Origin of the sequence: Chryseobacterium sp. LJ668 (assembly GCF_019613955.1) — a bacterium.
Lineage (GTDB): Bacteria > Bacteroidota > Bacteroidia > Flavobacteriales > Weeksellaceae > Chryseobacterium.
Map to the genome: position 1 here is coordinate 1,210,905 of NZ_CP080443.1, position 57,671 is coordinate 1,268,575.

Annotated in this window: 53 protein-coding genes and 1 pseudogene (2 of these 54 cut by a window edge); 37 read left to right on the forward strand and 17 right to left on the reverse strand. The window is 36.2% G+C overall.

Translation table 11 applies throughout. The annotated features are described in order from the left end of the window. Window positions 1-1,859, forward strand: the 3' portion of a protein-coding gene (locus K0U91_RS05665) for a glutamine synthetase III family protein (protein WP_219970011.1). Its footprint begins 337 nt before the window's first position; only the last 1,859 of its 2,196 coding nucleotides appear in the window; the start codon falls outside the window, past its left edge; its stop codon occupies window positions 1,857-1,859. A gap of 339 nt (window positions 1,860-2,198) precedes the next feature. Beyond that, window positions 2,199-2,888, forward strand: coding sequence for a C40 family peptidase (locus K0U91_RS05670; protein WP_219970010.1), 690 nt, complete (start codon window positions 2,199-2,201; stop codon window positions 2,886-2,888). A gap of 73 nt (window positions 2,889-2,961) precedes the next feature. Here the strand turns inward: K0U91_RS05670 and K0U91_RS05675 are convergent, their stop codons facing one another. The 6 genes from K0U91_RS05675 to K0U91_RS05700 all read right to left on the reverse strand — a co-directional run bounded on the left by K0U91_RS05675 (window position 2,962) and on the right by K0U91_RS05700 (window position 9,286). Further along, on the reverse strand, window positions 2,962-3,543 hold the full coding sequence (locus K0U91_RS05675) for a pentapeptide repeat-containing protein (RefSeq protein WP_220178719.1): 582 nt from the start codon (window positions 3,541-3,543) through the stop codon (window positions 2,962-2,964). Between the two features lie 84 nt (window positions 3,544-3,627). After that, complete coding sequence (rodA, locus tag K0U91_RS05680) at window positions 3,628-4,857, reverse strand: rod shape-determining protein RodA (protein ID WP_219970008.1); 1,230 nt, start codon at window positions 4,855-4,857, stop codon at window positions 3,628-3,630. Beyond that, window positions 4,854-6,881, reverse strand: coding sequence for a peptidoglycan D,D-transpeptidase FtsI family protein (locus K0U91_RS05685; RefSeq protein WP_220178720.1), 2,028 nt, complete (start codon window positions 6,879-6,881; stop codon window positions 4,854-4,856). Before K0U91_RS05685 ends, rodA begins: the two co-directional genes overlap by 4 nt. Then, the gene (locus tag K0U91_RS05690; RefSeq protein WP_220178721.1) at window positions 6,878-7,384 is read right to left on the reverse strand and encodes a rod shape-determining protein MreD; all 507 of its coding nucleotides are present in this window, start codon (window positions 7,382-7,384) and stop codon (window positions 6,878-6,880) included. The genes K0U91_RS05685 and K0U91_RS05690 overlap by 4 nt, the downstream gene beginning before the upstream one ends. Next, window positions 7,377-8,231, reverse strand: coding sequence for a rod shape-determining protein MreC (mreC, locus tag K0U91_RS05695; RefSeq protein WP_219970005.1), 855 nt, complete (start codon window positions 8,229-8,231; stop codon window positions 7,377-7,379). Before mreC ends, K0U91_RS05690 begins: the two co-directional genes overlap by 8 nt. Before the next feature lie 29 nt (window positions 8,232-8,260). Further along, window positions 8,261-9,286: a rod shape-determining protein gene (locus tag K0U91_RS05700; protein ID WP_219970004.1), complete on the reverse strand. Its 1,026-nt coding sequence runs from the start codon at window positions 9,284-9,286 to the stop codon at window positions 8,261-8,263. Window positions 9,287-9,514: 228 nt separating this feature from the next. On the opposite strand from K0U91_RS05700, the gene hemA reads away from it, so the two are divergent. The 7 genes from hemA (at window position 9,515) to K0U91_RS05735 (ending at window position 15,539) form a co-directional block, all read left to right on the forward strand. Continuing rightward, window positions 9,515-10,789: a glutamyl-tRNA reductase gene (gene hemA / locus K0U91_RS05705; RefSeq protein WP_220178722.1), complete on the forward strand. Its 1,275-nt coding sequence runs from the start codon at window positions 9,515-9,517 to the stop codon at window positions 10,787-10,789. Beyond that, on the forward strand, window positions 10,776-11,684 hold the full coding sequence (gene hemC, locus K0U91_RS05710; protein ID WP_220178723.1) for a hydroxymethylbilane synthase: 909 nt from the start codon (window positions 10,776-10,778) through the stop codon (window positions 11,682-11,684). Before hemA ends, hemC begins: the two co-directional genes overlap by 14 nt. Window positions 11,685-11,843: 159 nt before the next feature. Continuing rightward, window positions 11,844-12,425 carry a DUF1287 domain-containing protein gene (locus K0U91_RS05715; protein ID WP_220178724.1) on the forward strand — a complete coding sequence of 194 codons (582 nt, stop codon included), beginning with the start codon at window positions 11,844-11,846 and terminating at the stop codon, window positions 12,423-12,425. A gap of 6 nt (window positions 12,426-12,431) precedes the next feature. Further along, a complete protein-coding gene (locus tag K0U91_RS05720; RefSeq protein ID WP_220178725.1) occupies window positions 12,432-13,094 on the forward strand; it encodes a peptidoglycan recognition protein family protein in 663 nt (220 codons plus the stop codon). Window positions 13,095-13,238: 144 nt separating this feature from the next. Then, window positions 13,239-13,919: a uroporphyrinogen-III synthase gene (locus K0U91_RS05725; RefSeq protein ID WP_219969999.1), complete on the forward strand. Its 681-nt coding sequence runs from the start codon at window positions 13,239-13,241 to the stop codon at window positions 13,917-13,919. 44 nt (window positions 13,920-13,963) lie between these two features. Beyond that, window positions 13,964-14,995 carry a uroporphyrinogen decarboxylase gene (gene hemE, locus K0U91_RS05730; protein ID WP_220178726.1) on the forward strand — a complete coding sequence of 344 codons (1,032 nt, stop codon included), beginning with the start codon at window positions 13,964-13,966 and terminating at the stop codon, window positions 14,993-14,995. Between the two features lies 1 nt (window position 14,996). Further along, on the forward strand, window positions 14,997-15,539 hold the full coding sequence (locus K0U91_RS05735; RefSeq protein ID WP_220178727.1) for a hypothetical protein: 543 nt from the start codon (window positions 14,997-14,999) through the stop codon (window positions 15,537-15,539). 61 nt (window positions 15,540-15,600) lie between these two features. Here the strand turns inward: K0U91_RS05735 and K0U91_RS05740 are convergent, their stop codons facing one another. The 5 genes from K0U91_RS05740 to K0U91_RS05760 form a co-directional block, all read right to left on the reverse strand. Further along, window positions 15,601-16,821, reverse strand: coding sequence for a cysteine desulfurase (locus K0U91_RS05740; RefSeq protein WP_220178728.1), 1,221 nt, complete (start codon window positions 16,819-16,821; stop codon window positions 15,601-15,603). A 157-nt stretch (window positions 16,822-16,978) separates the two neighbouring features. Further along, window positions 16,979-17,620: a 50S ribosomal protein L25/general stress protein Ctc gene (locus K0U91_RS05745; protein ID WP_219969994.1), complete on the reverse strand. Its 642-nt coding sequence runs from the start codon at window positions 17,618-17,620 to the stop codon at window positions 16,979-16,981. 54 nt (window positions 17,621-17,674) lie between these two features. Then, window positions 17,675-18,613, reverse strand: a complete 939-nt coding sequence (locus K0U91_RS05750; protein WP_219969993.1) for a ribose-phosphate pyrophosphokinase — start codon at window positions 18,611-18,613, stop codon at window positions 17,675-17,677. Between the two features lie 83 nt (window positions 18,614-18,696). Next, window positions 18,697-20,229 (reverse strand): SGNH/GDSL hydrolase family protein, encoded by a 1,533-nt coding sequence (locus tag K0U91_RS05755; protein ID WP_220178729.1) that lies wholly within the window; start codon window positions 20,227-20,229, stop codon window positions 18,697-18,699. A 10-nt stretch (window positions 20,230-20,239) separates the two neighbouring features. Beyond that, window positions 20,240-21,478, reverse strand: a complete 1,239-nt coding sequence (locus tag K0U91_RS05760) for an OmpP1/FadL family transporter (RefSeq protein ID WP_220178730.1) — start codon at window positions 21,476-21,478, stop codon at window positions 20,240-20,242. 279 nt (window positions 21,479-21,757) lie between these two features. On the opposite strand from K0U91_RS05760, the gene K0U91_RS05765 reads away from it, so the two are divergent. The 6 genes and pseudogenes from K0U91_RS05765 to K0U91_RS16360 all read left to right on the forward strand — a co-directional run bounded on the left by K0U91_RS05765 (window position 21,758) and on the right by K0U91_RS16360 (window position 30,061). Then, window positions 21,758-23,221, forward strand: coding sequence for a PSP1 domain-containing protein (locus K0U91_RS05765; RefSeq protein ID WP_219969990.1), 1,464 nt, complete (start codon window positions 21,758-21,760; stop codon window positions 23,219-23,221). After that, a complete protein-coding gene (locus K0U91_RS05770) occupies window positions 23,214-23,675 on the forward strand; it encodes a gliding motility lipoprotein GldH (protein ID WP_220178731.1) in 462 nt (153 codons plus the stop codon). Before K0U91_RS05765 ends, K0U91_RS05770 begins: the two co-directional genes overlap by 8 nt. Before the next feature lie 6 nt (window positions 23,676-23,681). After that, window positions 23,682-26,060: a penicillin-binding protein 1A gene (locus K0U91_RS05775; protein ID WP_220178732.1), complete on the forward strand. Its 2,379-nt coding sequence runs from the start codon at window positions 23,682-23,684 to the stop codon at window positions 26,058-26,060. A 74-nt stretch (window positions 26,061-26,134) separates the two neighbouring features. Further along, window positions 26,135-27,676, forward strand: a complete 1,542-nt coding sequence (locus K0U91_RS05780) for a protein adenylyltransferase SelO (protein ID WP_220178733.1) — start codon at window positions 26,135-26,137, stop codon at window positions 27,674-27,676. Window positions 27,677-27,760: 84 nt separating this feature from the next. Continuing rightward, window positions 27,761-28,708, forward strand: coding sequence for a T9SS-dependent choice-of-anchor J family protein (locus K0U91_RS05785; RefSeq protein WP_220178734.1), 948 nt, complete (start codon window positions 27,761-27,763; stop codon window positions 28,706-28,708). 79 nt (window positions 28,709-28,787) lie between these two features. After that, a pseudogene (locus tag K0U91_RS16360) lies at window positions 28,788-30,061 on the forward strand (DUF6080 domain-containing protein). A 61-nt stretch (window positions 30,062-30,122) separates the two neighbouring features. Here the strand turns inward: K0U91_RS16360 and K0U91_RS05795 are convergent. Next, the gene (locus K0U91_RS05795; RefSeq protein ID WP_220178736.1) at window positions 30,123-30,653 is read right to left on the reverse strand and encodes an SPOR domain-containing protein; all 531 of its coding nucleotides are present in this window, start codon (window positions 30,651-30,653) and stop codon (window positions 30,123-30,125) included. Between the two features lie 183 nt (window positions 30,654-30,836). On the opposite strand from K0U91_RS05795, the gene K0U91_RS05800 reads away from it, so the two are divergent. The 12 genes from K0U91_RS05800 to ypfJ all read left to right on the forward strand — a co-directional run bounded on the left by K0U91_RS05800 (window position 30,837) and on the right by ypfJ (window position 44,470). After that, the gene (locus K0U91_RS05800) at window positions 30,837-32,195 is read left to right on the forward strand and encodes a c-type cytochrome (RefSeq protein ID WP_220178737.1); all 1,359 of its coding nucleotides are present in this window, start codon (window positions 30,837-30,839) and stop codon (window positions 32,193-32,195) included. A 25-nt stretch (window positions 32,196-32,220) separates the two neighbouring features. Beyond that, window positions 32,221-35,265, forward strand: coding sequence for a TAT-variant-translocated molybdopterin oxidoreductase (locus tag K0U91_RS05805; RefSeq protein ID WP_220178738.1), 3,045 nt, complete (start codon window positions 32,221-32,223; stop codon window positions 35,263-35,265). Between the two features lie 25 nt (window positions 35,266-35,290). Then, entirely contained in the window at window positions 35,291-36,688 is a 1,398-nt protein-coding gene (gene nrfD, locus K0U91_RS05810; RefSeq protein WP_219969981.1) for an NrfD/PsrC family molybdoenzyme membrane anchor subunit, read from the forward strand. Then, window positions 36,675-37,196 (forward strand): DUF3341 domain-containing protein, encoded by a 522-nt coding sequence (locus K0U91_RS05815; RefSeq protein WP_220178739.1) that lies wholly within the window; start codon window positions 36,675-36,677, stop codon window positions 37,194-37,196. The genes nrfD and K0U91_RS05815 overlap by 14 nt, the downstream gene beginning before the upstream one ends. Further along, entirely contained in the window at window positions 37,189-37,878 is a 690-nt protein-coding gene (locus tag K0U91_RS05820) for a c-type cytochrome (RefSeq protein ID WP_219969980.1), read from the forward strand. The genes K0U91_RS05815 and K0U91_RS05820 overlap by 8 nt, the downstream gene beginning before the upstream one ends. Before the next feature lie 8 nt (window positions 37,879-37,886). Further along, window positions 37,887-39,218, forward strand: coding sequence for a quinol:cytochrome C oxidoreductase (locus K0U91_RS05825; protein ID WP_220178740.1), 1,332 nt, complete (start codon window positions 37,887-37,889; stop codon window positions 39,216-39,218). A 120-nt stretch (window positions 39,219-39,338) separates the two neighbouring features. Then, window positions 39,339-40,355: a hypothetical protein gene (locus K0U91_RS05830; RefSeq protein ID WP_220178741.1), complete on the forward strand. Its 1,017-nt coding sequence runs from the start codon at window positions 39,339-39,341 to the stop codon at window positions 40,353-40,355. Window positions 40,356-40,406: 51 nt separating this feature from the next. Continuing rightward, the gene (locus K0U91_RS05835) at window positions 40,407-41,597 is read left to right on the forward strand and encodes a hypothetical protein (protein ID WP_220178742.1); all 1,191 of its coding nucleotides are present in this window, start codon (window positions 40,407-40,409) and stop codon (window positions 41,595-41,597) included. A 3-nt stretch (window positions 41,598-41,600) separates the two neighbouring features. Next, window positions 41,601-42,137, forward strand: coding sequence for an adenine phosphoribosyltransferase (locus tag K0U91_RS05840; protein WP_220178743.1), 537 nt, complete (start codon window positions 41,601-41,603; stop codon window positions 42,135-42,137). A gap of 194 nt (window positions 42,138-42,331) precedes the next feature. Next, window positions 42,332-43,039 (forward strand): YfgM family protein, encoded by a 708-nt coding sequence (locus K0U91_RS05845; RefSeq protein ID WP_219969976.1) that lies wholly within the window; start codon window positions 42,332-42,334, stop codon window positions 43,037-43,039. Window positions 43,040-43,043: 4 nt separating this feature from the next. Then, on the forward strand, window positions 43,044-43,568 hold the full coding sequence (gene ribH / locus K0U91_RS05850; RefSeq protein WP_220178744.1) for a 6,7-dimethyl-8-ribityllumazine synthase: 525 nt from the start codon (window positions 43,044-43,046) through the stop codon (window positions 43,566-43,568). 50 nt (window positions 43,569-43,618) lie between these two features. After that, a complete protein-coding gene (gene ypfJ / locus K0U91_RS05855) occupies window positions 43,619-44,470 on the forward strand; it encodes a KPN_02809 family neutral zinc metallopeptidase (RefSeq protein WP_219969974.1) in 852 nt (283 codons plus the stop codon). Between the two features lie 39 nt (window positions 44,471-44,509). Here the strand turns inward: ypfJ and K0U91_RS05860 are convergent, their stop codons facing one another. Then, complete coding sequence (locus tag K0U91_RS05860; protein ID WP_220178745.1) at window positions 44,510-45,346, reverse strand: GLPGLI family protein; 837 nt, start codon at window positions 45,344-45,346, stop codon at window positions 44,510-44,512. Between the two features lie 143 nt (window positions 45,347-45,489). Here K0U91_RS05860 and K0U91_RS05865 point away from each other — a divergent pair, with 143 nt between their 5' ends. The 5 genes from K0U91_RS05865 to sufD all read left to right on the forward strand — a co-directional run bounded on the left by K0U91_RS05865 (window position 45,490) and on the right by sufD (window position 50,139). After that, complete coding sequence (locus K0U91_RS05865) at window positions 45,490-45,819, forward strand: HesB/IscA family protein (RefSeq protein ID WP_219969972.1); 330 nt, start codon at window positions 45,490-45,492, stop codon at window positions 45,817-45,819. 66 nt (window positions 45,820-45,885) lie between these two features. Then, window positions 45,886-47,334, forward strand: a complete 1,449-nt coding sequence (gene sufB, locus K0U91_RS05870; protein ID WP_220178746.1) for a Fe-S cluster assembly protein SufB — start codon at window positions 45,886-45,888, stop codon at window positions 47,332-47,334. Between the two features lie 137 nt (window positions 47,335-47,471). Continuing rightward, window positions 47,472-47,858 carry a GxxExxY protein gene (locus K0U91_RS05875; RefSeq protein ID WP_220178747.1) on the forward strand — a complete coding sequence of 129 codons (387 nt, stop codon included), beginning with the start codon at window positions 47,472-47,474 and terminating at the stop codon, window positions 47,856-47,858. A gap of 115 nt (window positions 47,859-47,973) precedes the next feature. Next, on the forward strand, window positions 47,974-48,717 hold the full coding sequence (gene sufC / locus K0U91_RS05880; RefSeq protein WP_047443242.1) for a Fe-S cluster assembly ATPase SufC: 744 nt from the start codon (window positions 47,974-47,976) through the stop codon (window positions 48,715-48,717). A gap of 114 nt (window positions 48,718-48,831) precedes the next feature. Next, complete coding sequence (gene sufD / locus K0U91_RS05885; RefSeq protein WP_220179053.1) at window positions 48,832-50,139, forward strand: Fe-S cluster assembly protein SufD; 1,308 nt, start codon at window positions 48,832-48,834, stop codon at window positions 50,137-50,139. 70 nt (window positions 50,140-50,209) lie between these two features. Here the strand turns inward: sufD and K0U91_RS05890 are convergent, their stop codons facing one another. Beyond that, window positions 50,210-51,142: a DUF3078 domain-containing protein gene (locus tag K0U91_RS05890; protein WP_220178748.1), complete on the reverse strand. Its 933-nt coding sequence runs from the start codon at window positions 51,140-51,142 to the stop codon at window positions 50,210-50,212. 215 nt (window positions 51,143-51,357) lie between these two features. Between K0U91_RS05890 and K0U91_RS05895 the strand changes: the two genes are divergently transcribed. The 4 genes from K0U91_RS05895 (at window position 51,358) to K0U91_RS05910 (ending at window position 55,320) form a co-directional block, all read left to right on the forward strand. Next, on the forward strand, window positions 51,358-52,125 hold the full coding sequence (locus tag K0U91_RS05895; RefSeq protein WP_220178749.1) for a rhomboid family intramembrane serine protease: 768 nt from the start codon (window positions 51,358-51,360) through the stop codon (window positions 52,123-52,125). Window positions 52,126-52,160: 35 nt separating this feature from the next. Then, window positions 52,161-53,270, forward strand: a complete 1,110-nt coding sequence (gene dprA / locus K0U91_RS05900; protein WP_220179054.1) for a DNA-processing protein DprA — start codon at window positions 52,161-52,163, stop codon at window positions 53,268-53,270. 190 nt (window positions 53,271-53,460) lie between these two features. Beyond that, complete coding sequence (gdhA, locus tag K0U91_RS05905; protein WP_219969967.1) at window positions 53,461-54,819, forward strand: NADP-specific glutamate dehydrogenase; 1,359 nt, start codon at window positions 53,461-53,463, stop codon at window positions 54,817-54,819. A 132-nt stretch (window positions 54,820-54,951) separates the two neighbouring features. After that, window positions 54,952-55,320, forward strand: coding sequence for an iron chaperone (locus K0U91_RS05910; protein ID WP_220178750.1), 369 nt, complete (start codon window positions 54,952-54,954; stop codon window positions 55,318-55,320). A 164-nt stretch (window positions 55,321-55,484) separates the two neighbouring features. On the opposite strand, the gene K0U91_RS05915 is transcribed toward K0U91_RS05910, so the two are convergent. Both K0U91_RS05915 and K0U91_RS05920 read right to left on the reverse strand, forming a co-directional pair. Next, the gene (locus K0U91_RS05915) at window positions 55,485-55,976 is read right to left on the reverse strand and encodes a YkgJ family cysteine cluster protein (RefSeq protein WP_219969965.1); all 492 of its coding nucleotides are present in this window, start codon (window positions 55,974-55,976) and stop codon (window positions 55,485-55,487) included. Continuing rightward, window positions 55,973-56,944: an ion channel gene (locus K0U91_RS05920; RefSeq protein ID WP_220178751.1), complete on the reverse strand. Its 972-nt coding sequence runs from the start codon at window positions 56,942-56,944 to the stop codon at window positions 55,973-55,975. Before K0U91_RS05920 ends, K0U91_RS05915 begins: the two co-directional genes overlap by 4 nt. Window positions 56,945-57,104: 160 nt before the next feature. Here K0U91_RS05920 and K0U91_RS05925 point away from each other — a divergent pair, with 160 nt between their 5' ends. After that, the gene (locus K0U91_RS05925; RefSeq protein WP_219969963.1) at window positions 57,105-57,485 is read left to right on the forward strand and encodes a group III truncated hemoglobin; all 381 of its coding nucleotides are present in this window, start codon (window positions 57,105-57,107) and stop codon (window positions 57,483-57,485) included. Between the two features lie 34 nt (window positions 57,486-57,519). Here K0U91_RS05925 and K0U91_RS05930 read toward each other — a convergent pair whose 3' ends face one another. Further along, window positions 57,520-57,671, reverse strand: partial view of a calcium:proton antiporter gene (locus tag K0U91_RS05930; protein WP_220178752.1) — the 3' end only. Its footprint extends 922 nt past the window's final position; 152 of the gene's 1,074 nt are visible here — the last part of the coding sequence; its start codon lies beyond the right edge, outside the window; it ends in the stop codon at window positions 57,520-57,522.

Below are 57,671 nucleotides of genomic sequence, written 5' to 3' on the forward strand. Positions count from 1 at the left end.
GCGGCAGAGCGATCGAACGATTCAGCGGAAATTTATTGATTCAACAAGAACCTGATGCATCTTCTTTCCCGAATGGCGGAATCAGAAACACGTTTGAAGCAAGAGGTTACACAGCTTGGGATCCTACATCTCCGGCATTTATCATGGGAACTACATTATGTATCCCTTCTATCTTTATTTCTTACACAGGAGAAACTTTAGATTACAAAGCACCTTTATTGAGAGCTTTGCATGCTGTAGACGAAGCTGCAACCAACGTAATGCAGTATTTCGACAAAAATGTAACGAAGGTAACTCCTACTTTAGGTTGGGAGCAAGAATATTTTTTGGTTGATTCTGCACTGTATCAATCTCGTCCCGATCTGGTTTTAACAGGTAAAACTTTATTAGGACACTCTCCTGCAAAAGGACAGCAGTTGGATGACCATTATTTCGGTTCAATTCCTACAAGAGTCATGAATTTCATGAAAGAATTGGAAGTTGAATGTATGAAATTGGGAATTCCTGTAACAACAAGACACAACGAGGTAGCTCCAAATCAATTTGAGCTGGCTCCGATGTTTGAAGAAGTCAACGTTGCTGTTGACCACAATTCATTATTGATGGATGTTATGGCAAGAATCGCTCATAGACACCATTTCCATATTTTATTCCATGAAAAACCATTTGCTGGCGTAAATGGAAGCGGAAAGCACAACAACTGGTCTTTGGCAACTGATACAGGTGAAAACCTTTTAAGCCCGGGAAAAAATCCTAAGAAAAACTTACAGTTCTTAACGTTCTTCGTGAATACCATTAAAGCAGTTCACGAATATGCTGACCTTTTAAGAGCAAGTATCGCTTCTGCAAGCAACGATCACAGATTAGGCGCTAATGAAGCTCCCCCGGCAATTATTTCTGTATTTATCGGAAGCCAGTTGTTCAGAGTTTTGGAAGAGCTTGAAAAAGTAACGGAAGGAAAACTTTCTCCGGATGAAAAAACAGATTTAAAACTAAATGTAGTTGGAAAAATCCCTGAAATTTTGTTGGATAATACTGACAGAAACAGAACTTCTCCATTTGCGTTTACAGGAAATAAATTCGAGATCAGAGCGGTAGGCTCTTCTGCAAACTGTGCAGAATCTATGACTGTAATGAACACGATTGCTGCAAAACAATTAAGTGATTTCAAAAAAGAAGTGGATGCTTTAATTGAAACTGGTCTTAAAAAAGACGAAGCCATCTTCAATGTATTAAGAGAATACATTAAGCAGTGTAAAAACATTATGTTTGAAGGTGACGGATATTCTGATGACTGGGCTGTAGAAGCTGAAAAAAGAGGCTTGAACAACTGGAAAACAACTCCTGAAGCGTTGAAGCAGGAAATGAACCAGAAGTTTCTTGATTTATATGAAGAAATAGGGATTTTCAACCACAGAGAGGTTGAGGCTAGAAACGAAATCAAATTAGAAAAATATTCAACTGTTATCGATATTGAAGCAAGAGTATTGAGTGATATTGCAAGAAACCATATCATTCCTTCCGCTTTAAACTATCAAAATAGACTGATTGAGAACGTAAGAGGTCTTAAAGAAATTTTTGAAGACAAAGAATTCAAAACTTTAGCGAAAGAGCAAATGAGTTTGATTACTCAGATTTCAGGAAACATTTCTAAAATTAAATTGGGTGTTGAAGATCTTATGAAAGCAAGAGAAGCTGCGAAAGCAACTCATGAAAGCCAAAAACAAGCAGAATTGTACTGCACAAACGTAATTCCACTATTTGATCCAATCCGAGAAGCTTCTGATGATCTCGAAATGATGGTGGATGATGAGCTTTGGCCAATGACAAAATATAGAGAAATGTTATTTACAAGATAACATCTGTAAAGTTCCATATTAATGAAGGTTCCCTGAAAAACAGGGAACCTTTTTTTATGCAATTTTAACAAAAAAATTTTAAGAGTTGATTTTGAAGAATTCCGATTAATAAAGGAAAGGGAATATAGTATGTTAAAAAATCTTAATAAAAAAAACCGGCCATTCACTAAAACAGACGCATAGCGGCCACTTTTTCTTTAACATACATCTATTGGATGTTAAAATATGTTAAAACAAGAACATGACAATAATCATATCGAGGCTGTCTTGGATGGAATCTCTACTTTTGTAGGGCTTTAGAGAAATAAATATTTCTTTTTCAACCGGAAATTAAAAAATATGAAGAAAAGAGTTTTGTTTTATTTAGTTGCTTTTGTTTCAACAATATCACTACAATCATGCGTTACTAATTACGTAGTTTCAAAACCGGCAACTTACACTAGAGAATACAAAACAGATGCCAAACTTGCTTCAATCGATACTAAGATGGAGAATGATAAAAAGTTGCTAATCAACTCATTCATCTCTGAAAAAGCAGTGGCAGTCGCAAACGCTAAAAATTCTTTAAAAAATACCGAAATCGCAAAAGCGATCAAACATAATAAGACGATTGATAATATCTTAACAGAAGCTTCAACCTATCTTGGAACACCTTACAGATATGGAGGAATGACAAGAAACGGAATCGACTGTTCAGCATTTGTATTATCTGTGTTTGGTGCAGCAGCAGGGCTTACTTTACCCAGAGTTGCAGCTTCTCAGTCTCAAGAGGGCGAGGCTATAGACAAGCAAAATCTTCAGAAAGGTGATTTGATCTTCTTCTCTCACGGCAAAAGAATTTCTCATGTAGGAATTGTAGAAAGTGTAACTGAAGAAGGAGAAGTAAAATTCATTCATGCAGCAACATCAAAAGGAGTAATGATCTCATCTCTTAATGATTCTTATTGGGGACCAAAATTCAGGTTTGCAAAAAGAGTAATCAATGAAAACGGAGAACGTTACAACAATTTAGCATCGACTAGTTTTTAGTTTTAAGTAATTGATTTATATACATGAAGCCATCAAAATTTGATGGCTTTTATTTTTTTTAACTTAAATAATATTAGCTGTTTTTATCTATTTCTATATCAAAACGACGTAAGAGCCCATAAACTTCTGAAAGTGAGAATTTAGTTTTCTTAAGCCTGCTAGATTGTGGATCAATGGTATAATTAAAAGAAGTCCTGAAATCTGCTTTCTCAAGATTGGTTCGTTCAAATGTAGCTCCAATAAAATCACAGTTTGAAAATACTGAATTTGACAGATCACATTCGGCAAAATCAACTTCAATGAGTCTACAATTTTTAAATGACGTTCGTTTTATTGAAGTTTTATAGAAAACAGAATTATTCAAAGCGCAGCTGTCAAACCTGAAAGACACTCCAAACTCATTGCAGTCATCAAAATGCATTCCGAACATCTTACAGTCTTTAAAAAACACATCCCGAAAAGCTGTTCCGATTAGTTTGGTCATGCTTAAATTACAGTCTGTGAATTCGCAGTTGGTCAATTTAAAACGAGAAAGATCTGAATATTCAAAATTACAGCTTTGAAATGTACAGTTTTCATATTCACCTATCTGTAACGGTGATTCAGTAAAATTTAACTGATTATAATTTTGATCTGAAATGTAAGCTTCGGTCATAAAAGAGGAATTTTTAGAATCTTTATGTCGCAGATTCATCAAATCACGCAGATTTTACTTAAGATTAATATAAACCACTCAGTTTTACACTAAACTGTTTTTATCTGTGTAATTGAGCTTAAAGAAAATAAAAGTCATCACAGAAAAGGCAAGCAGTGAACTTCCACCATAACTAAAGTAGGGTAAAGGAATTCCAACAGTCGGAAACAACCCCATAACCATGCCTAAATTGATTGAAAAGTGCATCAGTAGGATCGAAGCAAAGGAATAACCGAAAACCCTGTTAAAAGATGATTTCTGTTGTTCGGCGAGATAATAAATACGCCCGATAAACACCATGTAGCAAAAAACCAGGATAGCACTTCCGGCAAATCCCCATTCTTCACCAACGGTACAGAAAATATAGTCGGTTTCCTGTTCGGGAACAAATTTCCCCTGCGTCACAGAGCCTTCACGGTAACCTTTTCCCCACATTCCTCCGGAACCGATGGCCGTTTTAGAATACAACAAGTTATAACCTGAAGTATCTCTAAAAGCTTTTTCGCCTTTATATAAAACCTCGATTCTTTCTCTCTGGTGCTTTGGCATTTTCCCTAAAACATAAGGCGTGGCAAAGGCTAATCCACATAAAAGAATAATTGATCCTGCAATGCTCGAGATGGAAATAATATTCCAGCTCATTTTATAAAAATTCAAAAATATAAGTATTCCCGAAATAATAAGAATTGCGACCACCACGTACATAGGATCAATCGCCAGTGAAAGCAGAAATACACTCGCAAAAAGAAAGCCTATCCCAAACAACCAGCCACTTAAACCTTCTCGATACAATGCAATAAAAAATGCCGTAAAAACAAGAAGTGATCCTACATCGGGAATTGCTAAAACTACCACTGCAGGAATCCCCACAATAGCTAGAGTTGTTAAAAGTGATTTCCTGTTTTTTAAATTAAATTCCTGACCGGAAACGTAATTGGCAAGCATCAAAGCCACACCAATTTTTGCAAATTCTACAGGCTGCATGGTAAAGCTACCGAATTTGTACCAGTTTTTCTGTCCTAAAATTTCTTTCCCGAAAGGAAAAAGCCCGATCAGCAATAAGACTCCGCCGATATAGATAATCCCGGACATATTTTCAAAAAACTTGCTTCGGCTGAAAAATATAATCAACCCAACAAATAAAGAAATCCCGAAAAAGATCAGTTGTTTTTTACCCAAACCTTCATCTACACTGTAAATATTGGCAACAGCAAAAATACAAAGCAATAAATATAGCCCAAGACCCAATTTATCTATTCCTTCTGTCCACTTCATGGTTTCGCGGTTTTTTGGGGTTCACTTTTCTTGGTCTTATTGAGTTTTTCTTTTGCTTTTCTGACAAGATTTAAACTATCCTGTATTTTTTTTAATGCAATTGAATCTGGTTTAGGTTCTTTATACAAACCTTTTCTTTTCAGATCGGCAATCCACTGTCTTTTGTATTCGGGCATAAAGCTCGATGTTACCATTTTTTTATAAAGATGTTCTCTCTTAAGATCGCCTGTAATATATTTTTCAGCAATGACTGTCGATGCAGGACCGGCCCATGTTGCTCCGAAACCCGCATGTTCCATGACGGCAACAACTACAATTTTTGGTTTTTCAGCAGGGGCAATCAGTACAAATATAGAATTATCTTTCCCCTGCGGCACCTGTGCAGTTCCTGTTTTTGCCAGCTGCGTAAAATCACTGGATTTCAAACCTCTTGCGGTACCCTGTAAAACCACCGCTTCCATGCCTTTCAGAACAGGTCCAAAATGTTTTGGATCAACTAAAGTCTGATGTTTAACCTTAAATCTAGGATCAGGATTTGGTTTTCCGTCAATAGCCTTTACAATATGAGGCGTATAATACCAGCCGCGGTTGGCGATTGCCGCAACATAATTTGCTAACTGAATCGGAGTTACTAAAACATCACCCTGCCCCATCCCGTTGTAGATGGCTCCGGTTGACATTTCGTCCCAGTTTTTATAATTGTCTTTTTTTGAGCCGTTCGCTTTAATGATTGCCTTAAATCTTTTTTCATAAAAGTCTCCCGAAGGAATTCTTCCTTTTGCGCCTACTGCAAAATCATTGTTTAAAAATTCTCCTACGCCAAAGCTGCTCATGATTTTTTTCCATTCGTCAACACCTTTTGACGGGTTCCCCGGATATTTTTTAATAATCGCAATAAATGCATAGGTGAAAAAGCAGTTACTGGAAACTTGAATTGCTGGTATCAGAGGATCTGCTCCACCGTGACCTTTTATTCTTTTACCTTTATAAAAGAAACCGCCACCACAAGGAAAAATAGTCTTATCGGTCATCACCCCCATCTGCATTGCTGCCAATGCTGTCAACAGTTTAAACGTAGAACCGGGAGGATAACCCGCCTGTAAAGCACGGTCAAAAGTAGGTTTATTTTCGTAAATAGTATCTTTTGATAAAGCGTAAAGATTTTTTGATTTATTGGGGCCGGTAAATAAATAAGGATCGATATCCGGTCCGGTGGCAGCCACGAGAACTTCACCGTTATTGGGATCGATTGCAACGATTGCGCCATGTTTATTAACCAACATTTCTTCTGCCATTCTTTGCAGATCATAATCAATCGTTAGTGTAATATCTTTACCCGTGATCACATCCTTATCTAACGTTCCGTTTTTATAAGGGCCTACATTTCTAAGTTTGATATCTTTCTGAATGTATTTGATTCCTTTTACACCACGAAGTTCTTTTTCGTATGATTTTTCTATTCCTGCCTTTCCGATGAGGTCGCCCGGCAAATAATAAACAGAATCTTTTTTAATTTCTCTATCATTTACCTCACTCGTATAGCCCAAAAGGTTTCCTGAAGTAGATACTTCATACTGTCTTTGCGGCCGCTGGACGATACTGAATGCGGGATATTTAAATATAATCTCCTGAACTCTTGCAATTTCCTCTCTGCTGAGGTCTTTGATAAAGGTCATCGGAGTGAGTTTAGAATAATATTTTTCGTTTTTTATGATTTTGATTCTTTTAATGAAATCTTTTTTATCAATTCTCATTAAATTACAGAATGAAACCGTATCAAAATCGGGCTTCATTAAAGCCTGAGTAAAAGAAATCTCGTAAGCCGGCTGATTTCCCACCATGATCTTACCGTTTCTGTCAAAAATAACTCCACGCTGAGGAATTACATATTCTGTTTTGATAGAAGTATTGGCCGCGTTTAATGCGTATCTGTCTGTAAACAACTGCAGATAAGAAAGTCTTGCCACAAAAATGATAGCAATTACAATAAGAACAGATAAGATTTTTATATGGCGTGTGTTCAAACTTTCTGTTTGATTTTAAAGATTAATGCGTAAATAATGATAAATATAAAAGAAATTACACTCGTAACCAACACATTAAGTAATATTTCAAAAACTCTGCTCAATTTAAAAAACTCCAGATACTGCACAAAAAGCTGATGTAAAAATATGCTTGAGAAAAGGAACAAGAAAAACTGAGTCCATTGTAACGACTGAAATGAGAAAAAATCTGTAGAAGTATCTGTAGAAGATCTGAAAATTAAAGTTCTGAAGTAAGCGATCAATGTTGTTGCACAAGCATTGTAACCGCCAGAATGCATTAAAGTATCAATCGACAAACCTATTAAAAAACTTAAAGCTAAAAACTGAAATTTGTTTCTGAAGAAAGGATAAAACATGACAAAAACCGGATATAGAACAGGGGTATATTTTCCGAACAGTGTAATCCGGTTCAAAACAAATATTTGTAATGCAACCAGAAAAATCATGATCAAAAGATCTGTAAATAACGTTCTGCTAATCATTTTCTTTTTTTATTACGGCCTGCATCGTATCACTTATTTTCTGAACTTCGGCTTTTTTCAAGTTTTTCACAACAAAAACTTTATTTAAAGCCCCCATCTTTTCACTTAATTCAACAGAGATGTCCCAAAAACCGGTTTGGTTATCTACGGTATACCCGGCAATCGTACCAATCATCACTCCTTTCGGAAAGATTGCAGATTTTCCGTCTGTTACGATTGTGTCGCCAATTTTCAGGGAAACATATTTAGGCACGTCAGACAGGTGCATCACCCTTGAATTATCGCCTCTCCAGGTTAAAGTCCCGAAATACCCCGATTTTTTTAGTGCAGCATTAATTCTGATTTTATTGACACTCAATACAGATTGTACTAGAGCATAACTTTCGGTAGAATTGATAACAATACCGGCAATTCCCTTTGGCGCCATAACTCCCATTTGAGGAAGCACGCCGTCACGTTTTCCGCGGTTAATGGTAAAGTAGTTGTTTCGACGGTTGATGCTGTTAAAAACAATTTCTCCGTCAACAAATGTATAGATTTGTCCGCCACCTAAAGTATCATGCACTTTTCTGAACATCGGATTTTTAGCTCCTTGCTTTCCGTATAGCTCGAGCATTAAAGATTTGTTTTGAGCAACAAGATCTTCGTTGGTCTGTTTTAGTTTTAAATAAGAAACTCCTTCATCGATATACCCGGAAACCCAAGAATTAAACGCAGCCGTCTGACCCGCAAGCCAGGATTGCTGCATGGCGTTTTTAGAGAATATCAGAATAAGAGCAATAATTTGCAGGAAAATAAAGAAGACAAGAAGAGCATTCTTTGAAAATAATCTCAGCAAAAATCCCATTCAGATAAAGAGTCGTAAAAAAGTTAAAATTATTTGATCAAGAAATTGAATTTATCCATATTCTTAAGCGCTATACCTGTACCACGTACAACAGCTCTCAAAGGATCTTCAGCTACAAAAACCGGAAGACCTGTTTTCTTGTGAAGTCTGTCTGCCAAACCTCTCAACAAAGCACCACCGCCTGCAAGATAAATACCCGTTTTGTAAATATCGGCTGACAATTCCGGAGGCGTGAGAGAAAGCGTTTCCATTACAGCATCTTCAATTCTGATGATTGACTTATCTAAAGCGCGGGCAATTTCTTTGTAACCGACCATGATTTCTTTTGGCTTACCAGTAATCAAGTCTCTACCTTGTACCGGGATATCATCAATATCAACATCAAGGTCTTCAACGGCAGAACCTACCTCAATTTTTACTCTTTCAGCAGTTCTTTCTCCGATATACAGATTGTGATGGGTTCTCAGGAAATATGCAATATCATTTGTAAATACGTCACCTGCAATTTTCACAGATTTGTCACAAACAATACCTCCCAAAGCAACTACAGCAATTTCTGTCGTACCACCACCTATGTCGATGATCATATTTCCTTCAGGTTTCTGAACGTCAATACCTACTCCTATTGCAGCAGCCATTGGCTCATAAATCAGCCTTACATCTTTAGCGTTTACTTTCTGAGCAGAATCTCTTACCGCTCTTTTTTCAACTTCTGTAATCCCGGAAGGTATACAGATTACGATTCTTAAAGCAGGCTGAATAAATCTCCCTTTGATACCCGGAATTTTTTTGATAAACTCTTTGATCATGTGCTCAGAAGCATGGAAATCTGCAATCACACCATCTTTCAAAGGGCGTATTGTTTTGATATCCTCGTGAGTTTTACCCTGCATATGTTTTGCCTGTTCACCCACCGCAATCGGCTTACCCGTAGAACGCTCAATTGCGACAATTGAGGGCTGATCTATAACAATTTTGTTGTTATGGATGATAAGCGTGTTGGCAGTTCCAAGGTCTATCGCAATATCTTGCGTAAACATATCGAATATACTCATAATTTTGTCATGATTTAAGTTTACAAAGATATAAATTTAAGACTACTAATGAGTAGAATAGTAAATATAATTTGGTTAAAATTTTATTAAAATTTGAGATTTCATTTAACCTTTTTACTTAGCTCTTTTTCAGGAATTATTCGCATGGATTTATAGCTTTTCACGATAATTATCATATACATTTTAAGAGGATGCTTAATTAAAAAAATCGTAAATTTGCTACTGCTTATGATACAGTATTCTAATATACATCAGACCTCAAATTTTGCTGTTCTTTCAGTGAGTTATGAGAAGGCGGATGTAGAAACAAGAGGAAAATTTGCATTCTTCGATGAAAATATTAAAAACTTTGTCTCCAGAATTCACGAAGAGAATTTAGGCGATGTTTTTGTGGTTTCTACATGCAACAGGACAGAGATTTATACCACCACACCCAATTATCTTTTTGTTGCTGAAGAGTATTGCAAAACGATCGGTGTGAATCTTTCAGATTTTCTGCCGTTTGCCAATATTTTAACAAAAGAAGAAGCTTTGATGCATTTGTTCAGGGTAGCAGCAGGTTTGGAAAGCCAGATCATTGGTGATTTTGAAATCATCGGCCAAATCAAGAAAGCTTATGCCAGATTTAAGAAAGAAAGGCAGAACTCGAATCCTTTTTTAGAGCGGTCGATTAATTCTGCAATTCAGATTTCAAAAAGAATAAAAAACGAAACAGGAATTTCCAACGGTGCAGCTTCAGTTTCTTATGCGGCAGTGCATTATATTTTAAACAATCAAAAAAAGCTGACCGAAAAGAACATTTTGCTCCTTGGAGTAGGCGAAATCGGGCAAAACACAGTAGAAAATCTGGTAAAACACGTTTATCAGCCCAAAATAAAGATCGCCAACCGAACTCAGGAAACCGCTGAGAAAATTTCAGAAAAATACAGTATTCCGCATATCGATTATGCTGACTTTAATAAAGAAATCGAAAATACCGATATTCTGATCGTAGCCACCGGCGCAAGAACACCGATTATTGATAAATCAAATTTTAAAAATGGTAGAGACACATTAGTGATCGATCTATCAATCCCACATAATGTAGATAAGAATGTTTCTGAAATTGAAAATGTGACGTTAATTGATGTTGATGAGCTTTCAAAGCAGATTCAGGAGACCATCCAGCAGAGAGAAAAAGAAATCCCAAAGGCCGAACAGATCATCAAAGAAATGACCAAGGACTTCCTGGAGTGGGAAAAAAAGAGAAAATTGGCACCAAATATTCATCATTTCAAGGCGATTCTAAAGAATATGGAACGCAACGAAATGCACAATTTCTACAGGAAAAATAAGTACATCAATATCAACGACATGGAGCTTTCTGACAAAATGATTCAGAAAATTACCAACCGTTTTGCAAAATATATCATCGATAATCCTCTCAAAGCCGAAGAAATTAGTAAATTAATGCACGAAATATTAGTTGAACAACCAAACAACGAATTCAATGAAAAGCATTAGAATAGGAACCAGAAATTCAGCACTTGCTCTTTGGCAGGCTAGAGAAGTTGCCAGACATCTACAAAACAAAAATTACCTCACTGAGATCACGCCAATCCTTTCTTCGGGCGATAAAAACCTGACTCAACCGCTTTATGCTTTAGGAATAACAGGTGTTTTCACGAGAGATTTAGATACGGCTTTATTGAATGACGAAATTGATATTGCCGTACATTCTTTAAAAGATATTCCTACGAAACTTCCTCAAAATATCGAATTAATCGCTTATTTGGAAAGAGATTTTCCGCAAGATGTCTTAATTCGCAGAAAATCTGCAAAAGATAAGGAACATCATGAGCTTAAATTAGCAACAAGCAGTCTGAGAAGAAGGGCATTTTGGTTAAAGCATTATCCGGAAACTCAGTTTTTTGACATCCGCGGAAATATTCAGACGAGATTACAAAAACTTGAAGAGCAGGATTTTGACGCGACCATTTTATCTTTAGCCGGAATCAAAAGAATGAAAATGGATATCGACTATGAAATGCTGCCTGTAATGCTGCCTGCCGCTTCACAAGGTGTGATTGCTGTTGTCGGACATTCTGAAAAGCCGGAAATCAATGAGATTTTAAAATCGATCAATCATAAGCAAACCCAAATCTGTGTAGAAATGGAAAGGAATTTCCTGAGCACGCTTGAAGGAGGCTGTACTGCTCCGATTGGTGCTTTTGCAGAAAAAATTGAAAATCAAATGCGTTTCAAAGGCGCGCTTTGCTCGCTTGACGGGAAAAATTACATTGCTATCGACGAAAGTTTTGAATATAATGATGAAGAGAACTTCGGGGAGAAATTTGCCAATATTGTTCTGGAAAATGGCGGAAGGGAATTAATGGCAGAGATTAAAACTCAGATTTAAAATATTTTACCATTAAGATTATAAGTTTAAGATAAGTTAAGTGATTTCTAAAGAATTTGATTTAGCAGTCTACTAAATTGAGATTTATCTGAATGTCAACATGTTTAAATTAAATTTTTAAACCTTAAAAACTGTTTTCCAAGTCAAAATTTCAAGCCGATGAGAAAATACTTTTCCATAATCTTATTCCTGTTTTTTGTCTTTGCCACAAAAGCTCAAACTCAATTTGCCCAAAAACTTTCTGACGCAGCTTTGAGTTTAACAAAAGACAGAGTAACTTATGATCCTGCCTATTTTACTATCAAATATCCAAACGGTGATGTTCCCGCAGACAAAGGTGTTTGCACCGATGTTATCATCAGAGCGTACAGAAAATTAGGGATTGATTTACAAAAAGAAGTGCATGAAGATATGAAGAAAAATTTTTCTAAATATCCGAAAAACTGGGGATTGAGAAAACCCGATACCAACATCGACCACAGAAGAGTTCCTAACCTGAGAGTTTTCTTTGCAAAATTCGGGCAGTCAAAATCTATTGAGACCAATGCTTCACTGTATACTCCGGGAGATATTGTCACATGGCTTTTACCCGGAAATTTAACGCACATCGGAATTGTTGTCAATAAAAAATCTGCTGACGGAAAGAGATATTTAATCGTTCACAACATCGGCGGTGGACAGGTGATTGAAGATTGTCTGTTTAGATTTTCCATAACAGGACATTATCAATATTCAAAATAATTGATCATGCAAAAGATAATTTTCGTCATTTTTTTATTCATTCTCAATTTTTCGATTGCACAGCAAAGAGAGTTTAAAGTAGTCAGTAAACCTATCAATTATTCTGAGGAAAGAATTCGTCTCAGTTTAGAATATCTGAAAGACCATCACGGCTTACTCCAAAAATCACCAACGATTGTTCCTAAAATGATTATTTTGCATTACACAGCAGGCGGAACGGTAGAAAGTAATTTTAAGTATTTCAACAATATCCATCTGGAAAGCGCCAGAAATACTTTAAAAAAACAAAGCACACTGAACGTTTCTTCTCAATACATCGTTGACCGGGACGGAACGATTTATCAGCTGATGGAGCCTAATATGTTTGCGAGACACACGATCGGTCTTAATTACTGCGCCATCGGAATCGAAAATATCGGAAGCAAAAAACAGCCTCTGACGGAAAAGCAAGTTGCAGCAAATGTACAGCTGGTAAGATATTTAACTAAAAAATATAAGATAGAATACCTCATCGGTCATTCGGAATATGGTGTTTTCAGAAATTCTAAGCTCTGGAAAGAATCTGACCCGAAATATTTTACCGGAAAAGAAGATCCCGGGAAAGATTTTATGATCAAAATAAGACTTCAGATCGCTGATTTGAATTTAAAAGAAAAGCCAGCTAACTAATTGTTTCATCAAAACAATTAAAGACTTTGATATCTTTGCTGAGTGAAATCGCAGATTCGACGAAGTCAAACGCCTTTGCGAACTTAAAAACAGTTAGTAATAAAAAATCTTTGCACTCTTTGCATTAAAATTCAACATTATAAAATGAACATTTTATTTACCAAAAACATTGATTCAGAATTGCTTTCCAAAGAATTGGGAAATGACATTTCTGCTAAATGTGTTGAGGTCATTAAGATAGAAAATCTAAAGGTTGAGACATTCGACTTAAAAAATTACTCCTTGATTTTTACAAGTTCAAATGGTGTAAAATCTTTTTTTGAAAATCAATTTAAACCAAACGAAGATTTTGCCGCAAAAAACTACAACAAAATCTACTGCGTAGGTGAGAAAACGAAAAAAGAACTTAGAAAAAATAGTTTCGGGACTTTTAAAGTTTTAAAAAATGCTGAAACGCTTTCAAAATTTATTATTGATAATTGTGTTCCCGAAAAATTCATTCATTTTTGTGGAAACCTGGCCATTGATGTACTTGACAAAACCCTTCCGTTACAGAATATCAGTTATAAAAAAATCACGGTTTACAAAACAGAAGAGCTGAATCCTACGATACCTGAAAAATATCATGCAATAGTTTTTTTTAGCCCAAGTGGAGTTCGTAGTTTTGCGAAAAATAATTCTTTAGAAAATTCGATTCTTTTTTCAATCGGAGAAACGACATCACAGGAGTTGAGAAAACATACAGAATCAGAGATTTTTACAAGTAAAAAAAATACTTTATCAAACCTGTTGCTGGTTATCAAAGATACTTTAAATAGTAATTAATTTAAAGCGATCAAAAAAAAACCAACAACTACCAACTAAAAGATATGATTAAAAACGACCTATATTTAAAAGCTCTTCGTGGAGAAACTGTAGAAAGACCACCCGTTTGGATGATGAGACAGGCAGGAAGATATTTACCGGAATTCATTGCGTTGCGCGACAAATACGACTTTTTCACCAGATGTCAGACTCCTGAATTGGCTTCTGAAATCACCGTTCAGCCGATCAGAAGATATCCTTTGGATGCTGCGATTTTATTTTCTGATATTTTGGTGGTTCCTCAGGCGATGGGAATTGATTTTAAAATGAAAGAAAATGTAGGTCCGTGGTTGGATAATCCGATCAGAACAATGGAAGATGTGCAGAATGTGGTTGTTCCTGATGTGAATGATACTTTGGGATACGTTTTTGATGCGATTGAACTGACTCTAATCAAATTAGACAATGAAATTCCGTTGATTGGTTTTGCGGGTTCACCTTGGACGATTCTTTGTTATTGTGTGGAAGGAAAAGGAAGTAAAGCTTTTGACATTGCGAAATCTTTCTGTTTTCAGCAGCCGGAAGCTGCACATTTGTTGCTTCAAAAAATTACCGATACAACGATTGCTTATTTGAAAAGAAAAGTTGAAAAAGGAGTTTCTGCAGTTCAGGTTTTTGATTCTTGGGGCGGAATGCTATCTCCACAAGATTATCAGGAGTTTTCCTGGAAATACATCAGCCAGATTGTTGATGCGTTGGCTCCGTTGACGCATGTTGTCGTATTTGGAAAAGGATGTTGGTTCGCTTTGGAAGATATGACGATGGCGCCAGTTTCTGCTTTAGGTGTTGACTGGACAATCAAACCGGAATTGGCAAGAACATTGACGAATTACACCATGACTTTGCAGGGAAATTTTGATCCTGCAAGATTACACTCAACTCCTGAAACCATTAAGAAAATGGTGAATGAAATGATCAACCGTTTCGGAAAAGACCGATATATCGCCAATCTTGGTCACGGAATTCTGCCGAATATTCCTTTGGAAAATGCGGAAGCGTTTATCAGAGCGGTGGTGGATTGGAAGCCGAATAATTAATATGCATTCCAATATTGATTTAACTGATTTCTTTAAAAATTTAACCTTTAAATATTTTGAAACTTATTCATTGCAGCGTGGAACTGCCTATGAAAAAATATTTAAGGATAAAGAAATTCGTTATAATCATTTATTAAAAAAATCTACAAAGGAAATTTTAACTATTGTTGAAGGTAAAGAGTTAGATTTTTTAAATTCTCAAATAAACAGAGTGCAGTTTTTAATAAATGAAAATAAGGAAAAACACTATTCTGCTGAAAGAATTAAAAAAAGTAACTCAAGCGAAGATGAAATACTAGAATTACAAAAAATACTAAGCACTAAAACTCAAAAAATTCCATCTTGGATGTGCGCTCCCATTTATCGTGACGCAATTGTTTTTTATAACGATAATAATGAGGTGGTTAATGTTTTAAATATTTGTTTTTCTTGTGAATATATGCAAAATTTAAATCAAGAATTCATTGATGCTGATGAAAGTGTTTATGAAAATTTGAAAAATCTTTTAATGAAATTTGGACATAAGATAAATTCCGATAGATGAAAAAATCCCTTTCAACAAAGCTGAAAGGGATTTTTTATGTTTGAATTAAATTTCTGAAAAATTATGCCAACATTCTCTGCGCTTTTTTCACACCCTCTACCAACAAATCAATCTCCTCAAATGTATTGTAAACTGCAAAACTTGCTCTCACCGTCCCAGCAATATCAAAGAAATCCATAATCGGTTGTGTACAGTGATGTCCGGTTCGTACGGCAACACCCATTTTATCTAGAATCATTCCGACATCTGAGGAAATTCCCATTCCGATGAGATTAAATGAAACAACTCCGGTTCTGTTGGCATTTTCGCCATAGACTTTTAAACCTTCAATTTCTAAGAGATGTTTTTGAGCATATTCCAACAAAGCATTTTCATGATTTTGTATATTGTCATGACCTATTTTATTGATGAAATCAACGGCGGCTCCCAAAGCGATATTCCCACCTACATTTGGAGTTCCTGCTTCATATTTAAAAGGTAAACCTGCGTAAGTAGTCTGATCAAATGAGCAAACCGCAATCATCTCACCGCCTCCATGAAATGGCGGCAAATCTTCTAAAATCGCCTGCTTTCCGTACAAAATACCAGTTCCCATCGGAGCATACATTTTGTGACCTGAAAACACAAAGAAATCACAATCTAAAGCCTGAACATCAATTTTAAAATGCGGTACAGACTGAGCTCCGTCGATAACGATATATGCATCAGAATTGGCTCTCGTTTTTGCGATAATTTCTTCAATAGGATTGACAATCCCCAAAGCATTTGAAACTTGATTGACAGAAACGACCTTTGTTTTCTCACTTAAAAATTCATCTAAATAATCAAGCTGAAGAATTCCTTCCTGATCGATTGGAATTACTCTTAATTTTGCACCAGTTCTTTCACAAAGCAATTGCCAAGGAACGATATTTGAGTGATGCTCCAGGTATGAAATGATAATCTCGTCGTCTTTTTTAATTTTTTGAGTTAAAATATAAGCGATGAGGTTAATTCCTTCTGTGGTTCCCTTTGTGAAAATTACTTCAAAATCATTTTTAGCATTGATGAATTTCTGAATTTTCCTTCTTGAAAGCTCCATTTCTTCAGTAGCCAATTGACTCAACGTATGAATTCCTCTGTGGACATTGGCATTGATTTCTGTATAATATTGTTTCCATACTTCTAAAACAGAGTTGGGTTTTTGCGATGTTGCTGCATTGTCTAAGTAAACCAATGGCTTACCATTCACTTGCTGATTTAATATAGAAAACTGACTTCTTATTTCCTGAATGTCAAACATTTATTATAATTTTTATTATTAAACGTTCTTAATTTAGAACAGGTCAAATTTACGACTTTTATCCAAAGTCTGTCAGATTAATAGAGTGATAGATTTCATCTAAAACAAAAAAACCTGCCAATAAATTGACAGGTCTTGTATTGTAATTAAGATATTCTTATTCAGCTGCTGCTTCTTCAGTTGCTGGAGCTTCTCCTTCAACTTCAGTTGCCACTTCCTCGTCGTCGTCATCTGCCATTGCACCACCTTTAGCTGCATTTCTAGACATTTTAACAGCTACAACAACTGCATTGTCCGGGTGTACAAATGTGAACCCTTCAGCCTTAAGACTTCCAACATAAAGTTTGTTACCAATCTTCAATGAAGTAATGTCTACAACCACCTCGTCTGGTAAGTTTGCAGGAATAGCTTTTACTTTCAGTTTTCTGAAAGACTGACGCAAAACACCACCAGCTACAACACCTTTAGAACGACCTGTCAATCTTACAGGAACTTCCATAATTACTGGCTTATCGTCAGATAATCTGTAGAAGTCTGCATGAATGATTTTGTCTGTAATCGGGTGAAACTGAATATCCTGAAGAACTGCAGGAATTACCTGTCCGTCAACTTCAATAGATACCGTGTGTGCTTCAGGAGTATATACCAAACCTTTGAACGCTTTCTCTAAAGCAGAGAAGTTCAATGGCTCGCCACCTCCGTAAACAACACAAGGAACTAATTCAGCATCACGTAAAGCTTTTGTCGACTTTTTGCCCACGCTTTCTCTTTTTGTACCTTGAATTGTAATAGATTTCATTTATAAAAATTTAAAAAATTGTTTTAATTTAGTTTGCAATGCATTAATTATCAATTAGATAATAAACTTACTGCTAATCGATTGATGCTCATGCACCATCTTCATCACATCAGCAAATAATGGGGCGCAAGATAGCACTTTTATTTTAGATGACAAATTAGTTTTCACAGGAATTGAGTCAGTTACAATAACTTCCAGTAATTGCGAGTTTTGAATATTGTCATATGCCTTACCGGAAAGAACTCCATGAGTCGCCATTGCCCGTACTGATAATGCTCCCTTTTCCATCAAAATATCCGCAGCTTTGCAAAGTGTACCTGCAGTATCAATCATATCATCAATAAGAATTACATTTTTACCGACAACATCGCCAATAAGGAACATTTCTTCAACCACATTTGCTTTTTTTCTTTCTTTATAAGCAATCACTACATCTGCACCTAGGTGACCGGCATAGTTTTTTGCTCTTTTTGCACCTCCCATATCCGGAGAAGCGATCGTAAGATGATCAAGATTTAAATCTCTGATATAATCAACGAAAATACTTGAAGCGTACAAATGATCCACAGGTATTTCGAAGAAGCCCTGAATTTGGTCTGCATGCAGATCCATTGTCATGATTCTTGTTGCTCCAGCAGCGGTTAAAAGATTTGCAACCAGTTTTGCTCCAATAGGCGCTCTTGGCTTGTCTTTTCTGTCTTGTCTTGCAAGCCCAAAATAAGGAAGTACTACAGTAATGCTCTTAGCAGAAGCTCTTTTAGCTGCATCAATCATCAGAAGAAGCTCTAAAAGATTGTCTGCCGGCGGAAATGTAGATCCTATCAGGAAAACTCTTCCTCCCCTTACAGACTCATCTAGTACAGGTTCAAATTCACCATCGCTGAACTCCTGAATGATGATTTTCCCCAATTCTTTCCCATAGTGATGGGCAATTTTTTCTGCTAGCTCCTTACTAGTTCTTGTCGAAAATAGATAACTTTGTTGCTCGGCCATTTTTACTTTTTAAAAGATTTTGCAAATTTAAAAAAAAACCACAAGAATCAATCCTGTGGTTTCGTTTTTTATTGTTTTCCTTTTTAAGGGAAAGTTACTCCTGAATATTTATTAGGATCAACCTGTGGCAAGGTCGATTTATACTTCATATTGATTGCTTTGATAAATTCGTTGGCAACAATTGCATAACCTCTACCCGTAAGATGCACTCCGTCTAGTGAGAAAGTTCCTCCTGTGACAAACTTCGCTGTGTATCTTACTCCGTCAAATGAAATTCCTGATTGTCCGTTCAGCTCAACCATTTTTTTATTTGCATCAACAAAAGCTAATCCGTATGTATCTGCTAATGTTTTGATTGAAGTGTTATAAGCATCAACTGCAGTTTTTACTGATGCAGCCTCTATTTTTGTAAGTACGTGCTGGTTTTGTAAAGGATATGAAATTCCGTAAACATTGATTGAAGCAGGAGCTCCCGGAGCAGTAGTTCCTATAACACCTCGTGTAGTTAGCAGGATATAATCTTCTGCTGTGGTCTGTCTCGCCTGTCCGTAGATCTGTCCAAAAGCTGTAGCTGTTGGAAGCCCTAAAGATGGTGTAAGTGCTGCAGTTAGCTGAACACTTAGATCAGGTAGAGAAGTATCTTTAATCAAAACAGGGTTTGAAGAAGTTGCTGAAAGAAGATTAATTCTGGTTCCTGCACCAAAAGCTGTTAAAGCCTGTTTTAGCGGTCCGTATAAACTTGCATTTAAAGTTGTAAGGTTGGCGCCTAAAGCTGCTGGAGTAACCGGATTATATGGCACTGTCGTGAAATAAGGAATAGATGTTACATAAGGAATATTTGCAATAACTCCTTTTGTTGTTCCACCTGCCTTTAATTTATCAAGACCGGTTTTAATCGCTGCTGCAACAACATTTGGATCTGAAATATCATTAGATCCGTACGTAGCAGGATTAATGTTTCCGGTTTGGTTTACACCTAATCCACCACTGGTAGCATAGCTTAAAACATCATTATTACCAATCCAATAAGAAAAGAATGTCGGTTTTTTCAATACCGCATCATCAACAATGCTTGAAGTTGTGCTTGTAGAAAACCTCACATAATAAGGATTTGCCGTTCCTGTCAAAACTCCTGCGATATTTCCGTAACCAGGTGCTATTAAATGAAATGATTTCGCTCCCGGCACACCAAAGTTATTTAAAGCTCCTGTCACTTTGTTTGAAATATTAGTAGTTGGGTTTCCTGCAACATTCTCAATTACAGGAGAACCATTTACAAAAGCCTTAATATACAGCTTTGTAGCCTGAATAGGAGTTGTTCCTAATAGCAATCCTCCATTATTGTCTGCCATCAAAGGCTGAACAAAGTTTCCTCCACCGGCTAATTTCATTTGTCCGGCAATTATATTAGGATAAGATTCGTTCTGCCCATTAATATATAATGCATTATCTCTGTAGCCTGAAGTCAGTGAATTCCCTAAAGAAACGTAATTAGAAAAATCTGCTTCACCTTTTGTGACAACAATGTCTTGTACGTCTGTATCAAAATCTGTTTCGCAACTTATTGTAAAAAACAGTGCAGAAACAGCCAATGTAGATATTATTATTTTTTTCATATAAATTCAATTAAAAAGGATTGTACGATAAACCTAGACCGAAATAGAATGCTTTAGCTTTTGCCTGGCCATAAAAGCCAAGATAATCGTTTTTCACATCTCTGCTCTGAGGCATTACATACCCACCGGCTACATCAACGCCGAATTGTTTAAATTTAAACCCTAAACCACCTGTAAGTACGAAAGAATCGAAAGAAGGTGTCTCAGGAATAAAGTTTTCATCTGAATAAGGAGACTCATCATAATAAGCACCCAAACGACCAAATACCATGTTGCTAAACATATATTGTGTACCTAATCTGACCGTTTTAGAATTTTTAAAGTTTTTTGGTGCAACAAGTACCGTAGGATCTGCCTGATTTCCAATTGGTGCATTGGCAAAATCTAATGTCAATTTGCTGTATCTAGACCATCCATGGTAATTAAAATCTGCTGAAACCAACCATTTCGGAGTTACATTGTATGTTAAACCTATTGTATACTCTTCAACCAAAGGCAATGTTGCTGTAAAATTATCCTGACCGGCAGAATTTAATCCCAATAATCCGTTAACAGTATTTTGTGCCGGAACTGTAAATGTTGCAGTCCCTTGTTTAGCTTTCATATCAACCGGTGAACGGTATGCTATACTTACATCAAGTTTTGGATCTGGTCTGAAATAAAAACCGAAACCATAACCGTGGCCACTTGCTTTTTCATCATTAATATTAACAGTTCCTCCAAACTGCGTCACAGCTTTATCCCAATCTACAGTTCCTCTCGCATATATATAACTTGCTCCGAAAGACAACCAGTCTGCCATCTTCACAGAAACCATCGGTTGGAAATAAAAGCTCTTTAATTCAAGCTTTTGTACCATTTCTCTTCCTTCCCAATCGTAAGGATATTGAATAGTACTTCCGAAAGGAGTTGTAAAACTGAAACCAATCGATAATTTGTCGATAGGCTTGTACGCAATCGCAGCATAAATTGGTGTTCCGATAGGATTATCTGATTCTGTACTCTGTAAAGTATTTAGATTTTGAAAAGTAACTTTATTACTTGCTCCGAAACCTCCTGCAACAATACTCAGTTTAGAAGGGATGAATGACATACCCGCCGGATTAAAGAATGCAACACTCGCATCTTCGGCATGAGCACTCGTATGTGCCATTGCCAATTGCTTTACCCCTTGAAGAGAAACTCTGAAGCCTCCTGCATAAGATAGAACCCCAGCCAACAAGGCAGTTGATACCAATATTTTTTTCATAGACATTTATTATATAATCCAAATATAAAATTATTTTGATTACACTTGTTAATTATTCTTAATATTTTAAACATTACCTTAAAAGAAAATTATGTTTAAAATAACACTTTGTATAAGTCAACGCTTAAGTGACTATTTATAAATGCTTTAGAGAATTAAAAACTATTGCGATTTGATAATGTTTAAGATTAAACATTTAACAAAATAAAGATTTAGTATTTTTGGAATTGTGTAAAGATAAAAATCAATAAATTTGCAAGATTAAATAAATTATAATATATGAGTTGTGGATGCAAAACATCCGGCGATTCTGCACATTCTTGCGGAACGAAATCCGCGAATGGCTGTGAAAGTGTAAATACCTGTGGTAATAGTTATAAATTAAGTGTTTTCGATTGGTTATCTAATGTACAAAACCCAGCATCTAACCGATGCGACTTTGTGGAAGTTAGGTTTAAAAATGACCGAAAATCGTTTTATAAAAATGTAAATAATATCCCTTTACATATAGGTAGTGTAGTAACAGTAGAATCTAGCCCCGGACACGATGTAGGTGTGGTAAGTCTCTCAGGAGAACTGGTAAAAATTCAGATGAAAAAGAAAAGATTTTCAACTGAGGACCCACTTAAAATATACAGACTGGCTAACCAAAAAGACATTGAAGTCTGGCAGGAAGCAAGAAAAAAAGAAGAAACCGTAAAGGTTGACGCCCGAAAAATATCTCACAGATTAGGTCTTGAAATGAAGATCACTGATGTGGAATATCAGGGCGACGGATCAAAAGTCACATTTTATTACACGGCAGATAACCGTGTTGATTTCAGAATGTTGATCAAGGAGTTTGCTGGAACTTTCAGAACCAAAATCGATATGAAACAAATTGGTTTCAGACAGGAAGCCGCAAAAATCGGCGGAATTGGTTCTTGTGGAAGAGAACTGTGCTGTTCAACATGGTTAACAGATTTCAGATCAGTCAACACTAATGTAGCACGATATCAACAACTTAGCATCAATCCTCAGAAACTGGCAGGACAATGCGGAAAATTGAAATGTTGTTTAAATTACGAATTAGACAGTTATTTGGATGCATTAAGTCATTTTCCATCGTCCTCAACAATGTTGGACACTGAAAAAGGTAGAGCTTTCTGCATTAAAATTGACGTTTTCAAAAAGAAAATGTGGTTTGCATACGTTGACAGTTCAATGGCCTGGTATGATTTCGATATCGATTTAGTTAAAAAACTGATTGCTCAAAACAAAAAAGGAGAAAGAATACTTCCGCTTGAAGAGTTGAAAGTTCCGGATATCGCTTTACCTAGTGTAGATCTTATTCAGGAGAACAGTGTAGATAGATTTGAGAAGAAAAACAGAGGAGGTTTCAACAAAAACAGGAATCAAAATCCAAATCAGGGTCAAAACCCAAATCAAAACAGACCGAATAACAATCAGGGACCAAGAAACCGTCCGGAAAGGACTGACAGAAATGACAGACCTCAAAAAACGGAGCGTTCTACTGGTGAAAGGCCCGTAAATTCTGAACGACCGAAAAATACAAATCCCAACGCAAAACCTAACCCGAACCAAAACCCAAATCAAAGACAGCCAAAGCCTCAACAGACGCAACAGCCAAAGATTCAGGTAGAAAAAGCCGAGGCAGATTTAAATTCGGAGCAGAAACCACAACAACCTCCGAAAAAGAAATTTAAAAAGAAATTTCCTCCCAAAAAAGATAATAATGTATAAAGTTCTAGGGATATTAATGCTTGTTTTTTTTGTAGGATGCAGCACTTCAGGTGAAGATGTTATGATGAATCCTATTAATAATAAATGGGGTAAAAAAGCCGAACAGAAATTTAAGCTTGAGGTTACAGATCCGCAAAATCCCAAAAATATTATATTTGTGGTAAGAAATAATAACGAATATCCTTACAGCAATATAAGATTTATTGTTAATTTTAAAAGTCCTAAAAGCAAAATATCTCAAACGGACACGCTGAACTATATTTTAGCAAAACCAAACGGAGAGTGGCTGGGAACAGGATTTGGAGAAACGAAGGAAACGTTATTTCAATATAAAACAAACTTTAAATTTCCTGAGAAAGGAACCTATGAAGTGGGCATATTGCAGGCAATGAGAAATGACAACCTAAAAGGAATTGAAGATATAGGTATAAAAGTAGAAACGGCTAAACCGTAATTATACATGGAAGTAAACAATCAAAATACAGGAAACAAAGGAAAAACTTTTCCGCTTCCTCCTAAAAAGAACAAAGGTTCTGCATGGAAAAAATGGGTTAGAATCATTTGGATCGGTTTTATTGCAGCAGTTTTAGGAATTTCAGGACTTTTCTTTTCGGTATCCCAGGGTTTTCTTGGAGATATGCCGGATGTAAAAGAACTGGAGAATCCGGATATTTATGCCGCATCTGAAATTATCTCTTCGGACGGAGTGGTTTTAGGTAAATTTGAAAAAGAAAAAACTAAACCCATCACGTATCAAAAACTTCCGCCACATCTTATTTATGCTCTTTACGCAAAAGAAGATGAGCGCTTTAAAGAACACTCTGGGGTAGATCTACAATCTGTTGCCAGAGCAGTAGTTTATGGAGGTTCAAGAGGTGGAGGTTCTACCATTACTCAGCAGCTTGCCAAATTATTATTTACAGGAGGGGCCTCTCAAAATAAAATACAAAGAGCCTTCCAAAAACTTAAAGAGTGGGTTGTAGCGGTAAGTCTTGAAAAAAGATATACGAAGGAAGAAATCATTACACTCTACTTTAATAAGTTCACATTCGGAAACAATGCCAGTGGAATTGAAATGGCATCAAAGATATATTTTAATAAAAGCACGACACAATTAACTTTACCAGAATCTGCAATGTTTGTAGCAATGCTCGAAGCACCTACAGCAAATAATCCATTGAGACATCCTGAGAGAGCAAAAGAAAGACGCAATGTTGTGCTTGAGCAAATGCTGAAAACCCAATACATCGACCAGGCTACATATGATAAGGCTGCCGCATCTGAAATTAGGTTAGATTATCATCCTATAAAAGATGTCACAGAAGGATATTCTGCCTATTTTAAATCATATTTGAAAAAAGAAATAGACAAATATCTGGAAGATTATGAAAAAGAAAAAGGTAAACAACTTAACCTATATAAAGATGGTTTAAAAATTTACGTAACTCTTGATTCAAAAATGCAGCAATATGCTGAAGAGTCTATCAAGGAACACTTGACAGACCTTCAGAAGAGATTTGATGCAGAACAGAGAGGAAGAAAAAACAGACCTTTCTATTATCTTAATGACAAACAGGCCAATGCTGTAATGATGCAGGCTGTGAGAAGAACCGGCCGTTACAAGCAACTAACTGCAAATAACGTCCCCGAAGATTCTATCATGATGGAGTTTCATAAACCTATAAAAATGTCTCGTTTTACATGGGATGGAGAAGAGGAAGTTGAAATGTCTCCTTGGGATTCTATCAGATGGCACAAGCAGATCGCACAAGCCGGCTTGATGTCTGTAGCACCTGGAACTGGCGAAATAAAAGCTTGGGTAGGTGGTATCGACTGGCAGCATTTCCAGTATGATCACATCAAGCAGGGAAAAAGACAGGTGGGATCTACGTTTAAGCCATTTGTTTACGCTACGGCAATTATGAAATTAGGTTTAACACCTTGTTCTACTATATCCAATGCAAGTTTTAACAAAGGAAGTTACCATGTGCCGGGAAGAGGCGGAATGCTTACTCTGAAAAATGCATTGGCTCAATCACAAAACCCTGTTGCACTAAGACTTGCTGAGATGACGGGAACTCAAAGCGTTATACAGACGGCAAGAGACTTAGGAGTGACTCAGGAAATCTCTACCAGCTTACCGATGGCATTGGGAGCCTCCGATATCACCATTTACGAAATGGTGGGAGCATACAGTACTTTTGCCAACTACGGAAACTACAATAAACCGGAAATGATCTGGAGAATTGAAGATGCTAACGGAAGAGTTATTAAAGAAGTTAATGGAGAACCGAAAGAAGTGATGAACCCTAACTACGCATACACGATGATTGAATTGATGAAAGGTGTTGCACAGTTTGGTACAGCTTCAGGAGAACTTGGTAGAAAGGGAATATCAAAAGATATAGAAATTGCGGGCAAAACAGGCACTACACAGAACAACTCAGATGGTTGGTTCATGGGGATCACTCCAAAACTCGCTACAGGAGCCTGGGTTGGCTGGGAAGACAGAGCTACCCACTTCTACGGAACCGGTGAAGGACAGGGAGCTAAAATGGCATTGCCGATTTGGGCCATTTTTATGAAAAAAGTATGGGCAGATAAATCCCTCAAGATCTCACCTGAAGATAAATTTGTAAAACCGGGCGACTGGAAAGACGGATGTACCAATCTCCAGGGATTAGGCGGCGGATATGGTGATGACGGCGGATTGCAAACCATTGATGAAATCAAAAACCCAAGACCATCAGATCCTACACCTAAAAACAATTCGGGTAAGAAAGACGAAAACGTCAACGAAAATCTGAATACCGGTGAAGATATAGATTTTAATAAGTAAATTATAATAATCATTATAAGACCTTTCAATCATTGGAAGGTCTTTTTTTGACCCCTTTTTAATATATTTGAAATATGAATCTTAAGAATATCAAGCAGCCTTTCATAGAAAACTTTCCAGGAGATTTTTCAAAAAATCCTATTCAAAGAAACACTCCGAAAGTTCTTTTTTCAACCATCGATCCTGTTGGGTTTGATGATCCGAAACTGATTGTTTTTAATGAAAAGCTTTCAGAAGAAATAGGCCTGGGAAAATTCGATAACAGCGATCTTGATTTTCTTGTAGGAAATAATTTACCTGAAAACATAAAAACTTACGCCACCGCCTACGCCGGACATCAATTTGGTAACTGGGCAGGGCAATTGGGAGACGGAAGAGCCATTATCGCCGGAGAAATAAAAAATAGTGAGGGACAAAAAACTGAAATTCAATGGAAAGGAGCAGGTGCAACACCCTATTCCAGGCATGCTGACGGAAGAGCAGTTTTAAGATCCTCCGTTCGAGAATATTTAATGAGCGAAGCAATGCATCATTTAGGAATTCCCACAACAAGGGGTCTTAGTCTTTGTCTGACGGGAGAAGATGTAGTTCGTGACATCATGTACAGCGGAAATCCACAGGAAGAAAAAGGTGCAGTGGTTGTAAGAACTGCAGAAAGTTTTTTACGCTTTGGGCATTTTGAACTGATGTCTGCTCAAAAAGAAATTGACACATTACAGAAACTCACTGATTTTACGATTAAAAACTATTTCCCTGAAATTATTTCGGAAGGCGAACAAAAATACAAAGACTTTTTCCAATCCGTTTGTACTAAAACTGCAGATTTAATGGTTGAATGGTTCAGGGTTGGTTTTGTACATGGCGTGATGAATACCGATAATATGTCGATTCTAGGTCTGACGATTGACTACGGTCCGTTTTCGATGACGGATGAATATGATCTGAATTTTACTCCAAACACAACAGATTTACCCGGAAGAAGGTATGCTTTTGGCAAACAAGGACAAATTTCACAATGGAATCTTTGGCAGCTAGCCAATGCTCTTTTTGCATTAATTAAAGATGAAAAATTTCTGGAAGACACTTTAAATTCTTATGGAACATATTTTTGGGAGTCACACGACAAAATGCTCTGCAAAAAATTTGGTTTTGATCAGCTCTTAGAATCTGATGAAGAATTTTTCACCAACTGGCAGGGTCTAATGCAGGAACTTCAGCTGGATTATACCTTATTCTTTAATGTATTAGAAAAGTTGGATGTTGTTTCTGATTTAAAGGCAGAGTTTGAAAAAGTTTCCTATATTGTTTTAGATAATGCTAAATTAAAGAAACTGGAGAATTTTATACAGCTCTTTAAAAATAGATCAGAAAAAAATACTATTTCAAAAGAAGAATCTTCAAGCCTTATGAAGAAAACGAATCCGAAATTTCTTTTGAGAAACTATCTATTATTTGAATGTATAGAAGAAATTAGCAACGGAAAAACTGAAATGCTTGAAAAATTAACTTCAGCTTTAGAAGATCCTTATGAAGAAATCTTCCCTGAATTCTCTGTGAAAAGGCCTTCCGGATATGATGATATCAGTGGATGTTCGATGTTGTCTTGTAGCTCGTGAGTAGAAACATTAAACAAAATTAAAATTTAACACAATAATTTGTCCCCGATACTATTTTATTACTAATTTTATAAAAATTTTTTTATGAAAAAACTTCTACTGTCTGCACTTGCACTAACAATAAGTGTATCTGCATATTCTCAAACTTTATTGGATGAAAGTTTTGAATCTTATACAAATTTTGCAATCACAGGATTTGGTGGATGGCAAACTTTGGATCTTGATTTACTAAATACATATACTGGAGGGGGACCTGTAGTTGGTGGCTCAACAATACCCTCTTGGACAGCTGGTTGGGCGAATGCGGGTCAACCAATGGCTTTTCAAATTTTCAATCTTTCGGCTAGTAATGCAACTAATAATGCTACAGCTACAGCTACCGATGAAGAGGTAAGAAACTTCTCGGCTCATACTGGGCAAAAGACAGCAGTATCTTGGGCAGGAGTTCCTGCAGCTGGAGTAACTTCTAATAATGACTGGTTAATTTCTCCTGCTATCACTTTAGGAGCAAGCAATAATATTTTAACTTTGTGGGTAAAAGCATTATCACCAGCGTTTGTTGAAAGTTACAAGATAGGTGTTTATGTTGGTAGCGGTACTCCAACAAGTGCTGCGAATTTTACAATTATTTCCGGAGCAGCAGCTTTAACGGCACCATTTACTTGGCAGCAAGCTACCCAATCGTTAAATGCATATTCAGGACAGACTATAAGAATTGGAATACAATACATGTCTTCTGATAAATACATGTTTATGGTTGATGATGTAAAAGTTACTACAGGAACACTTTCAACAGACGAAGTTTCAAAATCAAAAACGAGCAGCATCTACCCTAACCCAACAAAAGGAGAAATCAATATCAAAACTGATAAGAAAATAAAATCTTCTACAGTATTTGACCTTTCTGGTAAAGTGTTATTACAGACTGATTCGCAAAAAGTAAATATCGGTTCTTTCACAAAAGGAACGTATTTGTTAAAAGTTGAATTTGCTGACGGAAGCACAAAAACTGAAAAAGTGATTAAAGATTAATTTAATTATTTTAACAATACATCAAAACTCACCCTAAACGGTGAGTTTTTTTATTTTATTTTTGCAAAAAATTACAACCGTGTCTATTAAATCAAAATTTTTAAACTTTTTTAAAATTGTTTTTCCTTCCACTTATTTTGAGTTAGGTGTATTCATTTTCTTTTTATCTGCTTACGGAATTTTGGGTTCCTACATTGCAGTCAATTACAGAATAATTTTTGACAGCAGAATTCCTTGGGATGCCTATTTTAGCTTTGATAACAAGGCAATCATTATGACAGGTGGAAGCTTCGAAAGACATCCTCTTTCCTACTATTTTTTCAACTGGATACGTGAATCTATTTTGTTTTTTACAAAAGGAAAAACAGATGTGAATTTTAGATTAATTTTAGCTGGATTGAGTAATTTTATCATCAGTTTGAGCTTGGTTCAGGTCTATAAATATTTAAAAAATATTATACGATTACCTTTATTTCTAAGCTTATTGATTGTTTTCTTTTTCAGTTTATTTTCTACAAACATTCTTTTATCTTTTACCCCGGAAACCTATACCTACACATTATTTTTGTGGTTTTATTTAATTATTACACAGCAATTAAATTCAAAAAAGAAGGAAAAATTGCAGGTTCAGCCTTAGTTCTTGCCGGAGTAACAATTGGCGGATTGACCGTGACAAATATTGTAAAAATTTTCATCCCCATTGTTTTTGAAAAAGGATTATTTAAAAGCTGGAAAAAATTTGGAAATGCAGTTTTCAGGGTTGTTCTTTCATGTGTGGTTTTTATTCTTTTATACTTAACCCGGATCGATTTTAAGTACCAAAACATTCTTTCAAAATCCGGTGAGCAGTATGAAAAATTCTCAAACGTAAAATCTACTCCGATCTGGGATATGATCTATTCCTATTTTTTTGGTGGAAATATACTTTTCCCGAGTTTTTTCATCCGTGAAAAACACAATATGAAGGGTTTTTACTTCAAAGCGATCTTTATGGAAGTTTATTCTTCTGCATTTGCTTACATTTTTATTGGATTAATTTTAGGATTTGTATTGTGGAGCTATTTTAAGAATTTTAAAAATAGACTGGTGCAGATTCTCATGCTGTCATTTTTGGTGGATATCGTCATTCATTGTGTTTTTCGATTCGGGCTACACACTTCGTACATCTACGGAGGACATTATGTTTTCGTATATCCATTGCTATTAGGATGGCTGTTTTCAGCTTATAAATCTTCACCTAAAATACTATCTTTTTTAATGGTAATTACGGGAATCCTGACGGTTTATCTGCTTCTCAACAACTATCATCGTATGATTGATTTTTTTGAATTTCTAAACCATTATTACCAATAAAAGGAGCGCGGAGAAAAATAAATTTTCTCCGCGCTCCTTTTATATTTTATTTTATGAAAAGTTACTTTGCTTCAGCGCAGAAAATTCTATACTGCACCGCAATTGCAGATTTAAAATACTCTCTCACTCTTGAAAGATCTGAAGCAGCGCTTTGTTTTGTGAAATAGCTTCCCGCCAGAATTTTATAATTAGGTCTTAATGATGCATCGGTTTCTACTTTCAGGTTAGGAAATCTCTTCCTGAAATATGCCTTCACCTCATTCGCCTCATCATTAGTTTTAACCGTTGTAATCTGGATCTTATATCCTAAAATTCTCGGATTTTTTCTGCATACTTCTGCATTGGTAAGTTCTCTGTTGGGAACAAAAATCTTTGTCGGTCTTACCGGAGCCTCATAATCTATCACTGAATTGTTAACAGCAACTCTTGAACATTTCTCTTCCAAACTGCTCATTGCATCATTCACACGCGAATCCATTGTCATCACCAGCTCTGTTCCGGATAAAGTATCTCTCTTTACAACCTGTTGGGCATCAACGGTATAAAAACCAAAGAAAGAAAGCATTGAAAATATTTTAATGAAATTTCTCATTTAAACTTGTTTCTGCAAATTTAGAATAATTTAAAAATACAGCAACCATAGTTATTTAGAATAGTTACAAATTATACGTTAATGACATTTTCCCCTTTGCTTATACCGTTAAATTCCTGTTAAAAATATTATTTTTGCGGGATTGATTACAGTTTCAATATTTACTAACATAAGATAATTTAAATGATTAGTTGGAGAAAGCATTATAAAAAAGGGCTGATTGCAATAGGTTTATTGTTGTCAACAAGTGCTTCAATTTACGGGCAAGACGGCGATCCTAAAAATGGCGAAAAACTTTTTAAGGCAAATTGTACAGCATGTCACGCTTTAGACAAACAAGTTGTAGGACCGGCACTGAAGGGTGTGGTAGAAAGACTGAAGTCTGAGCAGGGACTGGATAAAGAGTGGCTTCACAAGTGGATTAAAAACAACAAAGAACTCAGAGCTTCTGGTGACAAGTATGCTAATGAAGTTTTCGAAAAGTACAACAAGACTGAAATGCAGGTCTTTCCTAATCTTGCAGATAAGGATATTGACGACATCTTGGCATTCACAACCAATCCACCTGCACCGGAACCCGCTGCTGACGCTGCCAAACCGGCAACTGATGCTACAACCGCTGATCCTGCAGACAAAACAACAACTAACATCGTAATCATTTCGCTTTTAGCAATTGCTGCTTTATTGGTTTGGATCTTGGTAAAACTGAGACAACTGGTAAAATTAGGCCAGTCTGAAGATTTAGCAGGACTTAACGAAAGCAGGGTAAGATCTTTCAGTGAAATCTATGAAAAATACCACTACATCGGTAAAGGTCTTATAGCTATTTTGGCTATTCTTGCGACTTATGGAGTGTGGAACTGGATCATGTGGATTGGTGTTTACAAAGGTTATAAGCCTGATCAACCCATATATTTCTCTCATAAAATTCACGCTGGAGAAAATAAAATCGACTGTCAATTGTGTCACTCAAGTGCTAAATACGGTAAAGTTTCCGAAATTCCTTCTATGAATGTTTGTATGAACTGTCACAGAACAATTTCTGAGTACAACGGTAAATATCTTGAGCCAGGAAAAGACAAAGCATTCTATGACGGGGAAATCAAAAAGATTTACGAACATACCGGCTGGGATGCAGAGAAACAGCAATACACCGGTAAAAATACTTCCCCAGTAGAATGGACGAGAATTCACAATATGCCGGATTTCGTTTACTTCAACCACTCTCAACACGTTGTAGCAGGGGAACAAGCGATCATCAATTCATTTAACAAGAAAAATCCTGACAACAAGATTGATGTTGTATGTAAAGCATGTCACGGAAAAATTGATACAATGAATGTGGTACAAATGGCCAATGACTTTACGATGGGATGGTGTATCGAATGTCACAGAACGACTGAAGTTGATATGAACAACGGTTATAATAAAGAATACTTCAAAAATCTACACGAAAAGCTTAAAAAGCAATATCCTAAAGATGGCGGTAAGATTACTGTAGATGCAATTGGAGGTCTTGAGTGTGGTAAATGTCATTATTAATAACTAAAAAATTAGAAGTATAAAAATGGCTTCAAACAAAATACAATTTAGAAGTATTCACGAACTTAAAGACCCTGCCCTAAACGGCAAGTTGGCTCTTAAAGAGTTCCAAGAAGAAATTCCGGTAGAAGATTTCTTAGGAGATGCTGAGAAAAGTGACGCTAGTACAACAAGAAGAGATTTCTTGAAGTTATTGGGTTTCTCTACTGCGGCAGTTACTCTAGCAGCTTGTGAGGCTCCGGTAATCAAAACAATTCCTTATGTGGTAAAGCCGCATGATATTATTCCGGGAGTTCCTAATTATTACGCTTCAACATATTTTGACGGTTTCGATTTCGCAAGCGTTTTGGTAAAAACCAGAGAAGGAAGACCTATCAAAATTGAACCGAATCCTGCAGCCGGTGATTTAGGTAAAACGAACGCAAGAGCTCAGGCAAGCGTACTTTCTCTTTATGACAACGATAAAGTAAAACAGCCTAAGCTTGACGGTAAAGACGAAACTTTCGATAAGGTAGATGATTTCGTTATCAAAGGCTTAAATGAAGCTGCGGCTTCAGGTAAGAGAATCGTTTTATTATCTCACTCTTTTGCTTCGCCTACATTCAAAAAGTTATTTGCTGAATTTAAAGCTAAATATCCTACTGCTGAATTGGTAACTTATGATGCAATTCCTTACGCTGCTTCTTTAGATGCTGCACAGGAGGTGTTCGGACAGAGAGCTTTGCCTGTTTATGACCTTAAAGATTCTGAATTGGTAGTTGCTTTCCAGGCAGATTTCTTGGGAGAATACAACGCAGCAAGTTTAGAAACTTCTTACGCTGCAGCAAGAAAACCGGGAACAACCATGTTGAGACACATCCAGGTGGAATCAAACATGTCATTAACTGGTGCTAATGCCGATTCAAGATATAAATTAAAACCAAGTGCTGTAAACAAAACTTTAGTTGAAGTTTACAATGCAATTGTAGGAGGTGGCTCTTCAGATAAAATAGCTAACGAAATTGCTAAAGAATTAGCAGCTAAAGGCAGCAAAGCAGTGGTTTTCGCCGATGGTTCTAAAGGTGCTCAGGTTTTAGCTCACTTAATCAATCAAAAATTAGGTTCAGTAGCTTTCACAGGTAAGGCAAACTTCCTGAAAGAATTTGACAAAGCGAGATTCCAGGAATTTCTAGGATGGGTAAATGGTGGACAGGTTGGTGTATTAATCACAAACAATGTTGACCCGATCTATTCTCACCATAAAGGACAGGATTTCAAAAAATCTCTAGCTAAAGTTCCTTACGTTATTGCCGTTGCAGACAAGAAGAACGAAATGTATAAGGCAGCGAAAGCTGTAATCCCTGTAGCTAACTGGCTAGAATCTTGGGGTGATATCGAGCCTCAGTCTGGAGTTTATTCATTAATGCAGCCTACCATCCAGAAAATTTACAAATCAAGACAGATTGAAGAATCTCTATTGGTTTGGAAAAACGGAAAGAACAACGCAGCAAACAATTATTACGATTATTTAAAAGCGAATTCTGCTTCTGTTTTAGGCGGAACTTCATTCAACAAAGCTTTATACAATGGTATCATTGCTTCTAATAATGCAACATCATTATCTTATGCAGGTGGAAACGCTGCACAGGCAGTTGCTGAATTAGGAAACTTTAAAGCGTCAGATTTAGAATTAGTTTTATATACGAAGACTTCCATAGGTGACGGAACTCAGGCAAACAATCCTTGGTTGCAGGAATTACCGGATCCATTGACAAGAATGTCTTGGGATAATTACTTGACAATTTCTCCGAGAGATGCTCAAAGATTAGAAATAGAAAATGATCTGAATGCAAGAATGCAATTAGACGGTTCTATTGTAAATCTTACAGTAAACGGAGTAACTATAGAAAACGTACCTGTATTTATTCAGCCGGGACAAGCAGACGGATCAGTTGGTCTTGCGCTTGGTTACGGTAAAAAAGATTCAGGTGCCACTGCAGATACTGGTGTAAATGCTTACCCATTATTTGATGGTTCAAACCTTGCAATTTCTAATGTTAAAATAGAAAAAACAGGTGAAAACCACGAGTTTGCAGGTATTCAGCTTCAAAATACCTTGATGGGTCGTTATGACATTGCTAAAGAAGTTCCGTTAAAGGAATATTTAAATGTAGCATTTGATGACGAACACCATGGATGGAATAAGCCATTGGAATATCATACAATCAGTGGTGCACTTCCTGCAGGTAAAATTGACCTTTGGGATGCATTTGATGACACAGATGGCCCTCATTTTAACTTATCAGTTGACTTGAACTCTTGTACAGGTTGTGGAGCATGTATCATTGCTTGTCAGGCAGAAAACAACGTTCCTGTTGTAGGTAAAGAAGAGATCAGAATGTCAAGAGATATGTACTGGTTGAGAATCGACCGTTACTACTCTGCAAAAGAAAAAATCGAAACCAAAGAAGGTGTTGAAAGAGGCTTAAATGTTCCTCAGTTGTACGACATATTGATCGAACCAAATGAAAGTCCTGATGTGATCTTCCAGCCGGTAATGTGTCAGCACTGTAACCACGCTCCTTGTGAAACGGTATGTCCCGTAGCGGCGACTTCACACGGTAAGCAAGGTCAAAACCATATGGCTTACAACAGATGTATCGGTACAAGATATTGTGCAAACAACTGTCCGTACAAAGTAAGACGTTTTAATTGGTTTACTTATAACTTGAATGACCGTTTTGATTTCAATCAAAATAATGATTTAGGAAGAATGGTATTGAATCCGGATGTTGTGGTAAGAACAAGAGGGGTAATGGAAAAATGCTCATTGTGTATCCAACAGACGCAGGCAACCATCTTAAATGCCAAGAAGGAAAACAGAAAAGTAACAGATAACGAATTTAAAGGTTCAGTTGCTTGTGCTGCGGCTTGTCCTACAGGGTCATTGACTTTTGGAGACATGAATGACAAAGAATCTGATGTAAGAAAATTATATTCGGACAACAGAAGATATTATTTACTTGAAGAGATCGGAACAAAACCAAACGTGTTCTATCACACTAAAGTAAGAAACAGAGCAGAAAATTAAAGTTTAAATAATAAATAGGTAAAAAATGTCAGGACATTACGAAGCTCCGATAAGGGAACCTCTGATTATTGGTCACAAAACTTATCACGATATCACAGAAGATATTGCACGACCTATAGAAGAAAGAGCAGGTAAATTATGGTGGGTATCACTATATGCAGCCTTAGTTCTTTTCATCTACGGATTCGGCTGTATTGCCTACACTATCGGGACAGGTATTGGAGCATGGGGGCTTAATAGAACTATTAACTGGGGTTGGGACATTACCAACTTCGTATGGTGGGTAGGTATTGGTCACGCCGGAACCTTAATTTCAGCAGTATTATTATTATTTAGACAACGTTGGAGAATGTCTGTAAACCGTTCTGCAGAAGCGATGACAATCTTCGCAGTTGTACAGGCAGCTATCTTCCCGGTTATCCACATGGGTAGAGTTTGGGTAGGATATTGGGTGTTCCCTCTTCCTAACCAGTTTGGTTCTCTTTGGGGGAACTTCAACTCTCCTCTACTTTGGGACGTATTTGCAATCTCTACGTATTTCTCAGTATCGACAGTATTCTGGTTTATGGGATTGATTCCTGACTTTGCAATGATAAGAGACAGAGCAAAAACTCCTTGGACAAGAAAAATTTATACATTCCTAGCTTTCGGTTGGGGTGGTAAAGCAAAACACTGGCAGAGATTCGAAGAGCTATCTTTGGTATTGGCAGGTTTAGCAACTCCACTAGTATTTTCGGTACACACTACGGTATCTTTTGACTTTGCTACGTCAGTAATTAAAGGATGGCACTCAACAATCTATCCTCCTTACTTCGTTGCAGGAGCAATCTTCTCAGGATTTGCAATGGTACAGACCCTATTGTTGATCGCTAGAAAAGTTTGTCACTTAGAAGACTACATCACAATGTATCATATCGAAATCATGAACATCGTAATCATCTTAACAGGTGGTATGGTAACAGTAGCATATGCAACTGAATATTTCATCGGATGGTATTCTGGTTCTAGATATGAAGACTTTACCTATCTTTCTCCAGGTGCTGCTACAGGACCTTACTGGTGGGCATTTTGGGCATTGATATCATGTAATTTAATTATTCCGGCTGCATTCTGGTTTAAAAGAGTAAGAACAAATATTCTTGCAACATTTGTAATCGCATTGATCATCAACATCGGGATGTGGTTTGAGCGTTTTGATATCATCGTTATCAACCTTTCAAGAGATTACTTGCCGGGATCTTGGACGATGTTTAAACCAACCATTATCGACGTAGGTGTGTACTTAGGAACAATCGGGTTCTTCTCTGTACTATTCTTATTATACGCAAGAACATTCCCTGTAATTGCACAGGCCGAATTAAAATCGATTTTGAAAATCTCAGGTGAAACTTATAAAGCAAAAGAAGGAGATGAGCACCACTAAAATTGTATACGGACTTTATGCTGATGACGACGATCTAATGAACGGAGTTAAGGCATTCAACGATAAGGGAATCGCAATAAACGAAGTTTATACTCCATTCCCGGTTCACGGGCTAGATAAAGCTTTAGGTTTAAAAAAGACAAGAATTTCTGATGCTGCGTTTATCTACGCTTTATATGGTGTGAGTATTGGCGCAACAGTTACTTGGTACGTAATGAATCATGACTGGCCTCAGAATATCGGTGGAAAACCGGCATTTGAATGGTCTAGAAACATGCCTGCCTTCGTAGTTCCAATGTTTGAATTAATGGTATTTTGCGCAGCACACATGATGTCTTTAACTTTCTTGGTTAGAAACAAAATGTATCCTGGTGCTCAGGCTCAGAACCCGGATCCAAGAACTACTGATGATAAATTCATGATGGAATTTATTACTGAAGATGTAGAATCTATTAAGCAGCTGCTTGTTGATACGGGAGTTGAAGAAATAACTGTTAAAGATGCTTAAAATGAAAAATACGGTATTAAAAATTACAGCAGTTTTAGGTTTAGCGTCAGTTTTACTTAATTCTTGCGGACCGAAAGAAAATACACCATTGGTCTATTTCCCGGATATGTATTTTCCGGTAGCTTACGATCCATTGATGAAAGCTGAGCTTGCGTATTCAGATCATGAAAATGAAATTCCTGCATTTGCTAGAAATAACGGTGGAACAGGGCTTGCTCCCGTAGAAGGTTCTGTTGCTCAAAATAAAGACGGTGTTTTTGAAGAAAGTAAACTTCCTAAAAACCCGGATGAGTACAACGCTGGTTATGATGCTTCAAAATCATTAACTACTTCTCCTTTGAATCCGGCTAATGCTGCGAAAGATATCGAAAGAGGTAAAATGTTATTTGACCGTACCTGTTCAGCTTGCCACGGAACTGGTGGTGACGGACAAGGACCAATCGTTCAAAGCGGAGCATATTCTGGCGTGCCGAATTATGCAGACAGAGAAATCACTGTAGGTTCTGTTCACTATGTATTAACTAACGGTAGAAATGCAATGGGTTCTTATGCAGGACAATTGAACGCCGGAGATAGATGGAGAGTGGCAATGTATGTGATCAACGCTTTCAAAAAAGGCGCACCGGCAGCAGCAGCTTCAGCTACACCAGCAAAAAAAGATTCTACCGCAACTAAAAAATAAGAAAAGAAATGTATAGTTTTTCACCAAAATTAAAATCAACTTCTATCATACTTCTTGTTGTAGGTTTAGTTCTATTTGGAATTGGTTTTTTCCTTAATCACGGGATCAGTACAGAAAGAATAGAGCACATGATGGAAGCAGTTCATTCCGCCGGTCACAATGCACCTACTCACTCTAGTGAAATGATAGGACCACAGGATCATGCTTCACATCTTGAGCATGCAACAATGCAGATTCATAACCAGCCATTGGCAGCAATACATTTCGTAGCGGTATTTTTCTTCGGAGTAAGTTGTGCAGTGTTGTTTTTCTACTGTATTCAGCATGCGGCCCATGCAGGATGGCCAATCATCATTACAAGAGTAATGGAAGCTATAGCTTCGTATATTCCATACGGTGGAGCGATTTTAGTAATCTTAATGTTATTAAATATCTTTCATCAAGGTCACCTATTCCACTGGATGGATCCGGATTTAACAGATCCAAACTCTGCACATTTTGATGTGATTTTATTTGAAAAGAAAAGATTTTTAAATATTCCTTTCTATGCTATCAGAACTTTGATCTATGTAATCGGAGCTTCATTCTTTGCTTGGAAACTAAAAGCGCAGTCTAAAAAAGTAGATGACACAAAATCTTTGGTTGAGTATCAATTCCTTTACAGATGGGCAGTAGGATATATCGCATTTTTCGGGTTTGCTTCAGCAGCCTGGGCTTGGGATTGGTTGATGTCTATTGACCCTCACTGGTATTCTACTATGTACATCTGGTATTCTATGGTGAGCTGTCTTTCTAGTGGTATCGCTGTAATTATTTTACTAAGTGTTTACCTTAAGAAAAACGGATTCTTGCCACAGTTCAATGACAATCACTTGCACGATTTAGGAGTTTTCCTTTTTGCGACAAGTATGCTTTGGACCTATACATGGTTTGCACAGTTCATGCTTTACTGGTATGCAAACGTACCGGAAGAGGTAAATTACTTCTTCGGAAGATTCCAGCACTACGGTGTTACTTTCTTACCGATGCTGATCATCAACTTCTTACTACCACTATTGGTATTAGTAAGTTCAAGCATCAAAAGAAACTACAAAGTGGTTACAATTATGGCAGTAGTTGTTATTTTAGGTCACCTTTTAGATTATTTCAATATGGTAATGCCGGGAACGGTTGGTCCTTACTGGAACACTCCTGAAGTACTTTTATTGGTAGTAGGTGCTGTATTATTTGTCGTAGGATTATTCATCTTTACAGTAATGTCCGCATTAGCTAAATTGAAATTAATTCCAACAGGAAATCCATTCCTTCACGAATCTGAAATTTATGAGTATCCTTTCTAAGGATTTGTAACAAAATAAAACTTTAAAAGACTGATTATTTATTAATCAGTCTTTTTTTGTAATCTGAGACAACCTTTTCGAAAATTCACTGTCTTACTTATAATAACCTAACCGATAACCATGAAAAAAACTCAACTTCTTACATTGCTATTTGTATTATTACTCAGCTTTGTTAATGCGCAAACCATTACTTTTCTTTCAGAAAAAACAAACCAACCTTTACCAAAAGTTTCAGTATTCGGGAAAGACGGAAGCATTGTTGCCCATTCAGACATTGATGGAAAAATTGAAAGAAAAATGTTAATTTCTTCGCAGGAAAAATTTCAACTGGTCTATGATAATATATCGCTTGGAACATTTTCTTATGCAGATTTGGATAAAGATGTGGTCAAATTAAATGACAGAGTGAAAGATATTGAAGCGGTGGTCATCAAAAACAACAAACCCGCAAAATATGTTTTAGTAAAAGGCAACTTTAATGCTTATGTTACTTTAAACAATAAACTAAACTGTTATGTCGATGGGATCGTTACTTATGTTTTCGATAATAAGACTAAAAAAGTGAAAAGCACAAATATCGAACAGTACAGGATTTTCAGATTAGAAGGTGCTAAAAATGAGAAAAAAGAAATGGGCTCTTGGGATTACAATGGATTTCTTGACCTTCCGGGTTTGAAAAATGTTGGGAATATCGAAGAGTTCAGAAATAAAAAAGCGACGATAAAAGAACTAAAAGGAAACACCAAAGACGAAATAGAAATCAGTGGAAGTGCACTTCAGGAAAAAGAATTAGCATTGTTTGGTTATAGATTGTATGACATTAAAACAATCCTTAATCATTCTTATGATAAAGGTTCAAAAAAAACATTAAGGGATTTTCTTGAGTCAAATGAAATTGCTTTCATTAAACTTAAACATAAAAGTGAACCAACTTACAACCAAGTAATTATTTACAGAAATTTCCACCCTACAGAATTAGACTTTAGCGATAAAAATGATGTTGAAAAAGTGAAATATGACAAAGACATCAGTAATTACAAAACCAGCTATTGGCAAGATGCATCATTCCCAAATATGCAGACTATTTTCAGCTCATTCTTCAAAGAAGATTTAAAGGAAAAAGAAAACAAAAAATAAAAAATCTGTATTCATAAAGGTTTTACTAAATTTGCATCAAACCATAAACAAATGAAAAAGCTAAGTTTTCTACTCATTTTTAGTTTACTTCTTTTTACCGCTTGTAAGAAAGATCATGTTGATGCCACCACTACTCAAACTCTGCAGTCGAGCATCAATGATATGGCTTCTAGTCTTACGACGATCAAGCAGATCAAATTTAATGAAGCTTTGTATATACTAAAAACTTTCGGTGTAGAAGCTGAAGGTGATGTGAACGAGCTTAAAGCTTTAGGCCAGCTGATCAATGGAAAAAAAGTTCCAGAAATTTTGTCTATGGCAGATCAGGTGGCGCAGAAAAACGGCATCGAATGGGCAAGCACAGCACCGCCGTCATTAGGAGAGATGAATATTTTCGGTGATGAATCTGCAAAAGAGAGCGATCCAAACGATGTGAGAGCAACCTCTTTAAATATCGCAACACGATTATCCGGTGATACAGGAAATGGTGCGACATCATTGCAAATAATCCCAAGATTGGTTGATAATGCAGGAAAGCCAATCGCTTTTACAGGAGCCGCATTAGAAACAACTTTAGAAGTTTTCAGTAATGGGATCAAACTTTCAACTGCTAAAAATCTGATGCTGGATAACAATTTCCGAGGATTTAACCTTAAATTTTCTTCTTTGCTGGCATCTAAAATAGTAGATAATAAAATTGACATCACAGTATCCGTAAAAACAACAGCAAAAACTTTCAAAATGTCTAAAATAGGATTAGACGTTAATCCTAACGCATTGCGAGTACCTGAAGTTCCAAAAACAGATTCTACCACGATTATAGAAGATCCGAATGCGGTGATCGATCCTAATAATCCTACAGGAATAACCCCTGGAACCGTTACAGATCCTAATACCACTCCCACACCACCAAAACAACCGGTAGCTGATCCGAAAAGTACAGTAAGCAAATTTTTAAACAATGTGAGTTCTCAGAATTTAAAAGCAGCTTTTGACGCCTCCAGCAACCCAAGTTGGGGAAGCTATGAATCTTTCTCAAATCCTACTTCAGGTTTTGGTTCGGTCAAAAATGTGAGTGTGAAAAACATTACCACAAACGCATCAAATCCAAATGTTTCAAGTGTAAGTGCTACTTATGATGTTACCGATAAAAACGGAAAAACGACTTCTTTGAGAGCTACTTTCGGACTAAAAAACGTCAACGGAGAATGGAAAATCTCAAGTTATAAGATCAACCCATAACCAATGGCTTCACCGGAACTGATACAAAAATTGGAAAATACGATTGAAAACATCGCTGATTTTCCGATTCCGGGAATTCAGTTCAAAGATATTTCGCCCATATTTGCAGATCCTAAATTGTATCAGGAAGTTATTGATGACTTGGTGAAATTCAGCAAAGGAAAAGTAGATGCAATCTGCGGCATTGAAAGCCGAGGTTATCTTTTTGGAATTGCCATTGCGGTTGCTTTAGAAGTTCCTTTTATTTTAATTAGAAAAACTGGAAAACTTCCGCCACCTGTCATTTCAGAAAAATATGATCTTGAATACGGAAGCGCAGAAATTGAGACCCGCAAAGGTCAGATCAAAGAAGGTCAAAAAATTTTAATTCATGATGATCTTTTAGCAACCGGCGGAACTACAGAAGCTGCAGCCAAATTGGTTGAGAAACAAGGTGCAAAAGTAGTACAGTTCAGTTTTCTCATTGGTTTAAAAGATCTGAAAGGTGAAGAAAAACTCAGGAAATTTAATGCGGAAATTTATCATACTTTGGGATACTGATTACTTCGTTACATAACTAAGTATAATATATAAACAGAAATATTAGAAGTGTCATTCTGAGCTTGTCGAAGCATCTCAATTACTTTAAAATACATTTAAGAATAAAGAATTTACAATTCATCTAATAATACCTGCAAACTATTTTGTAAATCATTCAGAAACAATTAAATTTGCAGTTCAATTTTTAAGAATTTATGGCAAAATTGGGTAAAAATGCTCCAAATGAGCAAGAAGGTAAAGAAACAGTGGAATTTTTTAAAGACCTTGATCGAGAGGCTTTAAACACAGAAAGATTCCTTGAAAAATATCAGAAACCACTAAGCATCGCTTTTGGAGTTTTAGTTTTGGGAGTTTTAGGCTTTTTCGGGTACCAGCAGCTTGTGGTAGCTCCAAAAAATGCTGAAGCAGTAAAAACGTATTTAGCTGCACAAAAAAACCTTACTGAAGGTAAAAACAAAGAAGCTTTAGGTGGGAAATCGGCTGCCAATCCCGGTTATTTGGGAACATACAATGAGTATCCCTCAACCAAAGTGGGTAAACTTTCTGCTTATAATGCAGGCTTATTGAAATTTAAAGAAGGAAAATTTCAGGAAGCTTATGATCTTTTAGATAAATTTTCATCCGACAACAAAACATTAATGGCCATGAAGTATGGTGCAATGGCAGATGCGAAATCTGGTCTTAATAAGAATGACGAAGCGTTATCATTATTAGACAAAGCAGCTTCAGCTTCAGATGATCCTTATACAACTTATTTCTTTACAAGAAAAGCAGGTATTGTAGCTTTAGGAATGAAAAAAAATGCAGAAGCTAAAAAATATTTCGCAGCAATTGACGAAAAATACCAGGACTACGACAACGGAATGTCTGATTCTTATATTGAAATGACTAAATATTACTAAACACATGGCAACAGTTAATCTTTCAGATTACAAGCCACTTCATATAAACAATGCCGAGGATTTTTCTATCGGCATTGTTTTTTCTGAGTGGAATGACTTTGTAACATATAATCTTCGTGATGCAGCCTTAGAAATTCTTGAGAAAGAAGGCATTAAGTCTGAGAATATCAAATTATTTTCCGTTCCCGGAGCTTTTGAATTGAATTATGCGAGCATGCAGCTTTGCAAAGAACGAAAGTTTGATGCAGTAATCGCCATCGGATGTGTGATCAGAGGAGAAACCCCGCATTTTGATTTTGTTTGTGACGCTGTCGCACAAGGAATTAAAGACTGTAATATTTTAACCGATACCCCAACTATTTTTTGTGTCTTAACAGATGACACCAAAGAGCAATCCATCGCAAGAAGTGGCGGTGATCTTGGAAATAAAGGTGTGGAAGCAGCTGCAACGGCTTTAAGTATGATCAATTTCAAAAGAAATCTTTCTAATAAAAAAGGAAATATAGGTTTTGGAAATTCTCAAGTCTGATTGGTTTCATATAGAGAATATTTTTAACTTTACTTGTAAAATTACTTATTATGAAATGGACAGACGACAGAAGCGGTAACGTAGATGACAGAAGAGGATCCGGCGGCGGGGGTGCAATCGTTGGCGGTGGATTAGGAACACTGATCATTGCTGCTATTGTATTTTTCTTAGGCGGGGATCCTTCAGCAATACTTTCTTCGGGAGGAGGTTCTACAACTCAAACCGAACAGAGAAACTTGAATCCGGATGAGCTTCAGGTAGGTGAATTTATTAAAATGATCACTGCCGAAAACGAAGAAACCTGGACCAAAATTTTCGCAGAAAACAACATGCAGTATAAGCCTGCAACTGTAGTTTTATTTGAATCTCAGACACAATCGGGCTGCGGAACTGCACAGTCTGCAATGGGACCTTTTTATTGCCCTGCAGATCAAACCGTTTATATGGACATGAGTTTCTTTAATGAGCTTCAGTCACAATTCGGAGCTAAAGTAACAGAATTTACGATCGCTTATGTAATGGCTCACGAAATGGGACATCACGTACAGAATCTTTTAGGAACTTTAGGCAAAACAGACCAGCTGAGAAGAAGCGGAAAATATTCTGAAGAAGAAATGAATAAAATATCTGTAGCAACCGAGCTTCAGGCAGATTTTTATGCCGGACTCTGGTCCAGATATTCTAACGAAAGAGAAAAATTTCTGGAACCTGGTGATCTAGAATCTGCTGTTGAAGCGGCCGAAGCGGTAGGTGACGACAATATTCAACAAAGAACACAAGGGCAAGTGAATCAGGAAAGCTTTACACACGGTTCATCCGCACAGCGAAAAGAGTGGTTTATGAAGGGCTATAACTCTGGAGACATAAGACAAGGAGATACTTTCAACCAACTTTTAAGATAATAAAAAAGACCTGAAGATTTTCTTCAGGTCTTTTTTATTTTATTTCAGCTCTATCGGGTTGCTGTTTTTCTTTATTTCTTCTTTTGCTCTTTCTTCCATTCGTTTTCTCATATCTGCCGGATTTTGATTTCCGCCCCCTCCTCCAGTTCTCATTGGAGAAGAAATTCCGCCGCTACGCTGATTATTCATAAATGACATAGGATCTGTTTTGAATTTCTCTTGCTGCTTTACGTAATCAGCTCTCTTCACTTTAACTACATTACCAAATTGATTCATCTCAGGAAAATCTGCGATTTTATAATTTTTCATTAAATCGAAAGAATAATCACCATCAGCATCTTCGGCTTTTACGACTAATCCAGGAAGTCCGCTGAATTTGTATGGCCCATCCTGATAAGGTAAATCTGTTGTGAACCAAGCTGTCCATTTTCTGCCACCAAAATCAGTTTCTGCTTTTTGCACTTTATATTCGCCTATTTTTGTAGTTTCCGGTAATATTTTCCATTCCAAAGCTCGGTCTTCCTCGTAAGAGTAAGCGTCTCTACCCAGTCTGTCTTTGTAAATTGTTTTTTGATTTTTCTTATCTTTTTCGATGGAATAATTAATGCTTGATCTTAGGCTTTCCATTTGATCTCTGTTAAAACCCCTTGCGCCACCACTTTGACGATTAGCTTGCATTACAGAATCTCTTTTTATTCTGTTTTCAGAATAGAACATCGATTTTTCTGCTGAAATATCTAAATAAGCATTCTCTGTCTTGATATCCGCTTTATTAGAAGCATCAGGCTTCATGGTTACCTGATAAACAAATCTGTTGGTCTGTGCAAAAGTTGTCTGAATGAATAATACCATTGTTAAAATGCCTAATCTTTTCATTTTTCTTGATTTATAGTTTTGATTTTAAATACTCTTCAAAGTTAAACCATCGATGATAAAAATTGATAAAATAAAATCGTCGATTTTTATATACTGATTATTGTTCGTATTTTTGCACTATTAAATCATTCTAAATAAATACAATGATAAAAGTTTCAGATCATGCTAAGGAAAAAGCCATTCAACTGATGACAGAAGATGGTTTTAATCCGGCAGAAGATTATATAAGAGTTGGGGTAAAGAGCGGAGGTTGTTCTGGTTTGGAATATGTTTTAGGTTTCGACAACAAAAAAACAGATACCGATCAGGTTTTTGAAGATAATAATATCAAAATTGTTGTAGAAAAAAAATCGATTCTTTATTTAGCAGGTACCATCCTCGAATACTCAGGTGGATTGAATGGAAAAGGATTTGTTTTTAACAATCCTAATGCAGCCAGAACGTGTGGTTGCGGTGAGAGTTTTAGCTTATAATTAGACATTGGAAGTACTGATTTAGAATACTCTAAATCTTAAATCTAATTTCTAAAATCTATTAAAATGAGTAAATATACTGAAGACGACTTAAGAGTCGATTTAGAAAATCAAAAATACGAATTCGGCTGGGAAACGATACTCGATTACGAAGATTTCCCAACTGGTTTAAATGAAGACATCGTCCGTGCTATTTCTGCTAAAAAAGAAGAACCGGAATGGATGACAGAATGGCGTTTGGAATCTTTCAAGATCTGGTTAAAAATGACTGAGCCTGAATGGGCGAACATCAAATACACAAAACCGGATTTTCAGGCGATAAAATATTACGCTGCACCGAAAGCTAAACCAGAATTGGCAAGCTTAGATGAAGTGGATCCTGAACTATTGGCAACTTTCGCCAAGTTAGGAATCAACATTGAAGAGCAGAAAAGACTTTCAAATGTTGCTGTAGATATCGTAATAGATTCGATCTCTGTAAAAACGACTTTTCAGGATACTTTAGCAGAAAAAGGAATTATTTTCTGTTCAATTTCCGAAGCGATTAAAAATCATCCGGATTTAGTAAAAAAATATCTTGGAAAAGTAGTTCCGAGAGGTGATAACTTTTATGCCGCATTGAATTCCGCAGTATTTTCTGACGGAAGTTTCTGCTATATTCCAAAAGGGGTAAGATGCCCAATGGAATTATCAACCTATTTCCGTATCAATCAGTCTGGTACAGGTCAGTTTGAAAGAACGCTTGTTATTGCTGATGAGGGAAGTTATGTTTCTTACTTGGAAGGCTGTACCGCTCCGTCAAGAGACGAAAACCAGCTTCACGCCGCAGTTGTTGAATTAATTGCTTTAGATAATGCTGAAATTAAATATTCAACGGTTCAGAACTGGTATCCAGGGAATGAAGAAGGTAAGGGTGGTGTTTTCAACTTTGTAACCAAAAGAGGATTATGCGAAACTAAAGCAAAAATCTCTTGGACTCAGGTTGAAACTGGTTCTGCTGTAACTTGGAAATATCCTTCTTGTATCTTAAAAGGTGACGGTTCTATAGGTGAGTTCTACTCTATCGCAGTGACCAACAATCATCAATATGCCGATACGGGTACAAAGATGATTCACATCGGAAAGAATACAAAATCAACGATTATTTCTAAAGGAATTTCTGCAGGAAAATCTCAAAACTCATACAGAGGTTTGGTAAAAGTAATGCCTTCTGCAAAAGGAGCCAGAAACTTCTCACAGTGTGACTCACTATTGATGGGTAACGAATGTGGAGCGCATACTTTCCCTTATATTGAAATTAAAGATCCGACTGCTCAGTTAGAACATGAAGCTACCACTTCAAAAATCGGTGAAGATCAGATCTTCTACTGTAACCAGAGAGGTATCGATACGGAAAGAGCAATTGCTTTGATCGTCAATGGTTTCAGTAAAGAAGTTTTAAATAAATTACCAATGGAATTTGCCATTGAAGCCCAGAAGTTACTGGAGATTTCTTTGGAAGGTTCTGTGGGATAGTTTGATTTTATCGCAAAGTAAAACAAAGATTTAAAAAAGCAACCAGCTTATTTTAAGATAAACTAAGCCGCTAACGCTTAGGAAAGAAATACAAATGAAATTAATTTTCAACTTGTATCTTTGCGAAAAACAAACAAATGACAGAAAATGACATTTCAAAGGTTGTATTTGAAAGCGGATTAAAGATTCATAGAAAATTAGGTGTTGGTTTATTTGAAACCATTTATGAAGATTGTTTATTTTATGAATTAAAGAAAGAAGGATTAATAGTTGAAAAACAAAAATTCCTGAATATCCAATATGAAGAACTTATTTTGGAAAGAGCTTTTAAAATGGATTTGTTGATTGAAAATAAAGTCGTTTTAGAAATCAAATCAGTAGAAAGCTTAAATAATTTTCATGCTTTACAGCTCAAAAATTATTTAAGAATCGGAAACTTTAAGTTAGGAATGCTTCTAAATTTTAACTCTCAGCTTTTTAAAAACGGAGTAAGAAGAATAGCAAACAATCTTGATCAAATTTAAATATTAAAATAAAAATAGTATTTCCTCGCTAAGCGTTAGCGCCTTTGTTTATCTTAAAGATAACACAGGAGACAAATAAAAATCTTTGTCTAACCTTGCGATAAATTAAAAATATATGTTAAACATTAAAAACTTACATGCCAGAATCGAAGATGGCGCACAAATATTAAAAGGTATCAATCTTGAAATCAAGCCGGGCGAAGTTCACGCGATCATGGGACCAAACGGAGCCGGAAAATCTACCCTTTCTTCTGTAATTGCAGGAAAAGAAGATTACGAAGTAACGGAAGGGGAAATCCTTTTTCAAGGTGAAAACATTATTGAAGATGCTCCGGAGGAAAGAGCTCACAAAGGAATTTTCCTTTCTTTTCAATATCCGGTAGAGATTCCGGGAGTTTCTGTGACGAACTTCATTAAAGCTGCTCTAAACGAAAACAGAAAAGCAAACGGATTTGAAGATATGCCTGCAAAAGAAATGCTGGCGATGATTCGTGAAAAATCTGAGAAATTAGGAATTAAAAAAGATTTCCTTTCAAGATCATTGAACGAAGGATTTTCGGGTGGTGAAAAGAAAAGAAACGAGATTTTCCAGATGATGATGCTGAATCCTAAGTTAGCTATTCTTGACGAAACGGATTCCGGATTGGATATCGATGCTTTGAGAATCGTTGCAGATGGTGTAAACCAGTTTAAAAACGAAGGAAATGCAGTTCTTTTGATCACGCATTATCAAAGATTGCTGAATTATATTGAGCCTGATTATGTACACGTTTTAGCGAACGGAAAAATCATAAAAACAGGTGATAAATCTTTAGCTTTAGAATTGGAAAGCAAAGGTTACGACTGGTTGCTTAACTAAGAAAATATTTTTGGTTAAGTTTTTTATCAATCCTTAGTCGAAAAGGCAGTGAAAAACTGCGATATTGATACAAATTAAATTTATAATAAAGGTGTGATGGCCGAAATATCAGTAATGGCTTTATACGATCAAACAATAGAAAATCACAGTGAATTTTTGGAGAGTCTGCGTCACAGATTTTTAGATGACGACAGAAAAACGGCGCTGCAGAAGTTTGCAATTAAAGGTTTTCCGACAAAGAAAGACGAAGAATACAAGTATACCAACATCAAAGAAATCACGGAGAAAGATTATAATTTTTTCCCGAAAGAAAGTCACAACATCACCAAAGAACAGCTTGATGAGCTGCACTTGGGAGAAGAAAATTTTGACTGGATTGTTTTTGTAAACGGTCAGCTTCGTAAAGAGCTTTCAAGCATTTCTATCGAAAATGCAGAATTTTTATCTTTCAATTATGCTTTGAATGATGAGAATCATAAAGATATTTTCGATCAATATTTTAATACGATTGCGGCAAAAGATTTAGCTTTTACCAATTTAAATCAGGCTTACTGCAAATACGGATTTTTCCTGAAAGTTCCGAAAAATGTGATTATCGAAAAACCGATCCACGTTTTTTATCTTTCTCAAAATCAGGAAGAAAACACTTTCTACAACACCAGAAACTTATTGATTGTAGAAGAAGGAGCGAAAGTTGAAATCATCGAAAGTCATCATAATTTTGACGAAATTTTTGTGTTTACCAATTCGGTAACTGAAATTTTCACGTATCAGAATGCAAAAGCAGACTGGCACAAAATTCAGAATGACAGTGATACTTCTTATTTGGTAGATCACACATTTGCTAAACAGGAAAGAGACAGTTTAACGACGGTAAATACATTTACATTCGGAGGAAAAATCATCAGAAACAATCTGGATTTTATTCATAACGGAGAAAATATCAACTCTTTCATGAATGGAATCACGATTATCGGGAAAGATCAGTTGGTCGATCACCACACGGCGGTTCACCATAACACGCCAAACTGTCAGAGTTATCAGAATTACAAAGGTATTTATAAAGATAAATCTCACGGAGTTTTTAACGGAAAAGTATTTGTAAATAAGATCGCTCAGAAAACCAACGCTTATCAGCAAAACAACAACGTTTTATTAAGCGAAGGAGCAACAATTGACACCAAGCCTCAATTGGAGATTTTCGCAGACGATGTGAAGTGTTCTCACGGTTGTACAGTTGGTCAGTTGAATAAAGATGCTTTATTTTATTTGAGAGCGAGAGGTATTTCTAAAAAAGAAGCACAAGCATTATTGCTTTACGCTTTTGCCAATGACGCAATGCAGAATATCGACATTGAGCCATTAAAAGTAAAAATCGAGCAACTTTTAGCAGAAAAACTTGAAGTTACTATGGAATTCTAAAATTCCATTTAAACATAAGAAAGAAAGCACTTCAATCGAAGTGCTTTCTTTGTGTATATTGATCTCAAATCTATTTCTTTAACCACCACTGACTGTCTTTTCTGTCAGAACGTTTCACACCGTTATCAATGTTGTAGGCAAAACCAATCCCTAAAGTCTGCTTCAACTGTGTTTTCTGGATTTGATCATGGTCATACATCAAATCTAAAGTCACAATGGATGATACAAATCTGTTGATTTTCATATTTAAAAGCATATTGTACGACAACACCATATGATCAGGTTTATCTAAATAATTAGAGAAAATAGAACCTGTATTTGTCATTTCGATATTTTCCATGAGTTTTACTTTATAAATGGCAGAACCGAGAAAACCGATCTGCATCAGGAAAAAATCACCATCAGCCTTCAAACCATAGTTTCCGCCTAACTGCAATTCTTTATCTAAAACAAAGGTAAATCTTCCGTTGGCAGGTCTTAAAGTAACCGTAAGATTCTCGTCAGGTCTGTAAGTGATACCCAGACCGGCATTCACGTATCCAGGAGCCATAAAGTTTGAAATTTTCTTAGCTTCAGGATTATTACCATCTTCAAAACCGCCTGAAAATTGCGAAAGTACACTCGCTCCCGTAGAAACGTACCAGCTTTTTGAAAACTGTCGTCCGTAGTTGGTAGAAACATTCAGAACATCCTGAGTTTTTCTTGTTCCCACGCCTTTTGTAGTGTTTTGTCCGTAATTTAGAATAATGATATTTTCCCAAAGATGACGACCTTTTTCGTATACAAGATTATAATTTGCACTTGCGAGCCATCCTACATTATTAGCTCCACCTCCTACCCAATTTGAGAAAGCTGCCTGATTAAACATGAGGCTGTTTTTTGCAACGACAGACCAGTGTCTCGGTTTTTTGATGGTGTCAGCTGCTGCAGAATCGCTGATGATTACCTGTGCAAATGAATATACACACAGATACAAAGAAAGCAAAACGAAAATCTTTTTCATATATCTCATTTTTTCAAGTGCAAAAATAAAGATATAATGTTATATAGAAGGTTTACAGGGTTTAACGGTTTTGTAAAAGGATTGTTTTACGCCATCATTTCAAACAAAAAAGTTTTAAAAACATTACATTTTGTCTTGAATAAGTGATAAAATTTAAAATCATCGACAAATTTTCCGAAATTTATACTTGGCTTTTGATTTGACACTTTTCCGGTATGTTTAAAAATGTAATTTACAAAAATGCAATCATCTATCCTCTGCTGATGCTGAGTGCTATGTGGTTCGGATATTTTCTACAGATGCAGGGCTTTTTTGCAAGTTGCTTTGGAGCAATTATTCCTTTGTTGCCGGAAGGTTTGCTTGGAATTATCACGTCCCCTCTCCTCCATGGGAGCGTTGATCATATTGTTGGAAACTCAATTCCCATAGCTGTTTTAATGGGACTTCTTTATCAGTTTTACCCATTAGTAGCCAACAAAGTTTTTATTATTGGCTGGCTTGCTACCGGACTTTTGCTTTGGACTCTTCCACCAATTGATTTTCTCACAGGCGAATATATATACACCTGTACCATCGGAGCAAGCGGTGTTGTGTATGTTCTTGCTTTTTTTCTTTTCTTCAGTGGCGTCTTTAAATGGAATATGACACTTCTTACCATCTCACTTTTGGTCGTTCTATATTACGGAAGTTTGATCTGGGGAATGCTTCCTGAAGAGCTTTTCTATAATATGCAGGAACCCAGTAAAATTTCCTGGCAGGCTCATTTATCTGGTGCTGTTGTGGGAAGTATTTTGGCTTTTGTATTTAAAAATATAGGCGAAAAAAAGAAAAGATTCATCTGGGAATTCCCTAACTATTATAGTGAAAAAGACGATAAGCTTTGGCAGGAATACAAAGAAAACCATCCTGATGATTTTTTAGAATTACCATACAAAAAAAACGAAGATCTTTGGGATCATTTAGAAGAAATCAGAAGAAAATAAATCCTAATTTATTACATTTGAATAAAATAACACAAATGTATTCTGAAGAACATCTCTACTCTATCGCACTTCGTGAGTGTAATTTTATTGGTGACATTAATTTCTTTAAGCTGGTACGATCTTTTGGGAGCGCAAAAAACGTTTGGGAATCTGCAAAAAAACAACTCGGTAAAACCGACGGAATCGGAACAAAAACTGTTTCCGATATCGGAAATGCAGAACATCTAAAATTTGCAGAAAAAGAACTCTTATTTTGCGAAAAAAATTCCATAAAAATCAATCTGCGCCATCAGAATGAGCTGCCTTTTTTATTGGCGGAATGTGACGATGCACCTTCGATTTTGTATCAAAAGGGCAATTTTGAGAGAAATTTAAAACCCATCAGTTTAGTTGGTACGCGAAACATTACAGCTTATGGCAAAAAATTCATAGAAGACTTTTTCGAAGAAGTAAAAACACATCAATTTATTTCCGTCAGTGGTTTGGCTTTAGGAGTTGATAAAGAAGTTCATGAGGAATCCTTAAAACATCAAATTCCTACGATTGGAGTGTTGGCTCATGGTTTTCACACGTTTTATCCTTCAAAAAACAGAAAACTTTCAGAAAAAATCATTGAGGAAAATGGGGGCCTGCTTACAGAATTCAATTCTTCCCGAAAACCTGACAGAGAAAATTTCATACAAAGAAACAGAATTGTTGCCGGTATTTCTCCCGCTACTATTGTTGTTGAAACTGCGTTTGGGGGCGGATCGATCAGTACTGCAACCTTTGCGAACAACTACAACAGAGATGTTTTTTCATTGCCCGGAAAGATTACGGATAAGTACAGCCAAGGTTGTAATCATCTTATTTTTCAGAATAAAGCGACTGCAATTTCCACCTTTAAAGATTTGCTAAATTTAGTAGGATTCAACGATCCAAAAGAAAAAATAGAAGAGCTTTTTTCTTATAGCCACTCAACAATTCAATTGTCTGAAAATCAAGAATTAATTTATAATAAAATTGCGGCAAACCCGCACATTTCTTTAGATGATTTGGCTGAGCAAATTTCCACTGTCTCACACAAATTGTTGCCTGTGATTCTAGAATTAGAGCTTTTAGGGAAAGTAAAATCGTTTTCAGGGAGACAATTTGTAGCAATATGAAAATTAATGATTTCTTAATATTTCATTATTTCATATATAACATTTAATTTTTAATAAAATTTAATTCATAATTGTCAATTTAATAATATTCTGTTGCATTATTATTGAATTATCAGCAAATATTAAATAAGCTATTGTGAATCTTGAAAAAAAAATTAAATTTGTTGACATAATATTCAACCTTACTTATATGGAACAATATAATATTGACCAGAAAATTCAGGAATTTATTGCTAAAATTGAGGCAAAAAATCCAAACGAACCGGAATTCTTACAGGCCGTAAAAGAAGTTGCCATTACTGTAATTCCGTTTATCCTTACCAGAAAAGAATATACCGGCATGAAGCTTCTAGAGAGAATGGCCGAAGCTGAAAGGATTATTATTTTCAGAGTTCCATGGGTTGACGACAAAGGAGAAATTCAGGTAAACAGAGGGTTCAGAATTCAGATGAACTCTGCAATCGGACCTTACAAAGGGGGAATTCGTTTTCATCCTACAGTAAACCTTTCTGTACTTAAATTCTTAGCATTCGAGCAGGTTTTCAAAAACTCTCTAACGACACTTCCGATGGGAGGTGGAAAAGGAGGTTCAGATTTTGATCCGCAAGGAAAAACAGATATGGAAGTAATGCGTTTTTGCCAGGCTTTCATGACAGAACTTTGCAAACATATCGGTCCAGAAACTGACGTTCCTGCAGGAGACATTGGTGTTGGAGCAAGAGAAATAGGATATTTATTTGGTCAGTATAAAAAGATCAGAAACGAATTTACAGGAGTTCTTACAGGAAAAGGTCTTGCTTATGGAGGATCACTGATCCGTCCTGAAGCGACTGGTTACGGGGTTGTATACTTCGCTGAACAAATGCTGAAGACAATCGGACAGACTTTTAAAGATAAAACGGTAACTGTTTCAGGTTTCGGAAACGTAGCTTGGGGTGTTATTAAAAAAATAAACGAACTTGGAGGAAAAGTAGTTACCCTTTCAGGACCAGACGGTTATGTTTATGACAAAGACGGTATTGAAGGAGAAAAAATTGAATATTTATTAGAATTAAGAGCTTCTGGAAATAACAGGGCTGAAGATTATGCTAAAAAATATCCATCAGCTGTATTCCACGCAGGAAAACGTCCTTGGGAAGTTAAATGCGACGTGGCAATTCCTTCGGCAACTCAAAACGAACTGGATGTTGAAGATGCTAAATTATTGGTAGAAAACGGATGTGTCTGTGTTACTGAAGCTGCGAATATGCCTTCTACATTAGATGCTATTAATTATTTCCTTGAGAACAAGGTATTATTCTCTCCGGGGAAAGCTTCAAACGCAGGTGGCGTTGCTACTTCAGGTTTAGAAATGACTCAAAACTCAATCAGACTCAACTGGACTTCTGAAGAAGTTGATGCAAGATTGAAGGAAATCATGATCGGAATTCACAAAGCGTGCAGAGATTATGGAAAAGAGGAAGACGGCTATGTCAACTACGTAAAAGGCGCCAACATTGCCGGATTCGTAAAAGTTGCAGAAGCAATGCTTGCTCAAGGTGTAGTATAAAATATAAAGGTCGGGAAGTTTTCCCGGCCTTTTTCATTAAGCCTGTCCCGGGATAATGGGAAAAAAGTAATAGTGAAAGAGGAAAGCGTTGAATTTATTCAGCGCTTTTTTTATTTTTATGAAAAGATTCTAATGAAAAATACATTCAAATCTATAGATGAATATTTTCTTTTATTTTCTGAGGAAATTCAGATAAAATTTGAAATTTTAAGAAAGACACTTCACTCTCAAGATTCTGAAATCGAAGAGTATATAGGTTATCAAATGCCCGGATTTAAATATAAAGATAAACCGCTGGCCTATTTTGCTGGTTATAAAAAGCATATTGGTTTTTATCCCGGTCCCGAAGCCATCAGACATTTTGAAAGTGAATTTAAAAATAGAAAGTACAAGTTTTCTAAAGGTGCTGTTCGGTTTCCTTTAAATGAAGATTTGCCTTTAGATTTGATAGAAAAAGTAGTACAGTTAAGAATGATGGAAATTGAACAGAAAAAATCCTGAAACATAAGATTCCAGGATTTCATTCTACTTATATACTAAAACTACTTCAAAAAGCAAATCAATTGGGGGTTGATTTAATGTTTAAACGTTCATAGCGTGATAAAATTTTATTGGATCTAGCTTTTAACTAAAGTTTAGGATTTTTTCTAATAATTTAAGATCACTTATTTATTGACTGTGAGCATCATCTTTTCTACAAACTCAAAAGCAGCCGGACAAATCAAGGTATTCTTTATCATCAGATCATTGATCTGATAGATCTTTTTCCGGTCAGTATGAGGATATTCTCGGCAGGCTTTTGGGCGAACGTCATAAATCGAACAGGTATTATCACCATTAAGAAAAAAGCATGGCAGATTTTGAAGAACTTTATCGTTATCTTCATCCACACGCAAAAATTTCGCTTCAAAATCTGCCTGTTTCATCCGCAGATGCTTTGAGATCCGTTCTATATCTTTTTCAGTGTAAAGCGGGCCTGTAGTTTTACAGCAGTTGGCGCACTGCAGACAATCTATCTTTTCAAATACTTTTTCGTGAGTTTCTTCAACGATATAGTCAAGATTTTTAGGGGGCTTCTTTTTCAGACCATCCAGAAACTTTCTGTGCTCTTTCTGCTTTTGTAAAGCCTGCTTTTTGTAAAACTCTAAATTCTTCATTGCTTATCCGGATCTGCAACCGGCAGACTTACCTTTTTATATTCATTGATCTTATCCAGATCTAAAATCGTTGATTGACCGTCAAAGTCAGGATAATACATCGGTATAAACTGAGCACCGTGAATGATCTCATCAGAAACATACGATGATCTCTGTACCACAGTATTAGAAAAAACTTCATCAAATGCACGTACATGAACGATCATTTCAATATTCGTGTTTTTAAAGTCATCCGCAGAAAATCCGTAAAACGGGGAATTTTCATCAATTTTATGTACTACTGTCCAGTTCAGAGCTAAGGTATTTATTTTACTTAATTGAGTTTCTAAACGGTAAAAATTAATCTTTGTAGTCTCGTTTTCTGTGATTTCAATGGCTGTTGAAAGTGTAACATCTGCATCCGTTAATGCATTATTTTTATAGGGTGCCAAGCGAAACATCAATGCTGTAACATCCTGAAAAGGAGCAATAACAGCAATATCTGAAAATCTGAGATAAGCTCTCGGCCTGGAGAATCTTCCGTAAAACAAACCGGTTGCAATAGCAAAGGTAAGCAATCCTAAAAACGCTTCAAACGTAGCTACCAGACTTGCAGTGAAACCTACCGGAGCAATCCTTCCGTAACCTACTGTTGTAAATGTCTGCGAGCTGAAGAAAAAGACATCAATAAACTCGTTCACCGGGTCGCTTTTATCAATCCCGGTAAGATGCTCAACTCCGATTAAATAATAAATAAATGCAAAAATAATATTGATGAAAATATACATTAGCACCAGATAAGAGATAAAACGGAACGAAGATAAATTGAGCATTGTATGATACCAACTCAGCCTGTTGAGAACGTTAATACCCTTTCTTTTCACATTCGGAAGCCCGTCTTTATTAATAAATCTTCCTGAAGCACTGGCTCCGAAGCCGCTATTATCGGTGTTCTTCTGCTGAATTCTCTTTTTAAAACCTCTTGCCATATTGTAATTATATCATTTGTGCTTCTATTTTAATTTAATAAATGAATAGAAAGTGCAAAGATAAAACATTGTTTTTATGAAATTTATCAAGTACAGAAATTTGATATAAATCTGTTTTTATCCTAGATTTGATAATTGGCTCGTTAATAATGAATTAAATATGAAAAAGCTTGAATCAAGAGAAGATATTGAATTGCTCGTCAATTCTTTTTACGAAAAAGTTGTAAAAGATGAAACAATAGGGTTTTTCTTCAAAGAAATCATGAAGGTAGATTGGGAACAACACTTGCCTAAAATGTATTCTTTCTGGGAAACCATTCTTTTTGGGCAGATGAGCTATAAAGGAAATCCGATGCAGAAACATTTTCCGATTAATGAAATTCAGCCACTGGAGAAACATCATTTTGAACGCTGGCTTGCACTTTGGAAACTGACTATTGAAGAAAATTTTACCGGTGAAAATGCTTCAATGGCAATTACCAAATCCGAAAATATTGCCAACCTCATGTCTTATAAAATGGAAATGGCAAGAAAAAAATAAAGGATTGATGTTTTGATTTAAATTAGCACTAAAATTAAGGTACAATTACGGTAAAAATATAAGCCGCCAAATTCACGAGAAGAACAGTTCCGTACAAAACATTCGTTTTTCCTCTGCTTAAGGATAACATCACAATAAAAACCGAAAGCGAAAGAAGAATAATATCTTTTTTATCTAAACCCAACA

Bases quoted from the DNA above. Each gene is read 5' to 3' on its own strand.
- K0U91_RS05670 (WP_219970010.1), top strand. From the start codon at position 2,199: ATGAAGAAAAGAGTTTTGTTTTATTTAGTTGCTTTTGTTTCAACAATA.
- K0U91_RS05675 (WP_220178719.1), bottom strand. From the start codon at position 3,543: ATGACCGAAGCTTACATTTCAGATCAAAATTATAATCAGTTAAATTTT.
- rodA (WP_219970008.1), bottom strand. From the start codon at position 4,857: ATGAAGTGGACAGAAGGAATAGATAAATTGGGTCTTGGGCTATATTTA.
- K0U91_RS05690 (WP_220178721.1), bottom strand. From the start codon at position 7,384: ATGATTAGCAGAACGTTATTTACAGATCTTTTGATCATGATTTTTCTG.
- mreC (WP_219970005.1), bottom strand. From the start codon at position 8,231: ATGGGATTTTTGCTGAGATTATTTTCAAAGAATGCTCTTCTTGTCTTC.
- K0U91_RS05700 (WP_219970004.1), bottom strand. From the start codon at position 9,286: ATGAGTATATTCGATATGTTTACGCAAGATATTGCGATAGACCTTGGA.
- hemA (WP_220178722.1), top strand. From the start codon at position 9,515: ATGATACAGTATTCTAATATACATCAGACCTCAAATTTTGCTGTTCTT.
- hemC (WP_220178723.1), top strand. From the start codon at position 10,776: ATGAAAAGCATTAGAATAGGAACCAGAAATTCAGCACTTGCTCTTTGG.
- K0U91_RS05715 (WP_220178724.1), top strand. From the start codon at position 11,844: ATGAGAAAATACTTTTCCATAATCTTATTCCTGTTTTTTGTCTTTGCC.
- K0U91_RS05720 (WP_220178725.1), top strand. From the start codon at position 12,432: ATGCAAAAGATAATTTTCGTCATTTTTTTATTCATTCTCAATTTTTCG.
- K0U91_RS05725 (WP_219969999.1), top strand. From the start codon at position 13,239: ATGAACATTTTATTTACCAAAAACATTGATTCAGAATTGCTTTCCAAA.
- hemE (WP_220178726.1), top strand. From the start codon at position 13,964: ATGATTAAAAACGACCTATATTTAAAAGCTCTTCGTGGAGAAACTGTA.
- K0U91_RS05735 (WP_220178727.1), top strand. From the start codon at position 14,997: ATGCATTCCAATATTGATTTAACTGATTTCTTTAAAAATTTAACCTTT.
- K0U91_RS05740 (WP_220178728.1), bottom strand. From the start codon at position 16,821: ATGTTTGACATTCAGGAAATAAGAAGTCAGTTTTCTATATTAAATCAG.
- K0U91_RS05745 (WP_219969994.1), bottom strand. From the start codon at position 17,620: ATGAAATCTATTACAATTCAAGGTACAAAAAGAGAAAGCGTGGGCAAA.
- K0U91_RS05750 (WP_219969993.1), bottom strand. From the start codon at position 18,613: ATGGCCGAGCAACAAAGTTATCTATTTTCGACAAGAACTAGTAAGGAG.
- K0U91_RS05755 (WP_220178729.1), bottom strand. From the start codon at position 20,229: ATGAAAAAAATAATAATATCTACATTGGCTGTTTCTGCACTGTTTTTT.
- K0U91_RS05760 (WP_220178730.1), bottom strand. From the start codon at position 21,478: ATGAAAAAAATATTGGTATCAACTGCCTTGTTGGCTGGGGTTCTATCT.
- K0U91_RS05765 (WP_219969990.1), top strand. From the start codon at position 21,758: ATGAGTTGTGGATGCAAAACATCCGGCGATTCTGCACATTCTTGCGGA.
- K0U91_RS05770 (WP_220178731.1), top strand. From the start codon at position 23,214: ATGTATAAAGTTCTAGGGATATTAATGCTTGTTTTTTTTGTAGGATGC.
- K0U91_RS05775 (WP_220178732.1), top strand. From the start codon at position 23,682: ATGGAAGTAAACAATCAAAATACAGGAAACAAAGGAAAAACTTTTCCG.
- K0U91_RS05780 (WP_220178733.1), top strand. From the start codon at position 26,135: ATGAATCTTAAGAATATCAAGCAGCCTTTCATAGAAAACTTTCCAGGA.
- K0U91_RS05785 (WP_220178734.1), top strand. From the start codon at position 27,761: ATGAAAAAACTTCTACTGTCTGCACTTGCACTAACAATAAGTGTATCT.
- K0U91_RS05795 (WP_220178736.1), bottom strand. From the start codon at position 30,653: ATGAGAAATTTCATTAAAATATTTTCAATGCTTTCTTTCTTTGGTTTT.
- K0U91_RS05800 (WP_220178737.1), top strand. From the start codon at position 30,837: ATGATTAGTTGGAGAAAGCATTATAAAAAAGGGCTGATTGCAATAGGT.
- K0U91_RS05805 (WP_220178738.1), top strand. From the start codon at position 32,221: ATGGCTTCAAACAAAATACAATTTAGAAGTATTCACGAACTTAAAGAC.
- nrfD (WP_219969981.1), top strand. From the start codon at position 35,291: ATGTCAGGACATTACGAAGCTCCGATAAGGGAACCTCTGATTATTGGT.
- K0U91_RS05815 (WP_220178739.1), top strand. From the start codon at position 36,675: ATGAGCACCACTAAAATTGTATACGGACTTTATGCTGATGACGACGAT.
- K0U91_RS05820 (WP_219969980.1), top strand. From the start codon at position 37,189: ATGCTTAAAATGAAAAATACGGTATTAAAAATTACAGCAGTTTTAGGT.
- K0U91_RS05825 (WP_220178740.1), top strand. From the start codon at position 37,887: ATGTATAGTTTTTCACCAAAATTAAAATCAACTTCTATCATACTTCTT.
- K0U91_RS05830 (WP_220178741.1), top strand. From the start codon at position 39,339: ATGAAAAAAACTCAACTTCTTACATTGCTATTTGTATTATTACTCAGC.
- K0U91_RS05835 (WP_220178742.1), top strand. From the start codon at position 40,407: ATGAAAAAGCTAAGTTTTCTACTCATTTTTAGTTTACTTCTTTTTACC.
- K0U91_RS05840 (WP_220178743.1), top strand. From the start codon at position 41,601: ATGGCTTCACCGGAACTGATACAAAAATTGGAAAATACGATTGAAAAC.
- K0U91_RS05845 (WP_219969976.1), top strand. From the start codon at position 42,332: ATGGCAAAATTGGGTAAAAATGCTCCAAATGAGCAAGAAGGTAAAGAA.
- ribH (WP_220178744.1), top strand. From the start codon at position 43,044: ATGGCAACAGTTAATCTTTCAGATTACAAGCCACTTCATATAAACAAT.
- ypfJ (WP_219969974.1), top strand. From the start codon at position 43,619: ATGAAATGGACAGACGACAGAAGCGGTAACGTAGATGACAGAAGAGGA.
- K0U91_RS05860 (WP_220178745.1), bottom strand. From the start codon at position 45,346: ATGAAAAGATTAGGCATTTTAACAATGGTATTATTCATTCAGACAACT.
- K0U91_RS05865 (WP_219969972.1), top strand. From the start codon at position 45,490: ATGATAAAAGTTTCAGATCATGCTAAGGAAAAAGCCATTCAACTGATG.
- sufB (WP_220178746.1), top strand. From the start codon at position 45,886: ATGAGTAAATATACTGAAGACGACTTAAGAGTCGATTTAGAAAATCAA.
- K0U91_RS05875 (WP_220178747.1), top strand. From the start codon at position 47,472: ATGACAGAAAATGACATTTCAAAGGTTGTATTTGAAAGCGGATTAAAG.
- sufC (WP_047443242.1), top strand. From the start codon at position 47,974: ATGTTAAACATTAAAAACTTACATGCCAGAATCGAAGATGGCGCACAA.
- sufD (WP_220179053.1), top strand. From the start codon at position 48,832: ATGGCTTTATACGATCAAACAATAGAAAATCACAGTGAATTTTTGGAG.
- K0U91_RS05890 (WP_220178748.1), bottom strand. From the start codon at position 51,142: ATGAAAAAGATTTTCGTTTTGCTTTCTTTGTATCTGTGTGTATATTCA.
- K0U91_RS05895 (WP_220178749.1), top strand. From the start codon at position 51,358: ATGTTTAAAAATGTAATTTACAAAAATGCAATCATCTATCCTCTGCTG.
- dprA (WP_220179054.1), top strand. From the start codon at position 52,161: ATGTATTCTGAAGAACATCTCTACTCTATCGCACTTCGTGAGTGTAAT.
- gdhA (WP_219969967.1), top strand. From the start codon at position 53,461: ATGGAACAATATAATATTGACCAGAAAATTCAGGAATTTATTGCTAAA.
- K0U91_RS05910 (WP_220178750.1), top strand. From the start codon at position 54,952: ATGAAAAATACATTCAAATCTATAGATGAATATTTTCTTTTATTTTCT.
- K0U91_RS05915 (WP_219969965.1), bottom strand. From the start codon at position 55,976: ATGAAGAATTTAGAGTTTTACAAAAAGCAGGCTTTACAAAAGCAGAAA.
- K0U91_RS05920 (WP_220178751.1), bottom strand. From the start codon at position 56,944: ATGGCAAGAGGTTTTAAAAAGAGAATTCAGCAGAAGAACACCGATAAT.
- K0U91_RS05925 (WP_219969963.1), top strand. From the start codon at position 57,105: ATGAAAAAGCTTGAATCAAGAGAAGATATTGAATTGCTCGTCAATTCT.